The 57,671-nt window shown below is 35.0% G+C and carries 48 protein-coding genes, 1 pseudogene and 3 riboswitches (2 of these 52 cut by a window edge); of the genes and pseudogenes, 10 read left to right on the top strand and 39 right to left on the bottom strand.

The window, feature by feature from the left end; all coding sequences use genetic code 11:
* A protein-coding gene (locus ACLTBU_RS09815) for an AI-2E family transporter (protein ID WP_249331222.1) crosses the window boundary here: on the bottom strand, nt 1-851 show its 5' portion. It extends 307 nt beyond the left edge of the window; only the first 851 of its 1,158 coding nucleotides appear in the window; it begins with the start codon at nt 849-851; its stop codon lies beyond the left edge, outside the window.
* Between the two features lie 229 nt (nt 852-1,080).
* Entirely contained in the window at nt 1,081-1,536 is a 456-nt protein-coding gene (locus tag ACLTBU_RS09810; protein WP_177669173.1) for an Hsp20/alpha crystallin family protein, read from the bottom strand.
* Nucleotides 1,537-1,824: 288 nt separating this feature from the next.
* On the opposite strand from ACLTBU_RS09810, the gene ACLTBU_RS09805 reads away from it, so the two are divergent.
* From ACLTBU_RS09805 to ACLTBU_RS09790, 4 genes are all read left to right on the top strand, one after another.
* Entirely contained in the window at nt 1,825-2,397 is a 573-nt protein-coding gene (locus tag ACLTBU_RS09805) for a hypothetical protein (protein WP_177669171.1), read from the top strand.
* A gap of 105 nt (nt 2,398-2,502) precedes the next feature.
* Nucleotides 2,503-4,158 (top strand): glycoside hydrolase domain-containing protein, encoded by a 1,656-nt coding sequence (locus ACLTBU_RS09800; RefSeq protein ID WP_412218720.1) that lies wholly within the window; start codon nt 2,503-2,505, stop codon nt 4,156-4,158.
* Between the two features lie 164 nt (nt 4,159-4,322).
* Complete coding sequence (locus ACLTBU_RS09795; RefSeq protein WP_330597570.1) at nt 4,323-4,703, top strand: CD3324 family protein; 381 nt, start codon at nt 4,323-4,325, stop codon at nt 4,701-4,703.
* Between the two features lie 204 nt (nt 4,704-4,907).
* Nucleotides 4,908-5,561 carry a FusB/FusC family EF-G-binding protein gene (locus ACLTBU_RS09790; protein WP_412218719.1) on the top strand — a complete coding sequence of 218 codons (654 nt, stop codon included), beginning with the start codon at nt 4,908-4,910 and terminating at the stop codon, nt 5,559-5,561.
* Nucleotides 5,562-5,614: 53 nt separating this feature from the next.
* Here the strand turns inward: ACLTBU_RS09790 and ACLTBU_RS09785 are convergent, their stop codons facing one another.
* The 3 genes from ACLTBU_RS09785 to ACLTBU_RS09775 form a co-directional block, all read right to left on the bottom strand.
* Nucleotides 5,615-6,742: a hypothetical protein gene (locus ACLTBU_RS09785; protein ID WP_249331216.1), complete on the bottom strand. Its 1,128-nt coding sequence runs from the start codon at nt 6,740-6,742 to the stop codon at nt 5,615-5,617.
* A 162-nt stretch (nt 6,743-6,904) separates the two neighbouring features.
* The gene (locus ACLTBU_RS09780) at nt 6,905-8,653 is read right to left on the bottom strand and encodes an ABC transporter ATP-binding protein (RefSeq protein ID WP_412218718.1); all 1,749 of its coding nucleotides are present in this window, start codon (nt 8,651-8,653) and stop codon (nt 6,905-6,907) included.
* Nucleotides 8,653-10,386, bottom strand: a complete 1,734-nt coding sequence (locus ACLTBU_RS09775; RefSeq protein ID WP_249331215.1) for an ABC transporter ATP-binding protein — start codon at nt 10,384-10,386, stop codon at nt 8,653-8,655. The genes ACLTBU_RS09780 and ACLTBU_RS09775 overlap by 1 nt, the downstream gene beginning before the upstream one ends.
* A 119-nt stretch (nt 10,387-10,505) precedes the next feature.
* Between ACLTBU_RS09775 and ACLTBU_RS09770 the strand changes: the two genes are divergently transcribed.
* Nucleotides 10,506-11,381, top strand: a complete 876-nt coding sequence (locus ACLTBU_RS09770) for a LysR substrate-binding domain-containing protein (protein WP_177669157.1) — start codon at nt 10,506-10,508, stop codon at nt 11,379-11,381.
* 267 nt (nt 11,382-11,648) lie between these two features.
* Here the strand turns inward: ACLTBU_RS09770 and ACLTBU_RS09765 are convergent, their stop codons facing one another.
* The 16 genes from ACLTBU_RS09765 to ACLTBU_RS09690 form a co-directional block, all read right to left on the bottom strand.
* Entirely contained in the window at nt 11,649-12,200 is a 552-nt protein-coding gene (locus ACLTBU_RS09765; protein WP_249331213.1) for a D-glycero-alpha-D-manno-heptose-1,7-bisphosphate 7-phosphatase, read from the bottom strand.
* A gap of 37 nt (nt 12,201-12,237) precedes the next feature.
* Nucleotides 12,238-13,122, bottom strand: coding sequence for an AraC family transcriptional regulator (locus ACLTBU_RS09760; RefSeq protein WP_249331212.1), 885 nt, complete (start codon nt 13,120-13,122; stop codon nt 12,238-12,240).
* A 116-nt stretch (nt 13,123-13,238) separates the two neighbouring features.
* Nucleotides 13,239-13,925 carry a YoaK family protein gene (locus tag ACLTBU_RS09755; protein ID WP_412218716.1) on the bottom strand — a complete coding sequence of 229 codons (687 nt, stop codon included), beginning with the start codon at nt 13,923-13,925 and terminating at the stop codon, nt 13,239-13,241.
* A 154-nt stretch (nt 13,926-14,079) separates the two neighbouring features.
* Nucleotides 14,080-15,402 carry a uracil-xanthine permease family protein gene (locus ACLTBU_RS09750; RefSeq protein WP_249331210.1) on the bottom strand — a complete coding sequence of 441 codons (1,323 nt, stop codon included), beginning with the start codon at nt 15,400-15,402 and terminating at the stop codon, nt 14,080-14,082.
* A gap of 51 nt (nt 15,403-15,453) precedes the next feature.
* Nucleotides 15,454-15,555: riboswitch (purine riboswitch) on the bottom strand.
* 82 nt (nt 15,556-15,637) lie between these two features.
* A complete protein-coding gene (locus tag ACLTBU_RS09745) occupies nt 15,638-18,853 on the bottom strand; it encodes an FtsX-like permease family protein (protein WP_412218715.1) in 3,216 nt (1,071 codons plus the stop codon).
* Nucleotides 18,853-19,557 carry an ABC transporter ATP-binding protein gene (locus ACLTBU_RS09740; RefSeq protein ID WP_249331208.1) on the bottom strand — a complete coding sequence of 235 codons (705 nt, stop codon included), beginning with the start codon at nt 19,555-19,557 and terminating at the stop codon, nt 18,853-18,855. Before ACLTBU_RS09740 ends, ACLTBU_RS09745 begins: the two co-directional genes overlap by 1 nt.
* A gap of 439 nt (nt 19,558-19,996) precedes the next feature.
* The gene (locus ACLTBU_RS09735; RefSeq protein ID WP_412218713.1) at nt 19,997-22,039 is read right to left on the bottom strand and encodes an extracellular solute-binding protein; all 2,043 of its coding nucleotides are present in this window, start codon (nt 22,037-22,039) and stop codon (nt 19,997-19,999) included.
* A gap of 329 nt (nt 22,040-22,368) precedes the next feature.
* On the bottom strand, nt 22,369-22,905 hold the full coding sequence (locus ACLTBU_RS09730) for a hypothetical protein (RefSeq protein WP_337528070.1): 537 nt from the start codon (nt 22,903-22,905) through the stop codon (nt 22,369-22,371).
* Between the two features lie 286 nt (nt 22,906-23,191).
* Entirely contained in the window at nt 23,192-23,911 is a 720-nt protein-coding gene (locus tag ACLTBU_RS09725; RefSeq protein ID WP_412218711.1) for an MBL fold metallo-hydrolase, read from the bottom strand.
* Between the two features lie 129 nt (nt 23,912-24,040).
* Nucleotides 24,041-24,319: a CD3324 family protein gene (locus ACLTBU_RS09720; protein ID WP_412218710.1), complete on the bottom strand. Its 279-nt coding sequence runs from the start codon at nt 24,317-24,319 to the stop codon at nt 24,041-24,043.
* A 445-nt stretch (nt 24,320-24,764) separates the two neighbouring features.
* A complete protein-coding gene (locus tag ACLTBU_RS09715) occupies nt 24,765-25,421 on the bottom strand; it encodes an ABC-2 transporter permease (RefSeq protein WP_412218709.1) in 657 nt (218 codons plus the stop codon).
* A complete protein-coding gene (locus ACLTBU_RS09710) occupies nt 25,418-26,287 on the bottom strand; it encodes an ABC transporter ATP-binding protein (RefSeq protein WP_412218708.1) in 870 nt (289 codons plus the stop codon). Before ACLTBU_RS09710 ends, ACLTBU_RS09715 begins: the two co-directional genes overlap by 4 nt.
* Before the next feature lie 3 nt (nt 26,288-26,290).
* Nucleotides 26,291-26,665 (bottom strand): GntR family transcriptional regulator, encoded by a 375-nt coding sequence (locus tag ACLTBU_RS09705; RefSeq protein WP_412181836.1) that lies wholly within the window; start codon nt 26,663-26,665, stop codon nt 26,291-26,293.
* A gap of 409 nt (nt 26,666-27,074) precedes the next feature.
* Nucleotides 27,075-27,710, bottom strand: a complete 636-nt coding sequence (locus tag ACLTBU_RS09700; protein ID WP_412218707.1) for an alpha/beta fold hydrolase — start codon at nt 27,708-27,710, stop codon at nt 27,075-27,077.
* A gap of 342 nt (nt 27,711-28,052) precedes the next feature.
* Complete coding sequence (locus ACLTBU_RS09695) at nt 28,053-29,240, bottom strand: MFS transporter (protein WP_412218706.1); 1,188 nt, start codon at nt 29,238-29,240, stop codon at nt 28,053-28,055.
* A 198-nt stretch (nt 29,241-29,438) separates the two neighbouring features.
* A complete protein-coding gene (locus ACLTBU_RS09690) occupies nt 29,439-32,138 on the bottom strand; it encodes an alpha-mannosidase (RefSeq protein ID WP_412181839.1) in 2,700 nt (899 codons plus the stop codon).
* Nucleotides 32,139-32,608: 470 nt separating this feature from the next.
* Here ACLTBU_RS09690 and ACLTBU_RS09685 point away from each other — a divergent pair, with 470 nt between their 5' ends.
* On the top strand, nt 32,609-33,676 hold the full coding sequence (locus ACLTBU_RS09685) for a GntR family transcriptional regulator (protein WP_177669138.1): 1,068 nt from the start codon (nt 32,609-32,611) through the stop codon (nt 33,674-33,676).
* A 102-nt stretch (nt 33,677-33,778) separates the two neighbouring features.
* Here ACLTBU_RS09685 and ACLTBU_RS09680 read toward each other — a convergent pair whose 3' ends face one another.
* Together ACLTBU_RS09680 and ACLTBU_RS09675 are read right to left on the bottom strand one after the other, a co-directional pair.
* Entirely contained in the window at nt 33,779-34,276 is a 498-nt protein-coding gene (locus tag ACLTBU_RS09680) for a hypothetical protein (protein ID WP_249333960.1), read from the bottom strand.
* 16 nt (nt 34,277-34,292) lie between these two features.
* Nucleotides 34,293-34,718 carry a hypothetical protein gene (locus ACLTBU_RS09675; protein WP_177669136.1) on the bottom strand — a complete coding sequence of 142 codons (426 nt, stop codon included), beginning with the start codon at nt 34,716-34,718 and terminating at the stop codon, nt 34,293-34,295.
* Between the two features lie 368 nt (nt 34,719-35,086).
* Here ACLTBU_RS09675 and ACLTBU_RS09670 point away from each other — a divergent pair, with 368 nt between their 5' ends.
* A complete protein-coding gene (locus ACLTBU_RS09670; RefSeq protein WP_412218704.1) occupies nt 35,087-36,817 on the top strand; it encodes a glycoside hydrolase family 35 protein in 1,731 nt (576 codons plus the stop codon).
* Between the two features lie 182 nt (nt 36,818-36,999).
* On the opposite strand, the gene ACLTBU_RS09665 is transcribed toward ACLTBU_RS09670, so the two are convergent.
* The 15 genes from ACLTBU_RS09665 to ACLTBU_RS09595 all read right to left on the bottom strand — a co-directional run bounded on the left by ACLTBU_RS09665 (nt 37,000) and on the right by ACLTBU_RS09595 (nt 55,047).
* Nucleotides 37,000-37,767: an ABC transporter ATP-binding protein gene (locus ACLTBU_RS09665; RefSeq protein ID WP_412218702.1), complete on the bottom strand. Its 768-nt coding sequence runs from the start codon at nt 37,765-37,767 to the stop codon at nt 37,000-37,002.
* On the bottom strand, nt 37,754-38,764 hold the full coding sequence (locus tag ACLTBU_RS09660) for a FecCD family ABC transporter permease (protein ID WP_249333967.1): 1,011 nt from the start codon (nt 38,762-38,764) through the stop codon (nt 37,754-37,756). Before ACLTBU_RS09660 ends, ACLTBU_RS09665 begins: the two co-directional genes overlap by 14 nt.
* Nucleotides 38,748-39,821, bottom strand: coding sequence for an ABC transporter substrate-binding protein (locus ACLTBU_RS09655; protein ID WP_337527322.1), 1,074 nt, complete (start codon nt 39,819-39,821; stop codon nt 38,748-38,750). The genes ACLTBU_RS09660 and ACLTBU_RS09655 overlap by 17 nt, the downstream gene beginning before the upstream one ends.
* Before the next feature lie 128 nt (nt 39,822-39,949).
* Nucleotides 39,950-40,129, bottom strand: a riboswitch (cobalamin riboswitch).
* Between the two features lie 129 nt (nt 40,130-40,258).
* A complete protein-coding gene (locus ACLTBU_RS09650) occupies nt 40,259-45,745 on the bottom strand; it encodes an S-layer homology domain-containing protein (protein ID WP_412218701.1) in 5,487 nt (1,828 codons plus the stop codon).
* A gap of 112 nt (nt 45,746-45,857) precedes the next feature.
* A complete protein-coding gene (locus ACLTBU_RS09645; RefSeq protein WP_320650823.1) occupies nt 45,858-46,433 on the bottom strand; it encodes a hypothetical protein in 576 nt (191 codons plus the stop codon).
* A 315-nt stretch (nt 46,434-46,748) separates the two neighbouring features.
* Entirely contained in the window at nt 46,749-47,396 is a 648-nt protein-coding gene (locus ACLTBU_RS09640; protein ID WP_320650822.1) for a DUF4430 domain-containing protein, read from the bottom strand.
* A 2-nt stretch (nt 47,397-47,398) separates the two neighbouring features.
* A complete protein-coding gene (locus ACLTBU_RS09635) occupies nt 47,399-48,520 on the bottom strand; it encodes a prenyltransferase/squalene oxidase repeat-containing protein (protein ID WP_412218700.1) in 1,122 nt (373 codons plus the stop codon).
* Between the two features lie 99 nt (nt 48,521-48,619).
* A riboswitch (cobalamin riboswitch) is annotated at nt 48,620-48,819 on the bottom strand.
* 54 nt (nt 48,820-48,873) lie between these two features.
* Nucleotides 48,874-49,605 (bottom strand): ECF transporter S component, encoded by a 732-nt coding sequence (locus tag ACLTBU_RS09630; protein ID WP_249333976.1) that lies wholly within the window; start codon nt 49,603-49,605, stop codon nt 48,874-48,876.
* A complete protein-coding gene (locus ACLTBU_RS09625; protein ID WP_412218698.1) occupies nt 49,584-51,191 on the bottom strand; it encodes an ABC transporter ATP-binding protein in 1,608 nt (535 codons plus the stop codon). Before ACLTBU_RS09625 ends, ACLTBU_RS09630 begins: the two co-directional genes overlap by 22 nt.
* Before the next feature lie 14 nt (nt 51,192-51,205).
* Nucleotides 51,206-52,096, bottom strand: a complete 891-nt coding sequence (locus ACLTBU_RS09620; protein WP_412218697.1) for an energy-coupling factor transporter transmembrane component T — start codon at nt 52,094-52,096, stop codon at nt 51,206-51,208.
* A 46-nt stretch (nt 52,097-52,142) separates the two neighbouring features.
* The gene (locus ACLTBU_RS09615) at nt 52,143-52,904 is read right to left on the bottom strand and encodes a sugar phosphate isomerase/epimerase family protein (RefSeq protein WP_412218696.1); all 762 of its coding nucleotides are present in this window, start codon (nt 52,902-52,904) and stop codon (nt 52,143-52,145) included.
* A 148-nt stretch (nt 52,905-53,052) separates the two neighbouring features.
* Nucleotides 53,053-53,604 carry a DUF3793 family protein gene (locus tag ACLTBU_RS09610; RefSeq protein WP_412218695.1) on the bottom strand — a complete coding sequence of 184 codons (552 nt, stop codon included), beginning with the start codon at nt 53,602-53,604 and terminating at the stop codon, nt 53,053-53,055.
* Nucleotides 53,605-53,745: 141 nt separating this feature from the next.
* Nucleotides 53,746-54,234 carry a CarD family transcriptional regulator gene (locus tag ACLTBU_RS09605; RefSeq protein ID WP_412218694.1) on the bottom strand — a complete coding sequence of 163 codons (489 nt, stop codon included), beginning with the start codon at nt 54,232-54,234 and terminating at the stop codon, nt 53,746-53,748.
* Nucleotides 54,235-54,309: 75 nt separating this feature from the next.
* Nucleotides 54,310-54,507 (bottom strand): cold shock domain-containing protein, encoded by a 198-nt coding sequence (locus tag ACLTBU_RS09600; protein WP_177669087.1) that lies wholly within the window; start codon nt 54,505-54,507, stop codon nt 54,310-54,312.
* 258 nt (nt 54,508-54,765) lie between these two features.
* The gene (locus tag ACLTBU_RS09595; protein ID WP_412218693.1) at nt 54,766-55,047 is read right to left on the bottom strand and encodes an EAL domain-containing protein; all 282 of its coding nucleotides are present in this window, start codon (nt 55,045-55,047) and stop codon (nt 54,766-54,768) included.
* Nucleotides 55,048-55,196: 149 nt separating this feature from the next.
* Here ACLTBU_RS09595 and tnpA point away from each other — a divergent pair, with 149 nt between their 5' ends.
* The 3 genes from tnpA (at nt 55,197) to tnpC (ending at nt 57,556) form a co-directional block, all read left to right on the top strand.
* Nucleotides 55,197-55,568 carry an IS66 family insertion sequence element accessory protein TnpA gene (gene tnpA, locus ACLTBU_RS09590; RefSeq protein ID WP_320651288.1) on the top strand — a complete coding sequence of 124 codons (372 nt, stop codon included), beginning with the start codon at nt 55,197-55,199 and terminating at the stop codon, nt 55,566-55,568.
* Nucleotides 55,562-55,915, top strand: a complete 354-nt coding sequence (gene tnpB / locus ACLTBU_RS09585) for an IS66 family insertion sequence element accessory protein TnpB (protein ID WP_320651289.1) — start codon at nt 55,562-55,564, stop codon at nt 55,913-55,915. Before tnpA ends, tnpB begins: the two co-directional genes overlap by 7 nt.
* A 108-nt stretch (nt 55,916-56,023) precedes the next feature.
* Nucleotides 56,024-57,556, top strand: coding sequence for an IS66 family transposase (gene tnpC, locus ACLTBU_RS09580; RefSeq protein ID WP_412218692.1), 1,533 nt, complete (start codon nt 56,024-56,026; stop codon nt 57,554-57,556).
* Nucleotides 57,557-57,632: 76 nt separating this feature from the next.
* Here tnpC and ACLTBU_RS09575 read toward each other — a convergent pair.
* Nucleotides 57,633-57,671 (bottom strand): annotated as a pseudogene (locus ACLTBU_RS09575) (diguanylate cyclase domain-containing protein) (its annotated part continues 978 nt past the right edge of the window); the annotation flags it as partial.

Genomic DNA, 57,671 nt, shown 5'->3' with positions numbered 1-57,671 from the left:
GCCCCAATAAATGGTCCTACATAAGGAATCACATTGGTACACATGACAATAACACTAATTAAAAGGGCGAATGGGAATTTAAAAGTCAACATCATCATAAAGCAAATACTTCCCACAATCACAGCATCTGTTAATTGCCCTACAAAATATCTGCCAAAAGTATCATCAAAGATGGTTACTATCCTAGTGATTTGTCCAATCAATCGTTGAGGCAGTAAGGCATGCATACATTTTCTATTTTTAGCAAAGAAAGTTTCCTTGTCTACTAAGCAATAAATCGAAACCACAATAGCTAAAAATGTATTAAGTATCGTAGAGGTTACGCCTACAGATAAGTCAATAAGCATCGGAAGGACTTTAGCCGTTATTTGCATCATCATCTGAGATAAATCACCAATAAGATCTGATACAAATTGATAAATGTCTCCATCCATACCACTACTTCGAAGAAGTGTATCAAGAGACTGCTTAATACTTTCAAAATAACCTGGTAAGTTATTTGTTAAAATAGTAAGATTTTCAATAATTTGAGGCAGCACAAATGAGAAAAGGGATACAATAACTACTGCTGCAATAAGATACAGTACAATAACCCCCACTATACGCCTATTTCCCTTAGATACCTTTCCTCTAAAAATAAATTTCTCTAGTAGACTTTCAATAAACTTTAAAGGTCTCCATAATAAATAAGCTATTGCAATCCCTACTAAAAAAGGCTTTAAAATCCCTAAAACCTTTCCTATGTAGTCTACTATCATATCAAAATTCTGCATTGCAAAATAAAAACTTATGGAAGTTAAAGTAATGGCCAAATAGGTGAATATTTTGTTTCTATTCATATTTACACGCACACATTCATCCCCTTCTTATTTAATTTAGAGTCAGTATACCACATCTATATCCTCTTCTAAATAACTAAAATACAAGAAGGTGGCTAGCGCCACATTTTTGATTCTACCAACCCCTATGTTCCCTTACGCGTTGAGAAGTACGCTTACCTTATCCTCTTCCTTAAAGAAGTGAGGAGTACTTATCCTATAAAAAAGGGGAGCTGCATCTAGCAACCCCCTTACTTATCTATCATTCAATATTAATTATTTGCTTTTGCACTCTTCCTGGTTCTTGTTTAGGAAGTGTAATGTGTAAAATACCATTTTCAAATTTTGCTGTAATAGCCTGAGTATTTACATTTTCTAAGTTAAAACTACGAGACATGGTGCAACTTCTACGCTCACGTCTAATGTAATTATCCTTTTCTTCATTCTGCTCTTCACTGTGTGCTACATGAATGGTCAATCTGTTATTTTCAATACCAAGTTGTACGTCTTCTTTTGGAATACCAGGAAGTTCTGCTTCAATCTTGTAATCTACATCTGTTTCCTTAATATCTACTTTCATCTGACCGCTGGATGTGCCATAAAATACTGGCATAAAACCATCATTAAAGAAGTCATTAAAGAACGTATCCAAATCATTAAAATCATGATTGCTTGGTAACATAGTGTGATCCTTTCTGAAAGGTGTTAAACCAAACATATCATCGCCTCCTAAAATATTTAGATTTTATTTGTTCTTACATCTTTGTTTTACTCCTTTTTGCAAAGAAATACAAGGGATTTAATAAAAATATTTGTAAATAATTTTATATAATCATTTTAACAAATTATAAAATGTATTCTATATATTTTCTTATTCTCTAAGTAAAATGCATTCATAATAATTTAATATTAATTACTAGTATATTTTTATATTTTCTACACATAAAATGATATAATAAAGCTATGCTATTAAGGTAGCTTTAAATTCAAAAACGGAGGGATATTTATGGAATCAGATGATTCAGATAGTGATACTGATAGTACCGACAAGTTTATTATCTTAAGTGAAAGGATTGACGCCAAAAGTCTTGAAAAACAAGAACTTTACATCAGCATCACTTATAAGTCGCGTACTGTCGGTTATCTGAACGCTGTTGTTATGGATGTGGGCTCTCTTAAGGCCGGTGGCTTTAGAGACGACAAGCTTAAGTGTCAGGACAAAGAAATTGAAGATGAGCTTCTACTCTTCTACAAAAGTCTAAGTAATGTCCTTGATACACATGTAGTCTTCTATATTACAGACTTCTTCTTAGAAAAAGAATATAGAGGCTTAGGGTTAGGAGGTGATATACTTCAGCTGCTTCCTAACTGGCTTAAAATCCATCATCCGGAGGTCAATGATTTATATCTATTTCCGTATCCTCTTGAAAAAAGTAATGGAAAAGTAGAATGCGTCAAATCAGAAAATCCTAAAAAGATATTGGAGATGAGATCGAGATTAATACGATTCTATTTAGCCAATGGGCTAAGAAAAACCCAAACCGAGTTTTTATATATGCCGATTCATCCGGCAGCTTAACAAAAAAGCAGATTGCCTATTAATATTTTAGGTAATCTGCTTTTAATTTTACACAATTTTATGTTATTATAAATTATATTTTATTATATTCTAGGAGGATTTAAAATGTCATCAACGCTTCAAACTGTATTACTTTCTTCACTTGCAAAAGTATTACCAAACGAAAAACCTACAAGTGCTTTCTATGAAAACCCTATGTGCTGTTTAAATGAAAGCTTTAACTTTCAGGTTGCCTACAGCAGTGAAAATCCAAACTGGCTTCACCAGTACATACATATTGAAATCGACTCTAAACTTAAAGACTACATCAGCATTTCTTCTGTAGAACTTGTACCTTCTAACTTCCCTTGCTATGCTGGAGCTGATGCAGACTACTTAATGCGTACACCTGGACTTCTTCCAGATTTACTTATGCCACTTAAAGTACCTGCTGTTAAAGTAATGCCAACTCAGTGGCGTAGCCTTTGGTTCTGCCTTACACCACCAGCTGACTTAACTGCTGGTGACTACCCTGTTACCATCTCTCTTAAAGATGGAAATGGTAATATAGCAGCTGAACATACCTTTACTTTAAGCGTTTTAAATACATATCTTCCAAAACAAAAGACGATTCACACTGAATGGTTCCATACAGATGGTATTGCACAGTTTTATAACGTTCCAGTATTCTCAGAACGCTACTGGGATTTAGTAGCAAACTTTATGCAAACTGCTGCTAAACACAGCGTTAATATGATCCTAACACCGCTTTTCACACCACCACTTGATACAGAAGTAGGCGGTGAACGTCTTACTGTACAGCTTGTAGATATAGAACTAGATGATTTAGGGCATTATCACTTTAACTTTGATAAACTTGCAAAATGGATTAAGCTTGCTACTGAAGCTGGCATGGAATACTTTGAGATGTCTCACCTCTTTACACAATGGGGTGCAAATGCTACACCAAAGATTATGGTACGCGTAAATGGTGAACTTCAAAAACGCTTTGGCTGGCATGTAGCTGCCAAAGATGAAAGCTATAAAGCTTTCTTAGATGCTTTTCTTCCAGCACTTAAAAACTTTTTAGATAGTCAAGGCCTTCAAGGTAAATGCTACTTCCATATTTCTGATGAGCCAAGCCTTGACCAAATTGATAATTATAAAGAAGCACATGATCTTGTACAAGGACATTTAGAAGGCTATCCACTTATGGATGCACTTTCAAATCTAGAATTCTATGAAAAAGGTATTATTGACTATCCAGTATGTGCTAACGACCATATTACACCTTTTATCGAAGCTAAAGTACCTAATTTATGGGCTTACTACTGCTGTGCTCAAAGTGTTCAGGTTAGCAACCGCTTTATGGCACTCCCTAGCTTCCGTAACCGTATTTTAGGTGTACAACTTTATAAATACCATATTCCCGGCTTCCTTCACTGGGGGTATAACTTCTACAACAGCCATCTTTCAAAAAGAGCTATTAATCCATTCCTTGTAACAGATGCAGATATGACTTTCCCTTCAGGCGATGCATTTTTAGTTTATCCAGGTGAGGAAGGTGCTCTTGAGTCTATCCGTCTTAAAGTGCTTGCTGAAGCCTTCTATGACATACGTGCCTTTGAACTTCTTGAAAGCCTTACTTCAAGAGAAGAAGTTCTTGCACTTATTGAAGAAAATACAGATGAACCTATTACCTTTAGCGTATACCCTCGCACTGAAACTTACCTCTTAAAGCTTCGTGAAAAGGTTAATGCTAAAATTGCTGAATTAGTCTAAACTAAAAATGCCTGCAAAGTCTTATTTGCAGGCATTTCTTGTGCTATAATACACCTATCGTATTGGAGGTGTTTTGATGAAAGTCTATTGTACATTCAGCTCTAAAGCGACTTGCTCCTTGCAAAGACTACAACAAAGTCAGCTATGCTTTGTCTGGAGCCTAAATCGCTAAATTAGCTGGAACATATAGAGATTTTGGTTCTGTAACACATAGCCTTTTTGTATGCTTTGCTTTAACCCTAAGACTTAAAGTAAAGGAGCAAAAAATGAAATATATCAATGCACAAGATGTGTTACCCGAAGAACTACTAAAAAAACTACAAGAATATGCAGATGGAAAATATCTTTATATCCCTAGGAAAGAGGCTAACCATAAAGCCTGGGGTGAAAAAAGTGGTATTAAAAGATACCTTAAAATAAGAAATAATGAAATTTATGAAAAATATATAAATGGCACTACTGTTTACGAGCTTACTCAGACTTATTATCTCTCTGAAAAAAGTATTAGAAGAATTATAGGTGAGCAAAAACGTCTCATCTCATAATTCCAACAGCACCGTTTATGAGATTGAATTATAATTTGAAATTGTGCTATGCTTTTATTATATCGATTAATGAAAGTATCCTATAGCAAAAAAGATGATTAGTGTTACTTTCAACTTGAAGGAGCACTAATCATCTTTTTTATTCATAAACTTTATAGGATTGTCGAATACTTGAAATATTCTTTAAAGAAAAGAGGTCCTGCTATGAACAAAACGTTTATTCCTAAACATAAATATAATCATATCAAAAAGTGTCTACGGGATTTAAATAATACTTTTAGGAACTGCACCGATAATCAAATTATTGCTACACATAAAGCTTCCTTACAAGATACTATACTAAACCTTTTTGACAATTTATCAGAAGAACAAACAGCCTTACTTGATATTTTAAAAATTACTGATTCACTCTCTATTGATCAATACTTAGCAGACTTAGAAGAACATGTCTATGGCATAGCGCTTCCTACATCTAGTCAAATTAAAAAGGTTTTTAGAAAAGAAAAGAAGCTCAAACTTCCTCTCATAAGTGAAGAAAATCTAAAACTTGTCTATTTAGGTTGGTTGGACGAATCCATTCGCAAGCTTTTTATCACCTATCCTCTAGAAGACAAACTTATAGGCATGGCTTGTAGAATCCCCAATCAAGACTCTAACAATACTCATATTTGTACCTTTTGCAATCATGTAGGTAAAGAGGATGAAGTAGCTTTTGTCTCCCCTATTTGCAAAACAGCTCACGATGAATACCGATCTATAGGTTTTCACATGTGCCTAGATAGTGCTAAATGTAATGAACGCATTACCTCTACTGAAAAACTGGAGAAGATTTTAAAGGATGTTAATCATTTGAATTAACAAAAATTAAAAGGGTCATTCTCTCACTATAACGCGAGGGAATGACCTTTTTCTTATTGTACTTCAATTTCTACTGCAACACCATTTTCTAATTCAATATCTACTCTTTGGCCTACTTTTAAGCTATTTACATTTGGTTTCTTATGATCGGCATCATCAAATTCTACTTTCGTTTTATGAGTAAACTTTACAGTGTAAGTTCCTTTATCATTTTTAACGACCATATATTTTTTACCATGATTCATTTCTATAATCTTTGCATCTTCGATTTCTGTTTCGAACACTGCATCGTGATCAAAGTCATCGTCTTTATCATCAGTTGTTAAATCACCATTTTCTTTTAAAACAATAACTTCTATAGCTGATGTTTGTGGTGGTAAAGATTTAGTGACAGCTGGTGAATGTACTACTTTTACAGTCATACCTTCTTCTAAACTTTCTAAAGTCACTACTTTTTTAATTGTTTCATGAGCTAATTTAGTATCTTGGCCAATATTTAAAACAATGTAATTTTCAGGTTTATTCTCTTTCCCTGCTGGTAGAATAGTGATCGTCTTATCATCTTCTTCTACATCTTTAATCGTTGCTTTTTTAATCGTTATATTTTGAGCTACTGGTTCTTGTTCTACTCCATCTTGTAAAATAGTAATTTCATAAGCTGTTGTCTGTGCAGGTATAGATGCTGTCTCAAATGATGCTTGAATGACTTTAACTTTCATACCTTCTTCTAAATCACTTATTTTTACAACTGGTTTATTTTTTTCATAGCTTAATTTTGTTTCTGGCCCTACATTTAAAATCTTATAGTTTTCTAATTTATCAGCTTTATCTACTGGTAAAATAGTTACTTGATTCTGTTTAACATCTACTTCTTTAATAATCGCTTCATTAATTACAACACTTTCCTTATACTGTGGTGTTGTAATGGTTACTTTGCCATTTTCAAAAGTGACATCCTTGCCTAAAGCCCTGACAATGTCATTAACAGATACATAGTTTTTACCATTATAATAAATAGTTTGTGTATCCTCCAATATTTCTACACCATCTAAACGATATTCAATATTAGGATAAATATAAGCCGTAATCTTTTGCATAATAGGACTAGCCATAAGTGGAGCAGATACAACAGTTGCAATAAGCAATGCACTTAATACATTTCTTTTCAATTTCTTATTCATATGTCTTCCTCCTCTAAATTGGTTTACTAATAAGACGTTTAAAATCGTCTTATCGTTCCATATTTTTCTGATTCCATTATATGAATTTTTTTCTCTCCTTTGAAGTAGGGTAATCTATTTGTAATAGAATAAACACAAAACTGTTATCTCTCCAGAAACACCCTATACTGCAAACTGACTATTATAAAGTTCTGCATAAAATCCTTTTCGAGCTAAAAGCTCTTCATGATTCCCCTGCTCTATGACCTTGCCCTCTTTCATAACTAAAATTATATCTGCATTTTGAATGGTCGAAAGACGATGGGCTACAATAAAGGTCGTTCTCCCCTCCATGAGTTTATTAAAGGCACTTTGAATTTGCATTTCTGTTCGTGTATCAATAGAAGAGGTGGCTTCATCAAGAATCAGCATAGGCGGCTTACAGAGCATCACTCTTGTAATACATAAAAGTTGCTTCTGCCCTTGTGAAAGCATACCTCCATCTTCACCAATAACAGTATCATATCCTTTTGGTAAACGCTTAATAAACGAATGTGCATGAGATGCTTTAGCTGCTGCAATGATCTCATCCTCTGTAGCATCTGGCTTGCCCATTACAATATTTTCTCTAATCGTTCCTTTTTTAAGCCATGTTTCTTGAAGAACCATACCATAGTTAGAGCGTAAACTTTTACGTGTTACCTCTCTTATATCTATGTTTTCTACACAAATACTGCCTTCATTTACGTCATAAAACCGCATAAGTAAATTAATCAGAGTGGTTTTGCCACATCCTGTAGGTCCTACAATAGCTACTCTTTGCCCTGGTTTAATCGCAATATTAAAGTTTTCAATAAGCTTTTTATCGGGTACATAAGAAAAAGCAACTTGTCTGCAAACAACCTGTCCTTCTACATCTTGTAAATGCACAGCATCTACAGGCTCTGGCACCTGCGGCTCTTCTTCAATCAGTTCAAAAACTCTTCCTGCACAGGCAATAGCATTTTGCAATTCTGTCACAACGCCTGATATTTCATTAAAAGGTTTCGTGTACTGATTGGCATAACTTAGAAAGCATGACAAAGCCCCTACCGTTATTCTGCCTGTTAATACAGCTAGTGCACCTGTAATGGCTACACCTGCATAGACAATACTATTTACAAAGCGTGTACATGGATTCGTAAGGGAAGAGAAGAATGTAGCACGTAGTGAATAGTACGCAAGCCTTGTATTGATTGCATCAAACTGCTCAAGAGCTTCTTCTTCATGTCCATAAGCTTTCACTACTTTTTGATTCCCTATCATTTCATCAATAAAAGCTGTCTGCTCACCCCTTGCTTCTGATTGTAATTTAAACATGGTGTAAGTTTTCTTAGCAATAAAGCTTGCGACAAACAAAGAAAGCGGTGTCACTAATACGACTACAAAAGTAATACCTACATGAATAGTCAGCATAAAAAAGAGTGTTCCTATAATCGTCATAATCCCTGTAAAGAACTGAGTAAATCCCATGAGCAAACCATCTGCAAACTGATCCACATCTGTAATCACACGGCTTACAATTTCTCCTTGTGAACGTCTATCTAAATATTTAAGAGGTAAAATCTCTATCTTCTTAAAAGCTGCTTCTCTCATATCACGTACAACGTTATAAGTAACTTTGTTATTAATCTTATTCATCATCCATTGAGCCAATGCAGTAATACCTACCATAACACTGATGATGACTAAATAACGTAAAATAAATGTAAAGTTTACCTGCCCATATACAATGCCATCAATCGCTTCTCCTATTAAGATAGGTACATATAAAGTTAAGATGACAATTAAAGAGGCTAAGACTATAGAAAGGAGTATAAGCCCTGTATATCTTTTAATATATCGCATCACTTTACTTAAAATTTCTTTTTGACCTTTTTTATTTTGGCTCATTAGTTCTCCTCCTTTCTAAACTGTGAATGGTAAATTTCACTGTAAACCTGACAATTTTCAAGAAGCTCTTCATGAGTACCTTTACCTACCATCTTACCATCATCTAAAACAATAATGAGGTCGGCATATTGAATAGAAGATGCTCTTTGAGAAACTATAAAGACTGTTGGCTTATAATCCAATGTTTTAATAGCACCTCGGAGCTTAGCATCTGTAGCAAAATCTAGAGCTGATGTACTATCATCTAAAATAAGAATTGCTGGCTTTTTCACTAGAGCTCTAGCAATACTCATACGTTGTCTTTGCCCTCCTGATAAGTTCTTGCCACCTTGGTGAATACTTCCTTTCAATCCACCTTTTTGATTGACTACATCCTCACCTTGTGCAATACGAACCGCTTCTAATATTTCCTCTTCTGTTGCATCTTTTTTGCCCCATCTCAGATTAGAGCCAATATCCCCTTTAAATAAGACGGCCTTTTGCATAACAATGCCTATCTTATCTCTAAGTGCTTTTATCTGATACGCTTTCACATTGATGCCATCTATCAAGACTTCACCTGCTGTGGCATCATAAAATCTAGGGATCATATGAACAAGCGAAGTTTTCCCTGAACCTGTTCCACCTATAATCCCTACAGTTTGACCTTGCCAAACTGTAAAATCAATTCCTGTTAAAGACTCTTCCCCTGCTCCTTTATACGTTAAGGATACATTTTTGAAAGCTACAACTGGAACCTCTGACTTCCTAGAAGCCCCTTCAGCACTCTGCTCTACACCTTCTTCCATACTCGGCTTAATCTCAAATACACTTACAATACGATTACTGCAAGCTACGGATTTGTTAATCGTAATCATTAAGCTCGCTAATTTAATAAGCTCAACTAAAATTTGAGACATGTAATTATAAAGTGCCACCACTTGCCCTTGTGTTAAGATGCCGTTATCCACCTGAATAGCACCTACCCATATAAGAGTGACAATTGCAATATTAATAATGACATATGTAAGAGGATTCATTAACGCAGAAACCTTACCTGCTTTTTTCTGAGCTGTTGTTAAGGCCTCGTTTTTCACTTTAAATGCTTCAATCTCCTCTTCTTCCTTACAAAAAGCACGTATGACACGTACACCTGCTAAATTTTCTCGTGTAATGCCCAATACACCATCTAACTTTTGCTGTACAGATTTCAGCATAGGAATATTCATAAGCATAATGCCAAACACAACAATAGATAATAGAATAATCGCTATAACAAAAATGAATGCTGCTTTAACATCAATGGTAAAAGCCATAACCATGGAGCCAAACACAACAAAAGGCGATCTTAAAAATAGGCGTAACACCATATTCACACCATTTTGTGCTTGATTTACATCACTTGTCATACGCGTCATCATAGTCGATGTCCCTACCATGTCTATCTCTGTAAAAGAAAGTCCCATTAAATGTTTAAATAAAGCACGACGAAGCCCTGTTCCAAAGCCAATAGCTGCCTTTGCTGAGAAATACTGTGCCGTTACGGAACAAATAAGTCCAATAAGGGCAAGCAAAATCAAAATCATACACATTTTTAAAATATAACCTGTATCTCCATTTGCAATACCGGTATCAATAATAGCTGCCACAACAAGGGGCACAAATAATTCAAAGGATGCTTCTAACATTTTAAATAAAGGTGCTAAAACACATTCTTTTTTATAATCCTGTAAGTATATCCATAACCTCTTCACTTTTTCATTCCTTTCTCTCGTAAATTAATAACGCTTCATTTTATAATAACACGGTCTCTTCTATACAAAAATTACAAATATGATATACTTTCTATATGATTTTCATATAGGAGGATACTATGGATTTTAAACAACTCACTTACTTTGTCACCACCGTTCAAGAAGGGAACATTTCTAAAGCTGCTCTCAAGCTTCATATTTCTCAACCTCCTTTAAGTACCAAAATTAAAGAATTAGAAACAGAACTCGGTGTTATTCTTTTTGAGCGAGGCTCGCGGAAAATAGAACTCACTCAAGCGGGTCATATTTTTTATGCACGTGCCATCTCTATTTTAGAACTTATAGATGGCGTTCAAAAAGAATTAGAAGATTATACACAAGGTAAAATGGGAACTTTACGTGTAGGCATTATTTCTTCTATAAGCAGTACTTTAATCAGTGAATGGCTTAGTGCCTTTCATAAGCTTTATCCTGAAATCAGTTTTAATCTCTTTGAAGGCAATACCTATGAACAGCTAGAGCGCCTTAGAAATAATCTTATAGAGCTTGCTATTGTCCGTACACCTTTTTCTGCTGAAGATCTAGAGTGTACCATTCTAGGAAAAGAAAAAGTATTTGCAGTAGGAGCCCATGACTATTTTAAGGATATCCATACTGCTACTGTTACTTTAGGAGATATTTGCAACAAACCTCTTATTCTCTATCGTCGCTGGGAACAGATCGTTAAAAACATTTGCCATGAAAAGGCTCTAACCCCTAATGTTTTTTGTATGAATGATGATGCTAGAACTACGGCCAGTATGGTGAATGCCGGTCTTGGTATAGGCATTATTCCTGAATCCGCCCTTTCTCTTCTTTCAGATACTTCCATCACCCAAAAAGTCATTAAGGAAAGTACTTTAGAATCAAGCATCTGTATCTTAAGAAATCCAAATAGCTATTTATCTACTGTAGTAGAACTTTTTTATTCATTTTTAAAAAGCTATAACGCTTAAATTATACTTTCTATAAAAAAGACTTATAAGTTCCTGTTATCCAGAAACTCATAAGTCTTTTACTTTCCTCTACTGCTATTCCTCGGCGAATCCAATATTCCCTATTGTTCTAAGTTCTTATCTTCTCCTAAATCCCTGTTCTCTTCTAACTCCAAATACTCTATAGGTGGTGTACCATCTTTTCCATGCTAAGACACTTTTCATCTTCAAACTGTACTGTCTACACGGCTACTGTTGAACTATAAGAACATTTACTTCTATTTCATCCTATTCTATACTTTTTACAGCCTCTAATACATTATCTGCTATATAATCCGCTTCATAATCTTTCCATGTCTCTCTAAATTCATTTAGACTTCCTACACCTGCCCCTGTTAATACTAAAATACTTTTAGCTCCTGCATGATGTGCCATTACCACTTCATTTTTACCCATATCCCCTATAACATAACTCTTGGAGATATCTATAGCATACTTATTCACACATAAATCCATTAAACCCGTCTTTGGCTTTTTACAACTACAATGGTCCTGTTTGGTATGTGGACAGCACAAAATCTCTTTTACTTCTACTTTATTTTGAGTTAATTCTCTTTTTAGCGCATCAACTTTTTCTTCATAATCCTTTAATGTAAGTTTTCCAGCACCAATCCTACTTTGATTGGTTAGAATTATATTTAGATATCCCTTTTTTGAAGCAAGTTTTAGCGCTTCATATGTAAAGGGATAGAATTGAAAATCCTTGATATCTCCAGTTGCATCCCCTCCTAAAGTTCCTTGTAAATCCCAGAATATAGCTTTATGACTTTTTATACGCATTTGCTTCTCTCCCTTAAAGTATTTTTTCTTGGCTTAATTATAATTTTTTTATAGGAACATAAATCTCCATAACTGTATCTACCCTACCGTGACAACGCTCATCATAAAACTCAAAGTCTAATTTACTTTCGTCATAACTGTATCCACTCTCCTTAAACCACTCCTCAAAAATATATTTCCACGTTGCTTTAATCATCTCAGCAAACTCTTTCTGCTCTTCATCTTGACTTGTATCTACAGGAGGAGTTGTAAAAACAGCATACTGCGCCTCTGGAACTTCTACTGTAAGCATATCTTCTGTTATCTTAGAAAAGTCCTCTACAATAACGCCTAAAAGATAGGTTACATTCCCCTTCTCTGAAGAAGGCACACATAGGCCCACCTCCCCATGTTTAGGTGGATTAAGGATTTCATACATTTTACTTTCTAAGTTTTCTCCTTCATAGTAACTCCAAAAGGATGCAATATCTCTTGTATAATTGGTCCCTTCAATATTGGTTTGAATACCATAGCCTGCAACTTTAAAAGCATCTTTTTTAATAATCATAGGTTTCATCATATATCCTCCAATTTCAAATGTATTTTTTGCTTCTTTATAGCCAGCCATCCTTGCCATATATTGTGTTGGGCTATAATGAAAGGCCTTACGAAAGGCTTTTGTAAAACCATTATGCGTCTCAAATCCATAGTCTAAAGCAATATCTATAATCTTCCTCCCCTTAAGCATCTCTACAGCACCTAATGATAACCTTCTATGACGAATGTATTCTGTTACAGACATACCTTTGCATGAACTAAAAACTCTGCAAAAATGGTACCTAGAATACCCTAACTCCTGAGCAACATCCAAAGCTGTGATCTTTTCCTTAATATGGGCTTCTATAAACGCAATACATCTTTCCATATCCTTACTATAATTCAATCTATCACCTATCCTTATCCATATGGTAATTTTATTATAACTTTTATTTTTAATACGGACTGTTCCTATTTTGCTAAAAATATAAAATGAAAATAGACATGATGATCCCATCATGTCTATTTTTTAATTAAATCTCTTTTTTCTAAGTATAATAAAACAAAAACAATAACGAGCACACTATTAATAAGGCCCACTGCTTTTTCTGCATATTTGCCAGTTGTTAATGCTCCCAACCAGCCACCTATAACAAACATAAGAATGACCCCTAAATAAACCTTGCCATTTTCTAAGGCTTCACGTTCTTTTGTAAGGGAGTAATGTGCAAAACATTCTGCTACATTCTTCAAATTCCCTGTAAACATAACCGTAGAGTAAGCATTTCCATTTACTTTACGAAAGCCCTGAACTTGCAATCCGCAAATGAAAGATACCATAATATTAGCGACTACATTAAGCTTCCCTTCTGGAATAAACATGACCATAAACAACATGCCTATTTCAATGCCTAAGAGTACATGTAACCAATCAAAATGTTTTCCTTCTCCAACCTTATACTCTATAATTTTAGCTAACCAAACGCCAAATGCAAAAAAGGAAATAGGAAGAAGGTAGTAAATCATTTTCTCTAGATTGCCCTGTGCCATATTATAGCCTAATAAAACTAAATTGCCTGTCTGTGTATTAGCAAATACCTTTCCTCTTGCTAAGTACGAATAAATGTCTAAATAACCTCCTACAAGAGCAAGTAACATAGCAATACTTAATGACTCAGCCATCTTGCCTTTTTTTAACATCCCTTCCATAAGCCCTTCATCCTCTACTTCTTATTGTCTTTAAGAAATAGCCTCTTCTATTCCAACTGCTTTTATTCCTTATTAAAACAGAAAATCACCATACAGCAAACTCATCAAGCCTGACTGTATGGTGAATCGTTAATGTTCCATTATGTCTTTAAGTTTATTCATGGTTTTCCATATGCTTTGGTAGAACTAAGTTTAAAATCACAGCCACAAGAAATACAACAGCCACGCTGTTATCTGCTAATACATTCCTCATAACATCTGGGAAGATAACAAAAATATCTGGCACTTGAGTAAAACCAATACCAATACTTAAAGAAAGTGCTACAATAAGCATATTTCTTTGGTTATATCCACAGTTTCCGATCATTTGTAATCCACTTACAACGATAGAACCAAACATAATAAGTGTACAGCCACCTAATACAGGCTCTGGTAATGTAGCTAATAATGCCCCAAACAAAGGACATAATCCAGCTAATACCATAACAATGGCACCCATTAAAAGCGTATAACGGTTGATTACTTTTGTCATAGCTACTAAGCCTACATTTTGGCTAAAGGAAGTGATAGGCATGCATCCGAATAGAGCTGAAATAAAACTTACAAAGCCATCGCAAGCAATAGAGCCTGATATTTCTTCTTCTTTTGCCTCTCTTCCTAGCCCTGATACAGCTAAAGCCGATGTATCACCAATTGTTTCTGTTGCTGATACTAAGAAAATAAGTACCACTGAAACAATAGCGTTAAGATTAAACTCTGGCTTGAAAGGTAAAAATTGAGGTACTGCAAACATGCTATACCCAGCTAAGTTACCAAAATCTACTTTTCCGAAGCAGATGGCTACAATATAGCCAACAATTAAGCCTACTAAAACAGATAAGTTTTTATAATGCTTTTTAGCTAAAATATTAAATACCAGACAAGTTACTAAGGTAATTGTTCCAATTATTAAATTAGTACTAGATCCAAAATCTGCACTGCCATTCCCTCCTCCAAAGGAGTGAGCACCTACATTTAATAAAGAAAACCCGATAGCCGTTACGACGCTGGCTGCTACAATAGGTGTAATGATTTTTCTCCAATACTTAGCAAATAAACCAAGTATACCTTCTACCATCCCGCCTACTAAAACAGCTCCAATGACAGCATTGTAACCATATTGACTTCCAATCACACACAAGATAGACACAAAGGTGAAACTAATCCCCATGACAATAGGCATTTTAGCACCAATTCGCCAAACGGGATAAAGTTGAATCATTGTACCTATTCCTGCAATGAGCATAGCACATTGGATAAGAGTAGCTGTTTGCTCACCAGAAAGTCCTGATGCTCCTGCCACAATAATAATAGGTGTAATATTTGCAACAAACATTGCTAAAACATGTTGTAATCCGAAAGGAATTGCTTTTCCAATAGGCACTCTACCATCTAACTGATAGATATTGTCTATTGAAGTGTTTTTAATACTAGTCATTATCCACTCTCCACGTTGTTTTCATGACCGTATAATAAGCCTCTAGATATGTAAAATAAAAATTCATATCGTAGTCAAATCATTTAAGGTGATTTGGTAGAAACTGTTGAACCTTATTTTCAACTTTATACGATGCATTTATTTAAAAATTATATGAGTGTATAATAATACATATTTCGACATTTGTCCATCCCTTTCAAAGATTCCCACATCACTCTCTTAAGCTGCTGCTGATTTATTCTACCGACTTTAGTGACTCTACCATTTCAATCTTTTGCAATTTAAAATGCATCATAACATTGACTAACATAGCAAAAATAAAGGTTAAAAGAACTGCTGTTAGATAGCTTGGCCAATAGATTTCTCTACCAAACATCATTTCATCCATCTCTGCCGTTACAATAATAAATAAGAACAGCGCCTTCCCTAATAAAAGTCCAAATAAAGAACCTATTAAGGTAAGCATAATATTTTCTCTATAAATATACCCAGAGACTTTAAAGTCATTAAAACCTAATACCTTAATCGTTGCAATTTCTCTGTAGCGTTCACTAATATTAATGGTTGTTAAATTATAAAGGACAACAAAAGCTAATAGAGCTGCAGATACGATAAGAATAATAACTACAGTATCTAAGCTGGCTGTCATACTTTCAAAACTCCCTGCATGTTTCGTTGTAAAAGCAAAAGAAGTAATGTCCTCATTTTGTGTGAGCTCATTTGAAATGACCTCCTCTTGGTCCATACCTGCATCCGTAAGCTGAATCAAGAGCTGATTTACCCCCGGAGTTTGGCGTATAGCTGCTTGAGCATAAGCCCCTGACATATACACATAGTGGCCTATATAATTTTCCGCAATGCCTGCAACTTTCACGTCATAAATTTCTAGATGACTATTTTCAAGTTGAACAGTATCACCTACCTGTACATTTAAAGCTTTAGCTAATTTCTCAGAAAGAATAACTCCATCTTGATCTAAATTAAGTGGATTTTGAGATACTCTTTCTTGAAGCTTAATAAACTCAGGGAACTTCTCTATATCATGAATAACACGTAAAGTCGCAGTTCTATCTTCTTCACCATATAAAAGTTTAATATTTTCATGACTTACTTCCATGAAATTTTCTATATAAGCGCTACGCTGTAGCTTTTCTATGCCCTCTTCTTTCACTGTGACTTCTAAGTTATACTTAAACAGGTCACCGTATTGTCTATCTACAATACTTATAATGGACTCTTTTAATCCTAAGCCTGCAACCAGTAAAGCTGTACACCCTGCAATACCAATGGTAGTCATGAAGAATTTCTTCTTGTATCTAAAAATATTACGTGCTACAACCTTCTGGAAGAAGTTCATATGCTTCCAGATAAAAGGTATACGTTCTAAAAAAATACGCTTACCTGCTGGTGGCGCTTTGGGTCTCATAAGCTCTGACGGCTGCTCCTTAAGTTCTTTAATTGTGGTGAAAACTACCGCAAAAACAGTTAGGCATACCATAGCCAAAATAGCCGATAAAGCTTCGCTTGGATAAAATTTATTAAGGATAGGTGGCACCGTAAACATCATGCCATAGGCGTTATAAATGGTATTAGGGAAGACTTTAAAACCAATCGCAATCCCTAATAAACTCCCTAATACACTTGCCATTCCTGCATATAAAATATATTTACTCATAATCGAAAAGGTACTATACCCTAAAGCTTTATAAGTCCCCATAGTGATACGCTGTTCATCTACCATACGTGTCATAGTGGTTAAACATACAAGTGCTGCTACAACAAAGAAAAAGATAGGGAAGACCTCTCCAATACGCTCAATGGTCTCTGTGGCACTTTTATAATTGGCAAAACCATAATTGGCTTCTCTACCTAATACATAAACTTTTGGCTCTTTTAAATTCTCTAATTGCTCTTTTCCTTTTGCAATTTCTGCTTCAGCTTCTTTAAACTGCTTCTTGGCTTCTTCTTTAGACGTTAGATATTTTTCTTTACCTTGCTCAAGGCTAAGCGTTCCTTCTTCTAATTGTTGCTTACCCTCTGCTAAAGTCTTGTAAGTTACTTCTTTTTCCTGCTTAAGTTTTATTTTTTGCTCAGCTAGCTTACGCTTACCTTCCTCTAAAAGAATGCCTGACTCTAGAAGTGTTTCTTCTTGCGCTTTAAACTCCGCTAAACCTTTCTTATAAGCTTCTTCATTAACTTGTAAGACCTGTGTAAGACTTGCAATCTGTTCCTCTAAAACTTGCTTTTGCGCAAGTAAACTTTCCTGACCCATACCTTCTGTAAAAGCAAGCTGTTCTTCTATACTTTGAAGCTTATCCTTTAAAGTTTGTAACTGAGCTTTACCTTCAGTAAGCTGTATTTTCGCTTCATCTAATTGTTTTTTTATATTTTCCTTTTCAGCATTGAAAAGGGTAAGTCCTTGTTCATACTCTTTTTGATTGGCCTCAAGCTCTTCTTCTGCATCTTTAAGTGCTGCTTCTGCCTGTTTAAACCCTTGGTTAGCTTTTGCTTCACCATCTACTAGTTCTTGCTGCCTTTTTGCAATTTCCTTTTCCGCTTTTTCAAGTTCTAAGGCTACATCCGCTAACTCCCTATTGGCTTTTTCTTTTTCTTCTAAAAGCTTTGCCTCACCTTCTTCAAGTTCTAGCTTAGCTTCTGCTAGCAGCTTTTCATAACGCACTAAAGCCCTCTCTTCCATAATCGGTTCTAACTGCGCTTTAAAATTATCGACTAAATGGGTATACGCTTGGCTATAAGCATCCAGCTCTTGAGCCCCTTTTAGCGTAATAAAAAGTTCTGTGTATAGATCACTTTTAAAGTTTTCTTCCGGAATATAGATATAGCTTGCTACACTGCCGTTACCAATTTCAGCAGTACCTCTTTCAAAATGCATATAGTAAGGGGAGTTCATAACACCCACTACTGTGTATGTCTCATTGTTTAATACATCCCTTACTTCTTCATCTGTTCCAGTCGTTAAGGTAATGGTATCACCTATCTGAATAGGTAATCTCGTCAGCTTCGTTCCATCAATTAAGCATTCATTAGGCCTACTCGGCCATCTCCCCTCCACTAATTTCGGCTTATTAATGAGCTTTTCATCTTCTTGTGAAAGACTTCCTAAACTGTGTACCTTAATAACTTTTTGACTTCCCTCTATACGTGCTAACATATTCAAGCTATAGCTGCCCATAATTCGCTCTACCTGCTTCAGCTTACTAATGGCCTCCCTATCAGCTTTTTCTATACCTAATGTAGAAAGTACGCTAATATCCATCATTTGGTACTCATCCATATACTGGTCTGTTGTATCTTTCATCATAGGGCTACTTACCTTAATGCCAGCTAAAAAGGCTACACCTAAAGCTACAATAAGCATAATAGAGAAAAAGCGCCCTAAAGATTTTTGAATCTCCCTATAGGCATCTTTCATTAAAGACTTCTTTCGCATTACCATTCAATCCTTTCTACTGGTGTAGGTTCTGGATTGATGAGCATTTTCTCTACTTGACCATTTTTCATATAAATCACTTTATCACCCATTGGTGTAAGGGCTAAGTTATGTGTAATGACCACAACTGTCATATGCATTTCTCTACACATTTTCTGAAGCAAACTTAAAACAGCTTTACCTGTATTGTAGTCTAATGCCCCTGTTGGCTCATCACAAAGAAGCAGCTTAGGATTTTTAGCAATAGCTCTTGCTATAGCTACCCTTTGTTGCTCCCCACCTGAAAGCTGAGAAGGGAAATTATTTTTACGATCTTTTAATCCCACTGCATCTAAAATCTCTTCTATATCAAGTGGATTTTTAATAAGCTGTGTAGCTAACTCTACATTTTCTCTTACAGTTAAATTCTGCACTAAATTATAGAACTGAAAAACAAAACCAATATCATCCTTTCTATAATTAGTTAATTGCTTCTTATTAAAGTTACTAATGTTGACCTGATCCACAATTAAATCTCCAGACGAAGGGGTGTCCATTCCTCCTAGAAGATTCAGCACTGTACTTTTTCCTGCACCGCTTGTCCCTGCTATAATGACAAATTCTCCCTTATGAATATCAAAGCTTACACCATCTACAGCTTTGATGGTGACTTCTCCCATCTCATAAGTTTTCTTAATATCTTTAAAACTAATGTATGCACTCATGATGACTGTCCTTCCTTGTTGATTTAGCTTTTATTATAATCTTTTAGTCCTAAAAAGAAAACAGCTATTGTTTGGAAACCGTTTAGGACATCCTACCTATTCTCTTGCATCATCTTGACTAATGTGTTGGCTATCAATATATATAAGCTTCATAAGATTAGTGGGTGTTTGCCATTTGGATTCATTTGAATAGAGATCATAATAGTTTTTTGCTTTTCTCCTCCTAAAAAATCAATGCCATTGTCGCTTATTTGCTTTGCACTCCTTATGCATCATGGCAAAGAGGGACGAAGTCTTTTTAAGAGAACTCAATAAATGTTGCACTTAACTTGACACACTATAACTCTTAAACAAACAAAAAAATTAACCTCTATTAAGATTGGTGCAAAACTTTTAACACAGCATATAAAAAGAGGCACACTTTAAATGTGCCTCTTCTCTACTCTACCTCTACCTCAATGGTTACTTTTTCTTCATTGCCCACATAATCCACAACTGTAAGTTCTACAGGGTAAACGCCTTTTGTTGTCGTGTCTAAAGTAGATAAGTCTACTGTAACAAGATGTTTAATATTAATGCCATCTTTATCTACAGCTTCTTCTAGGAAATCTTCTCCCCATTGAATCTCGGAGACATCTTCATCTCTTTTAATTGTTCTATACTCTTCTTTAACTGTTAAAGTAGGCGCTATTGTATGATCTACATCATAAATAACGATATCGAATAGATTTACTGCAGTATTGTCTGATGAATCTTTAACTTCTACTGTAAGACCGCCTTGTTGAACCCCAACTTGATTAAAGTCTATCGCCTTAAAATCAATCATTGCTTGATTCAGATCAATCGGTCCATCTGCATTATCTACAACCTCTATATAGGCATCCCATGAAATATTTTGAGCGTCTGTCCCCTTAGCAAAGTCTAGCCTTTTAATAAGTTTAATCTTAGGTGCAATATTATCTCTAATTTCATTAGACTTAATAATCCTCATAATATCATTAATATAGTCTTCTAGAATACCTAAATTGGCTTCTATTGCAACCTCATATGTTGGCATACCATTCAAGCCATATAAGGAATCCCCCAAAATACTACTATATTTTCCGTAATAAATGTTTGTTAACTGGCTAAAATCATTTACTTTGGAGTGTTCTGCCATCCATTCAAAAGTCGTTAACATATCTGCACCTACTTCTTCATGGAAAAGATCTAAACCATATTGAGAAGCTTTTTCTTCGGATTCAATTTTTAAATAATCTGTTGCTTTTTCTCCACCACTTAATTCTTTATAATATGTACTAAAGTACAGTTTAAAGATTTTAATAGCCAGTTCAGTCTGTTCTTTAGATATACCTTTTAAAATACCTGCACAGTCTGCCGCTGTATTAGGCTGTTGATAACGTGGATCATCAAAATCCATACTATCGGGTCTTGGGAAAGGTACAATTCCTATAGAATCACCACGCTCTCCTACCTTAGTTGCGGCATTAATAATTTTCCAGTTAACATTGTTCGTAAATACTGTTTCACCATTTTCAAAATTTGTACATTGGGAATGCCATGCAGGTTCACTTCGATTAGGATCTGCTCGTTCACATGTTAAAAGCCCTTTGTCCATTAAACGCTCTATGTATTTTACGGCCTCTTTTGTTTCATCACTTGCCATTTCTAAACCCTTACTTGTATAAATCCCCCCACCATTAGAATGTGCAGCATGCAGTACGGCTTCTCTATAATCTGTCTGATAAGCTTCTATTCTCTTTTCTTTACGAATAGGTGCTTGTTTGTTTTGGAAATGAGCATCTATTTTAGCTAAGTAGTCTTCAAATACACTCCAGGTCCATTCTCCCTTTAAGAACAGATCAGTCGGATAAACAGTCTTACCATTTTCTTTAAGTGCATCTACTTCTTCTATATAATTAATGTTATAAATCAAAGGCCATCTTGGAACAAATTCCATCGTCTTATTCAGAAAGAAACGGTTGTCCATTATCTCATCCCACAGCATCCACTCATCATCTTCTTCAAATAAATATTCATATTCATTTAAAGACTGAAGAATATTTTGTGATAAAATAGCACCTTGACTCGTATTCCATAGCCAAGCAATATCACAAACAGGATCTCCTGCTAATACACTTTGCAGTAAAACTTCTGTTGGATTACCATCATATTCGATAAATTTCAATTCTACATTTAATTCATCTCTTACGACCTGCAACGCTTCTTCTGATGCCCTTAATCGATCTGGATCCATATAAGGTTCACCTGTAACGGGATCTTTTGCACTAGGGTCCACCTCTTTTACATTATGATGTCCCATCGTCACAATAGTAGGCGCTGTATTTTTTTTAACAGCCTCCTCCTTCTCTTCTCCTACTGTTTCTTTGTTTTCCTTAATTACTTGCTCTTGGGTGGTACACGCGGTTAATAAAATAGGACATAATACAGTCATCAGTAATGCATTTTTCCATTTCTTCATTCTATACCTCCTCAAATACTTGATGAATCTATAGAATAATTATATATTAATTTTATAATATTTCAAAATTTATTTAACTGCCTTTTTATTCTTATAAACAATATTTAAACGCATTTTTAATGAAAAAGAAAAGTAAGTAAATCTTCCCACTCTAGTAAATCCTATATTCTTTTAACTTGTTTCATAAACCTCTTATGATCTATGTAGCAAAACTTATGCCTAATAGATAATCTCAATCATTTCGTCTATAGCTTATTCTATTTGTAAATTTAACTGGCTCAATCCGTTAGTCTCATAAAAATAGAGAGCAAATTGCTCCCTATTATTCTTTATAAGATTTCAAAATATAAATCTATATAAGCTATCATTTGGTCACCTAATGTAAGATAGTAATAGACTGGGATAGCATACTCTGAGTAAATAATGTTCTTTGAATTTATAGCATTTTCATCCATTTCTCTCATTAATACTTGCTGATTTCTAATGCTCAGTAAATAACTGTTTAAGATAAGTTTAATCATATCAGCAGTATACATATCATCAAAAGAATCTTTGTAATTTGCCTTATGCGTATTTAAGTTTTTATTTACATTATCAAGCTCTTGGATGTAGAAGTCTAAAGTTTTATTAATTTGAAGTAACTCTTCTCCTGTAGAGTTAGAAGTAATGCTTATAGTCCCTAGATTTTTCCTTATCCTTTTTAAGTCATTATAAGATTTCATTAATTCATCTTTACCTTGTAAATTTTTAATTTTAGGACCTATTATGCTAAAACCCGTTATATCTTGTTGAGCATAAGCTATATGTGGGCTAAGTAATGCTCCTACCAATATTATCATAATAAATAGATTCAATGTTTTTTTCATTTTATTTAGCTCCCTTCCTACTCATCAGTATATCCATAACGTTTTTTCCTATGCTGTAAGGACTCATTTACCTTCTCAAAAGTCCCTCATTATACTCTCTGAATAACTCGATTAAAAAACAAAAGGCCTTACAACTCTTGAATGCTCAAGTTCTTGTAAGGCTTAATCTTTCATTTATCTAACTTTTTCAAAACACTCCCTTATTTGTGGCAAGGTGCACCGTATCGTGTTGAAATGAGTTTTTACTAAAAATAAAAATCATACAATTATTTTACAACTCTTAATATTAAATATTTTTAAGTGTTTTTAATATCTCATTTTCATATATTCCACCATGATAACATATTATTCTATAAATATCATAGCATAAAAACTTTTTAATAGACCTTTTAGCCTCTTCTATGTCTAAAGCATACTGTGGTAATGCAATAACTAATTCACCGTTTTCTACAACTAAAGCATCTCCAGATATTAATGATTTACTTTCTTTGTGATAAATTGATATATGACCTGGCATATGTCCAGGTGTAGCTATTATTTCAATTCCTCCACAAAACTCTAAATAATCTTTATCTTTTAATGTCACATCTACATTGCAACTCTCTACTGCTTCAAGAGTTTTATGAAAATAATTAGCTTGCTCTTTTTCCTCTTCTGCTAAAGAATCATATATGCTTTCAGCTTGTTGTAATCTTAAGGATTTCTTACTACCGTTAATATATGGCGCATCCTCTTCAGATGCTAATATCTGTATATGAGGATATTGTCTCTTAAATTCTGCTAACCCTCCCATATGATCAAAATCATGATGTGTTATAATTATTTTAGTTAAATTTTTTATATTAACCTCATTATTTATTGCAACATCCTCTATCAATTTTAAAAAATTAGGATATCCACAATCTATTAATACCATCTCATGTTCATCTTGTAAAATCACAGGATAAATAGTATCATTTTTTCCACCAAAATTAAAAGACACTTCTAATATATTTATCTTACTCATTCTAATCACTCCTAATAGTAATTTAACTCCTTAAATAGTATCATGTATCTGAAAGAAGTAGTTAGCCTAAAAATATTTATGTATTATTTTTTCCCACATACTAACCATAATCCTACATAATTTCATACTTTATTTATAATACATTTTATATTCCCTGATAATTTTCCTGATATTATTTTGAGTAAGATAATATTTATTTGCTAAATCCTTAACTGAACTTCCATTATTAAAGGAATTATAAATTTGTGTATTCCGTTCTATTAATTCATTTTTTAAACCACTATTTTCTCCCCAACTTTTCCTGTTTTCATTTTTTCTCGGTATATATAAATAAATTCCATCAACATACTGCTGAATTACCTTAATAACTTCCTTAGGTAATATATTTTGTGCATTTGTATACTTCATAGTTTTCGCTCCTATTTAATATTAATATTAAAAAAATATTAAAGCAAAACTGCACAAGACTATTTTTATTAAATCTCTTTTTTAAAATAGCTCCAAACAAAATATGTTCTGTGTTGTTACAGTCTTTGCTTGGAGCTTAATACAATAACCAGTTCTTGTGTTAAACTTTTCATCTCTTTTCTCCTAACTATTCAATTTATATATTCACCTAATTTTAAGCACTAAATACTAATTATTCAATAGGCCAAATTCAGTAAAAACCTCATTTATTTGTGATACGATTCATCGTGCTATTAGCACCTGCTACCCTTTTCTCGTGAAGTCCTTATTTCAAATATAATGATAAAAGATAGTACCATATTAAGTACTATCTCACTCAAGCGATTAACTATTTTATTGATGGAATACTCTGGTGTTAACTTCGTATTATGCTCATAATAAGAAATTAAAATTCTTTTCGCTTATATAGAGCAAGAGAGATGAAATAAGAACAAATAAACATTACCACACTCATAACAATACAAGCTATTCTGTAAATCATATTTACATTGTTTAAATGCTTCAAGTATGGTGTTAAAATTGCACTTCCACCAACAAATAAACCTATGGTAATTACAACAGAAATAATCAGCATGATCTCTGATTTATCTGCTCCAAATTTTAAGACCAATGGATACAAAAGTGCTGGAACTAAAAGAGCAAATGTAATTCCAAAACTGTATCCATAGCCTACTCTTTCTAAGTTCAATGGTTGAGCTGAAATAAGTGAAAATAATAATACGGTAATTGTGGCCAGTAAAATTCCTATAATGGAAAAAATCAGAAAGGAAATGTATCTTGCCATTACAACATTACATATTTTTAAAGGTAAAGTTCTTTCATATTTACTCCATTTTGAAGTGCTATCTTTTTGAAGGGCAGTACCAGTTAAACCTACAAACGCTCCTATTTGTCCTAGTATCAATATTGGTAAAAAGACATCATCGCTCGGAAATCGTGCTGCTCCCATTATGACCGCAACATTTATAACCATGCAAAAAGCTATGGTCCATTTTAAAGCACTGCCCACTGAATAGAAATTATTTCTTATTAAACCTTTCATTTTGTTTGTTCTCCTTTTGTAATAAGTGGTAAAATTTCATCAATGCTTGTTTCATCTAAAATAACATTGGGATATTTTTTTGAAAAGCTAATTTTATCCGAGATTAAAACATCAATTTGTAAACCTCTTTGTCTGTAAGAAACATATTCAGATTTTTGAAGTTTATCAAAATCTTTTTGTTTCATGCGGGCAATACCATAATCATAAATTAAAGTATCCTTGCTTTCTGTTAAAATAATTTTACCATCATCAATAACCGTAATATAGTCGGCAATTTTCTCAAGATCACTGGATATATGCGATGATATTAAAATAGAATTATTCTCATCTTCTACAAAGTCTAGAAATAGATCTAGTATTTCTTCTCGTACAACAGGGTCAAGTCCAGCTGTGGCTTCGTCTAAAATTAAAAGTCTCGCTTTATGAGAAAGAGCAATACTAATGGATAATTTCATAGTCATACCACGAGAAAATGTTTTTATCTTTTTATCACTTGGAATTTTAAATTTTTCGAGATAGGAAAAAAATAACTCTTTATCCCAATTTATATATATGTCTCTTAAAACCTTTTCTAGCTTTTTCGCCGTTAATTCCTCGTGAAAATTAGCGGCATCAAATACGACACCAATATCTTCTCGAATAGAAGTGGTATCATTAGTCATATCGCAACCAAAAAATTTTACTACACCGCTATCCTTTTTTATTATATTTAAGATTGAATTAATTGTTGTACTTTTCCCAGCACCGTTTTTTCCCACAAATCCCATAATAGAACCTTTAGGTATACTAAAAGTCACATTATCTAATTTGAAATCCGTATTTTTATAAGCTTTACAAAGATTTTCAACTTTTAAACTGTATTCCATTTATTAATTCTCCTCATAAAATATTTTAAGTAGTTCTGTTATTTTTTCTAATTTAATACCGTTAGTGCGAGCAATATCAGCCGCTATCATTAAATGCTCTTCAATTTGTTTTTGCTGCTCTTCTTGTATAAAATCTTTATTTTGAGCAGCTACGAAGCTTCCTCGTCCAACGGTGGTTTCAATAAAACCATCTCTAGTTAAATCCTCATAAGCCTTTTGAACTGTGATTACACTAACATGAATTGTTTTAGCAAGTGAACGCATAGACGGGATTGGGTCTCCTGTTTTTAACTCTCCACTCATAATCATAGCTTTCATTTGTGATGTTATCTGTTCGTAGATTGGCTTACTTGTATTACTACTGATTATAATTTCCACAGAGCATCTCCTTATGTTATATATTGTACTTATTGTATAAGTACAATATATATAATTAAAACTATCTTGTCAAGACATCAAAATAGCAGTCTATATTTCAAGCCTGCTAGCAAGTCTGTCAAAGAGTATATAAATACTCTCTAGCCAGCAAATATCTATTTTAAACCTTATATTAATTTCCCCCTACATGGTCATGGTGATTTTCAATACAATCTCCCTCACCCATAAATTGTGTCACAAATAAAAAAAGAAGCATCCTTATTGGACGCTTCCTCTGAATGTGCTATGTAGTTAATCGTAATTTTAACAATCATCCTATGCAGTAGATTTTTCTTCTCCTATTTTCAAAAATAGAATTTTTAGTTTTATATTCTTAAAGGTCTACTATTCTATATTCAATTTTCCAATACTAAAATCTGGAGTTTGTTCTATCCAAAAAAGTATTTAGTATCTGTCCTAATTCTTTAGGAGCTTCCATATTTACCTCATGTCCTGCATTTTTAATAAAGGTAATTTCTGTGTTTGGTATCTGTTTGCTCAGTTGTAGTGAAGCCTTTTTATTTGCTATGTCTTTTTCTCCACAAACAATAAAAACAGGGCAGGTAATTTTTTGTAACTCATGCTGAAAATCTAAATCTAACATTGACTTTATCAAATTGATACAGTCTTTCTTTCCCAAACCTATTTCCGTGAACATTCGGTTAGGCATGAGATGAAAAACGATATTTTGAAATTTCAACAAGCCTTTAGGCATAGTATATTGAGTGCCTATGAGTACCAAAGAATTTACTTTTGTAGGATTTTTAATTACATATTCTAATGCAAGAATACCACCTAATGACAATCCACATATGTTAAATGGCTCTGAAAGCTCCGTACAATATTCAGAAAATGCTTGATACAAATTAGCATAACTAACTTCTTTATCCTGAAGTAAATCAAATAAATTAGGACAAAGAATATCCAATTTATTTTCCATGCTAGCAACAGTATTATTCCAACTTGAAGAAGTTTGTCCTAAACCATGAAGTAGGATATTTTTCACATTTTTACCTCCTTTCAAATTCTAATTTATCTACTTATATATCATCTATTTTATCATAATACCCTGTAAACACTCTACACTTGCATTTAATATTATATTAAATCAATCCATATTTTCGCTGTGTGGTACGGTCTATGGCTCTTTAGTGCAACCTTCTTTACATCTAGCTACTACTAACTACTTTTATTTCCTACACTCAGTAAATCTAAAAAAGGGTCGCCTTTATTTGTGATACGTTTCACCATTATTGATTCTATACTCTATACTTTTATTTTTTAATATAAACTAAGACTCAAAAGTTATGTACTTCTATAACCCTTGAGTCTTTTCCTCTATAAAGGATTAACCTTTACTTTGTATATTTAGTTTTTTAAGTAACATCACACCTATAACAAGCATAATCGGGAAAACAATCGCTACGAGTAGTCCTGCTTTAAGGCCTAGGCCTACTGCATCTGATACAACACCCGCTATCCAAGGACCTACTGCTGCTCCTATATCTCCAAAAATGGCAAGCATACCAAACATGGCTGTCCCGCCCATTGGGTAAGTCGCTGAAGTTAGACTAAATGTTCCAGGCCACATTAAACTTACTGATAAACCGGTCACCGCACACCCCAAAAGAGAAATAAAAGGATTCTGCACAAAAATAGTTACTGCGTAGCAAATGACACATAAGATACCACTTGCCATAAGGGCACGATTTAGATTAATTTTATGCCCCCATATCCCATAAATACTACGCCCAATTCCCATAAGCACTGCAAAAAGGCATGGTCCTAATAAATCCCCTACTACCTTTGGAACTTGTAAGCCTTTCTCTGCAAAAAGTGAAGACCACTGAGACATAGTAATCTCAGATGCTCCAGCACAAAGCATAAGAAGTAAGGCAATCACAAAGCCACGTGTAGAAAGCAACTCACCAATACTCATAGTCGGCGCATCTTCTTGTGGCTCTATAATCGGTACTTTAAGGAAATTCCTGATGTTGTAAAGTGGAATGAATGCCCATAAAATCGGTAATACAAACCAATAAGAAGAGCCAATGACTTTAAGTAAAAGTGTTGTAAGAAGTACAACGCCTACTTGCCCCCAGCAGTAGAAAGAATGCAAAAGGCTCATAGCTGAAGCCTTCTCATCTCCTGGTAAGAACTCTACAATAGGGCTTACGAGTACTTCAATGATTCCGCCTCCAATAGCATAAATCATAACAGCCACTACAAGTCCCATATAAGGCGTCGGCATAATAAACGGTAATACGCCTAAACTCATTAGCCCCAGACTACAAAAGATATGAGCTATTACAGCAGCCTTACGGTAGCCAATACGGTCTACATATTTAACAGATAAAATATCTGCTACAATCTGAGTTCCAAAGTTAATTAAAATTAATCGACCAATCATCTCAAAAGAAATATGATACTGATCCTGGAAAATAACAAAAAGTAACGGTGCTAAATTAACGACGATAGCCTGTGTAATATATCCCAAGTAACAAGCACGCAAAGTATGTTTGTATGTATATCTCACTTCTTATTCCCCTTTATTGTTTTTATTGATTATTTTTATTTATTCTTCTATATAATTGAAACCATTTCATTCTCTTATTAAATATTCTTAAAGTACGCCTTATATGTTTTCCTTTCCTCTTTCTCCATTGGGGCTGTTTCTCCTACTCCTCTTCCCCCATAAAAAAAGGGCTGTTTATACAGCCCTCCTTATTTTTTATTATTTACCAAAACCAAGTGTAATGATTTGGTATGGTTTTACTGCTACAGTATGGTCTACTGCACCGTGGTTTTCTTCAAGAAGGTTACTCATGTACATTGGCATATCTGCTTCAAGTGTTAAGTTTTCTTCTTGATCACTTACAGAATACCATCTTGTTACGATGTCACCTGTTTCTTTGCTTACTTTAAGTGATGAGTACATTGTGCTCATAGCAGCTTTTGGAGCGATAATTGGAGCGTACTCTTTAACAGCGCCTTCTTTAACTACTGTTTGCATTGCTGCAAATGGAATTTGGAATTGGTATGCTTCAACATATGAAGCGTATACATCATCACCAGCTCCGTGAGGAATGATTTCGAACTCAACTTCTTGGTGACCTAAGCATTGTGCTTCTGGTGTTGGGAATACACCCCAGTCTCCAAGTTCACGTGTACCTCTATGGATTGTTAAAGCAATTGTGCTCATACCATCACGAAGAAGTTCGTATTCGTTAAGCCCTTTATTGGCTACTGTTAAACCAACATTTTCATCATGTACGTTGATGAATGCTTGTTGATGTTGTGCATTACATGGGTTTCTCCATTCTTTGCTTGGAACTGTGTCACGTTTTGCAACTTCAAAGATAGAATCTGCATAGTGGAATGGTGAATCAATGTTTGTTGTAAATAATGCACGTACTCTATGGTCAAGTGCTTGGTTGTTGAAGCTTGTTTTTACTTTAACACCTCTTGAAAGTCTTTCAAGTGTGTAAACTGTTGTGATTTCCATTGGAATGGTTTCTTCAACTCTTTGAGCTTTTCTTCCAGTGAACCAAACTAACTCTCTCATTTCTTTATCAAGCTGTTCATTTGCTGATTTTGGAATGTTGATTGTTACCTTTGTTTCAATAGCAGCTACATGTGGAAGATTTTTCACCACGCGAATTTCAGCCTTAGCATCTTTTGATGTAATTGGCTTTTCACCAAGTGGCATGAAGTAAACGTATTCGTTACCAAGATCACCATGATCTTCGTAGATGCATTGTTCTTCGAATACTTTTCCTGTTGCTTTATGTGTAATGGTAATAGAACCGTTGTCTTCTACTTTTGCACTTAAGAAGTCATTTTCTAAAATGCATCCATCTTTTACTAAGCTGCCTTCTTCTGCTGCTTTTTCAGCAACTGGAATAAGGGCAAGTCTCTTAATATCAAATGCAGCAAGTTTTTCAATTTCAACTGTTACTTTTAGTTCTTGACACATATATGGTTGTCTGAATTTATCTTTTGGAAGGTCATAACCAAAGTGTAAGCCTAACTCTTCGATTTCACCTTTTAATTCATTACCATTCTCATCAACAATTTTGTATGTTGGTACTTTAGCCTCTTTTGCATCATCAATTGCACCTTGTACATAACCTGGTCCAAAGTATTTTTTAGCTACTTCAAGTTTGAATTCTACTAAACCTGATTTTTCCCAACCTGTTGGGTTAACAACGAAGAATGGTTCAGCTTCTTCACTAATGTTTTTGAATTTCATTGTGTCTAATTGAGCTTTAATATAAGCCATTGCTTCATCAATAATGTGAAGTGCAACTTGTTCAGCTTTTTCAAAACGAGATACCATTTCTCTATGTACCTCATCCACGCTACAACCACAGATACTATCATGTGGATGATTTTGCATAAGTACTTTCCAACCATATGTGAATAAGTGATGTGGATAATCCATACCCATTTTGCTAGCGATTGCTGCAATTGGTTCTGCTACTTTTTCAAATAATGTTTGGCATTTAGCATTCATTTGTTTTAAGTAAATACGTGCAGATGCAGTATTTGCAAGTGTACCAAATCCATCTGTTTGTTGGCTTCTAAGCTCACCATGGATTGTTACTAAGTTATCTGGAAGTTCCGCTTTAATAGCTTCAATATAATCTGGGAAGTTTGAGTGAATGAACTCAACATCTTTGTAGAATTCCTTAGCATTGTTTAAAGCTTCGCTTAAATCTGTTTGAACTGGTTGGTGGTCACAGCCGTTCATGAATAGCATATGATCTGTTGAAGCAAAGTGCGCTGCACCAGCAAGTTTTTGATCCCAGTATTTTACAAGCTCTTCTTTATCTGTTGGTACTTCCATACCATTACAGTACCAGTTCGCAAAAAGTACACCAAGTACTTTTGATCCATCTGGACTTTCCCAGTACATTTCTGAATATGGAGATTCGAAAGCTTCTCCGCTTACTTCGTTGTTGAAACCAGTTGGTTTAACACCACGACCGAATACTGCTGTTTCGATACCTGCTTGTTGTAACATTTGAGGAGCTTGCCCCATGTTACCAAATGAGTCTGGGAAGTAACCTACTTTACATACATCCCCGTACATTTTTGCATCATCATGACCTACTTGTAAGTTACGAACGTTCGCTTCACTACTTGTAAGCCATTCGTCTTGAAGAATGTACCAAGGTCCGATGTGGATACGGCCTTCTTTGATCATTTTTGTAAGGATTTCTTTTTTCTCTGGTCTTACTTGAAGGTAGTCTTCTAAAATGATTGTTTGACCATCTAAATGGAAACTCTTATATTCTGGATCTCTTTCAAGTGTATCTAATAAAGTATCCATAAATTCAATAAGAAGCATGTGATGTTTTTCATATGGTAAGTACCACTCTCTATCCCAGTGTGTATGTGAGATAACGTGTGCTTTTTTAGTTTGTTTCATGACGCCCTCCTAGGTGTGAATTAAGGTTTTCTATAGCTAGATTTTAGAGGAAAAATGACTTATAATCAATGCTACTAGGAGAAAAAAATGATAAAGTTGGTATACTTGATATATTAAGTAAGCGGGCTTTGGGGAGTGGCAGATGGGATAGTCTGGGATGGTCCTTCAGCTTCTGTCTCATAGCCCTAAGAAAGACTAAGCTCAAGAGTCTTATGAACGCTCTAAACTCGCTTCGCTCAAACAGTAGAGCTAACAACCATAAGCCTCTTTTCGCTAAGTCTTTCTAAAGTTCTAATCGAAGGAAGCTTACAGACCATCCCTCCCTATCCTTTTGCCACACGAGCGCTCTCGTAAAGGGGGTGTCGTATAGAGAGGGGTGGGTATCAAGTATGGGGATGAGATGCTTAATTACTTGAAGGGTACCTACTAACGCGTGTGTGCTGATTTTTTTAAGAAAGGAGTGGATTCTTATGCCTGGTGAACCACTTTATATGAGTATGCGTAAATATTTGCTAGAGATTATTGAAAACAATAAGCATACGCCTGATTTTAAGTTACCGTCTGAAAATCAGCTTGCACTTAAATTTAATGCAAGTCGTATTACGGCTAAAAATGCTATTTTATCTCTTGAGAAAGATGGTCTTATTTACCGCAAACAAGGAAAAGGAACTTTTATAGCGCCAAAGGCTAGTGAATTTGAACGCTTAAAGTCCGAGAAGCAAAATCCTATGATTTGTTTTATTGTACCAGGTGTAGGCGGAAAATTTATTGGTAAGATACAAGAAGGTATTCAAGCTTTTGCACTTCTTCACAATCTGAATTTAAGTATTATGGTAACGGGCGGTAATCAAAAAACGGAAGAGGAAATGATCCGCGCTGCTACTCAAAATAATTGTAAAGGACTCATTATTTATCCTTCCGATAATAATGTGTATAATAAGGAAATTCTAAAACTCAGCCTTAATAACTTCCCTGTTGTCCTTGTAGACCGCTATTTAACAGGGCTTGACTTAAGCTATGTCGCCTGCGATCACTTTACCGCTGCTTATCACGGTACGCAGCACCTTATAGAAAAGGGGCATACCCGTATCGGCTTTATGAGTCAAGATCCCCACCTTGTCAGTTCTGTCCTTGAGCGCAGCCGTGGCTACCAGAAAGCACTTATTGACCATGTAGGCGGATTTGACTCTAAGCTTCAGCTCATTTGTGACCATACTGCACCTGACTTTGCTGAGACTTTTGATCGTTATCTTAAATCTAATCCTGACCTTACAGCTCTTATTACTACAAGTACAGGATATGGTCTTAAGATCGTTCCTTTCCTTCAGGAACAAGGTATACGTATTCCTGAAGATTTGGCACTTATGCTTTTTGACAATGAGTTTGAAGACTACTTGCACCTTCTCTCCTTTAGACCACTTATTATTGATCAAAATCCTTTTGATATAGGGGTTAAAGCAGGTGAACTCCTCTACCGCCTACTCTATAAAAATCCAAAGCCTAAAAAGGTTCTACTTAAAGAGACCATTATTGAATAGGTTAAAGATTATAGGGACGCAGAACTTTCCTATACTATAAAAGAAACGACCTTATTTGAACTTAAATAAGGTCGTTTCTTTTTTTACTCTATTTTACTTAGATTACCATCCATTTCTTTGAGGCGGAATATTCCAATCATTTCCCCCTCCACCTTGTAACTTATCAGTCGCCCTATCCACTTCTCTTGTAAGCTCCCTAAGCTTTTGTAAACTTGCAAAAGTTTGGCGCTGAGTTGCATCTATCCGAGTTGCAATACTAATAAGTTGTGCAGGTTGGGGCGGATTAGGTTGGCCTGCAAGAAGTCTTAACTCTTGTTCAATAGCATCAAACCCTAATAATCCTGTCTGAATCATTTCACTAATAAAATTGACTTTATCCATAATCATATCAATTTGATTAGCCGTAATTCTAGATGCAGGTGCATTCCAGCTATTCATATAATTAAGTTCTGTAGAAGCTATATTAGGATTATCAGATACCTTAAAATCTTTTTGAACGGCATCAGGTAAATCTGTTTTTAAATCATGTGCTATATCTTTAACTTCTTCTACTACATCCATAGCTGTAAGCTTTAAATCTGTAATTAAATTTTTAAGCATATATCCACCTTCTTAACTAATCTTGAAGTTTATCAGTTAAAACATCTATTTGATTGGTTAAAGCATCAATTTTATCTGTCAATTGGTCAATTTCGTTTGTGTAAACATCTACATCTTTAATATTTTTTCTTACTTCTTCTTGGTTATCCATAGAAGTTGAAACTTTTGATGCAATTTCTTGAGCAATAGATTGAACTAAGACTTGAATGTTTTCAGGTGCATTTTGCCCAATTTGTGCTACTAATCTGTCTAAAAGTGGCTTAACTTGTTGAAGTGTTTTAATCGAGTTACTTAACTCTCTTCCACATGAATTAAGCTCTGCGTCAATTTTATCACATGTTCTATCAATATCAGATTGTGTAATTTGATCAATTTCACGAATGACTTTATCAATTTCATTTCCAATACTTCTTGCATCTTTTTTACCTACAAATAATGCCATTACTCCACCTCTTTAATATGTAAATTTTATATACAAATTATATATTAAACGTTATATTTTAACAAGTTTATAATTTATTTTAAAATACATTATTAACAAAAATTTAATAATCTTATTTCCAAATTCTTTTTTAAATATCTTCTTACTTCTAAAATTAAAATATAAACCTTTTTAGATAAGTCTCTTTTTATCTATTTTTTTATCCTTACCTACAAAATATATTCAGATTTCGTTAATTTTTTATAAATTAAGCTACTTAAAATTACAAAAAATTTATATTTAGTTTTACACATTAGTTTATGATATATTATACTATAATTGGTTAAAATTTTTATATTATACATCATTTATATGTGAAAGGATTTATCATGCTTACACTAACCGACAATCAACAACCTATTATGAGTGGTGCAATTCACTACTTCAGACTTTTAAAATCAGACTATAAAGACCGTCTTATGAAACTTAAAGCTTGTGGCTTTAATACGGTTGAAACTTATGTACCTTGGAACCTTCATGAGCCTGAAAAAGGCAAATTTGTATTTGATGGACACTTCGATATTGAATGTTTCCTTCAAACAGCAGCTGAGCTTGACCTCGCTGTTATTTTAAGACCAGGTCCATATATCTGTTCTGAATGGGATTTCGGTGGACTTCCAGCTTGGCTTCTCAAAGATAAAAATATGGTCCTTAGATGCTACTATGAACCATACCTTAAACACGTAGATGACTGGTTTGATGCATTCATCCCACGAATTGTACCATACCTTAGTACAAATGGTGGACCAATCATTGGCGTTCAGGTAGAAAACGAGTATGGTAGCTATGGAGATGACAAAAAATATTTAAATCATATTAAAGAAGGTCTTATTCGCCGTGGCGTCGATGTTACGCTCTTTACTTCTGATGGTGGTCCTGACCATATGCTTACAGGTGGTACACTTCCTGACGTGTACAAAACAGTTAACTTTGGTTCTGCTGCAGATTGGAACTTCTCACAACTTAGAAAACGTCAACCAGATCTTCCTGTTATGTGTATGGAATTTTGGGATGGCTGGTTCGATCACTGGGAAGTCCCTCACCATACAAGACCGAGCCATGAAGTCGTACAAGTCTTTGAAGATATGCTTGCTCATAATGCACATGTTAACTTCTACATGTTCCACGGTGGTACCAACTTTGGTTTCTATAACGGTGCCAACTTCTACAATGATGCTAATGCACAAGGCTATGGAGCTACTGCAACAAGTTATGACTACTGTGCTCTTTTAACAGAAGCTGGTGATATTACAGAAACTTACTTAGCTATACGCGAGTGTATGGAAAAACACTTTGGTCCTATTCCATATGAAATTCCTGCTAATACAACAAAAAAAGCATACGGCAAAGTAAACTTTACCAAACAAGCACTTCTTTTCGACAATTTAAATAATCTTACTACTAAAAAAGAATCTGCTATGGCAGAAAACATGGAATACTATGATCAAGACTTTGGTTATATCCTTTATCGTACACATGTAGAGGGCCCTCGTGGTGATGTAGGTATTCACTTAACACAAATCCATGACCGTGCTCAAATTTTCATTAATGATGAAGAAGTAGCTGTCTATAAACGTGGCGAAAAACAAGAGTTATCTCGTAACATTCCAAGTGAAGGTATCACTTTAGATATTTTAGTGGAAAATATGGGGCGTATTAACTATGGTCCTCAACTTAAAGACTATAAAGGTCTTGTAGGCGGCTTAACCATTGCAGGCTGTTACCACTTTGGCTATGATGTCTACAATTTAGATATGAAAGACCTTTCAAAACTTGAGTTTAAAGATACTATAGAAAAAACAAATAAACCTTGCTTCTACCAAGCTACTTTTACAGTAGATGAAGCACATGATACATTCCTTAAATTTGAAAACCTTACAAAAGGATTTGTTCTCATTAACGGCTTCAATATTGGTCGTTACTGGAACGTAGGTCCACAAGAAACACTCTTTGTACCAAGTGGACTCCTTAAAGAAGGAGAAAATGAAATCGTCATCTTTGAGCAACATGAAGCTAAAGAGCCAAGTATTGAATTCATTGATTATGCGATTTTAGGATAAATGTTTAATAATCCAAACATTATCAAGCGTATACCTTAATAGCGCAGGCTGTAGTATCTGAAAAGATCAAATTCAATACCTTATTTAAATAAAACATGGTCTACAATAAATTATACCTATAAACCAGCCCCCCTTATTCGACAAAATGAATAAGGGGGGCTGGTTTATTTATACGATACATCCTACTTCACAATAAAATAAGGATAGCCATAGGATACTTCTTCATAGATATTAGCATCTATCCCAAATACCTCTTTTAAAATCTCTTTCGTTATAACTTCTTTTGGACTTCCTTCTATAACTTTACAGCCTTCTTTCATAGCTATAATCCTATCTGAATAACGACTGGCTTGATTAATATCATGTAGAACCATAACCACAGTAATGCCCATTTCATCATTAATTCTCTTAATAAGCTCAAGTACTTCATGTTGATGTGCAATATCAAGGTAAGTAGTTGGTTCATCTAGAAGCAGGATTTCAGTTTGCTGTGCTAATGCCATGGCAATCCATGCACTTTGCCTTTCTCCTCCAGACATAGTGGACATCTTACGATTTTGAAGATGGGTAATACCCGTCTCATTAATCGCCCAATCTATAATACGCCAATCCTCTTCCTTTAATCTCCCCATCCAATCCAGGTAAGGATTTCTTCCATAACTTACAAGGTCTCGTACGAGAAAATCATCTGGCACAAGAGGTGACTGAGGCAGAATCGCTAACTTTTTTGCAAGTGTCTTATGGGAGTAGCTATGAATAGATTGGTTATCTATAAAAATATCCCCTGAAGCAATTTTCTTATTCTTGCTCAAAGCCTTAAGCAAAGTGGATTTACCACATCCATTAGGCCCAATAATAGTAGTAATGGTGTGTGGCTTAATACAAAAAGAGAGATCTTTGATTACCATATGCTGTTCATAACCTAAAGTAAGCTTTCTACTTTCTAGCACTCTTAATCCCTCCTCTTAATAAGTATAAGAAAAATGGTACACCAACTATTGCCATAATAATTCCAACTGGAATTTCCATAGGCTCAGCAACTACTCTTCCTATAGTGTCACAAAGCATAAGTACCCCCGCTCCTGTTAAGGCACTTGCTGGTAATAAATATTTATAATCAGACCCAATCAAAATTCTAGAAATATGTGGTACAATTAAGCCCACAAAACTAATGAGCCCCACTACACTTACTGCACTGGCAGCCAAAAGAGAAGTTAATAAAATAAGAATAACGCGTAGCCTCTCCACATTTACACCTAAACTTCCTGCTATCTCATCACCTAATAGTAAGATATTAAGCTTTTTAGAGAGTATCATAGCCACTATAAAACCAATTAAGGCATAGGGCCAAATCCTATTAAAGTCATTCCAAGCCTTAACCGATAAGCTCCCGATAGAAAAACCTAAGGTGTTGTGCACCCTATCAGGAAAAAAAATCAAAATAAGATCTACTAAAGCATTTAATAAAGAAGAAACGGCTAGCCCTGCCAGCACCATACGAAGCGGATTAATCCCATCCTTCCAAGAGAGTATAAAGATAAGTACCGTTGTGAGTACCGCTCCAACAAAGGCTGCTGGCGTCACTAAATACTCATATTGTGGGAATAAAACTAAGCAAATAACAGACATAAGTCCTGCTCCTGATGTAATCCCAATAGTACTTGGAGAAGCCAGTGAATTTCTCATGATCCCTTGCAAAATAGCGCCTGCTAATGCTAGGCATACCCCTACTAACCCAGCTACAAAAGTTCTTGGTAAGCGTATGTTATAAATAATATTATGGTTCATACCACTTTTCTCTACAAAAATAGCCTTTATAATATCCATAGGCCCTACTTTATAAGCACCCAATCCAATACTTATAAATAAACTTACAATGACAAATAGTATAAGTCCTATTAGGACCATTCCCTTGTATCTAGGTGTATCTCTAAAATCCGTTTTCATTATTTGGCTTCTTTCTCAAAAAAATCTCTTCCAAATAAGCAAAAGCTTCATCATAGCGCGCATTTGGTTTGTATACAAATAAATCTTTTGGTAAGTAATGTACTTCATCATTTTGTACGGCTGTTAAAGCATTCCAAGCTGGATTGCTCTCTAAATCTTTTGCGATTTTTGCTTTCACCCCTTCTACATCTCCCATCGTACTAATAAGAATATAATCCGGGTCCGCTTCAATCAATTTCTCAAAGCTAAAAGCTACTCTTGTTTCACCTTCAACTACTATATCTTCAGGTTTTACAATATTCTCTACACCTAATAAGCTTGTCATTTCACCTATAGAGGAATCATCTGTATCTACTTTAATTTCTTTGCTTGTCGAATAAAGTACTGCTACTGAAGGATGCTCTTTATTTTCCTTGGCTCTTTCTATAATCCCTTCACATTTTTCTACTACAGGCATGACTTTCTCTTCAAATAAATCTTCTGTTCCTAGTATCTTACTGAAAATATAAGCATTATTTTGGAAAGCACTATAGGCTTTTGTTGAGGCATCAATCACTACCCATTCAATACCATTTTGATCAAGTATATCTGCAAATTGTGTTTGACTATTCGTTGTATGCATTAAGACTAAATCTGGCTCTAATGCAAGTAAGGCTTCAATACTTACTTTATTAAAAGACCCTAAGTCTGTAATATTCATAGCTTCTGGTGGTACATTAGACTCACCACTTACACGTGCAACAGATTCACCACCTACTAAATACCATAAATCTAATATGGAATTTAACAGCACAACCGTTCTTTCTGGTTTTTTAGTAAGGGTTTTCTCATTACCTTCTCCATCTACAAAAGTTACGGTTGTATCTGTTTCAGCTAAAATAAGTTTTTCATAACCCTTTTCATGCTCTTCTTGTACAGATTTGCTCTCTTGAATGTTCTCATGCTCTTGTACTTGTTCAATTTGAGTTTCTACATCGACACTTCCTTTGGGCTGACTACACCCTACTAGACTTGCACACATTAAAATCCCTGCTAAAACTAAGCTTAACTTCTTCATTTTCTTCACTCCTATAGTTTTTTAGTCATAAAAAAATCTCCTATTTCTAGGAGACGCGTGCAAATCAAGCCCATTAAATCTTTTTAGACTTAATGCGCTTTCATTACACCCTCCATCCATCGTAGAGTTAATGGTGTTTCATTATAGGCAGGTCTTCTGACTTAGGTTCATCAAACTTATCGCCTTCCCTTCTTTCAAAAGTGGCCTTTCTGATAAGCTCTCCCCCTTACAGCGGCGGGACCGTACAGTACTCTCAACTGTTTCCCTATTAAGCTATGTAAAATAGCACCTATAACATTTCTCCATATTACAATTATTTTAATTTAATGTCAATATTTATACTTTTCTTATGCTTAAAACGAGTAGCCTTTTTACCAAGGCTACTCGTTTTAAGTTTTTTCTCTAAAGTTTTATAAGCCTTAATTTTTTTAATGCTGTTATTCTTCTAAACTCTGTAATAAAAGTGCTATCATTTTTGCTACCTCCGCACGTGTTGCCTGAGCTAATGGCGCGAAGTTGCCATGCTCTCTACCATCTATAATATTAGCTGCTTTCATAGCATAAACAGCTTCTCTTGCATAAGCTTTAATGACCTTATCATCTGCAAAAAGCTCTCTCTTTGTAGCGTTGTCCCAAGTATAATGTTGTACCTGGCTCATATAGCGATAGAGCATCACTGCCATATCCTGACGTGTAATGGTCTCTTGTGGGTTGAAGCAAGTACCGCTTCCTTGTACAATCCCCATTACCTTCGCCCATGCTACAGCAGGCATAAACCAATCTATATCTTGAACATCTTGAAAAGTGCTTTCTGTATATAAGCTTAAATCAACTTGACTCATATGAGCTAAAATCTGTACAAACTCAGCGCGTGTTATCCAATCATTTGGTGCAAAAGTCGTTTCTGTCTTTCCTTTAATCAGACCTTTTGCCATAAGATATTCGATATACTCTTTGGCCCAACTTGTCTCAATATCTGTAAAGAGATAAACTGGTGCTCCTTCTTCCTTAGGTTCTTTATAAAGGACTATAAATTCGCCACATTTACTGGTCCTAAATAGAACTGTCTTGGTATCTTCATCATAAAGGCTACCTTCTATAAGCTGTAACTGCTCATCTTCTGTAACCCAGTATACTTTCAAGTACTCAGGTTCTTGCGTATCCTTAAGCTTATAAGGCACAGCAACTTCTATCTTCTCTTCTCCTAAACTTAAACTATCTTTTTGAGCTGTTTGTAAGTTAAAGACCAAGATAGTACCCTCACCTATTTGTTCTTTAATTTCTTGGCTTAGATCCTTTTGATGCAATTGTTTAAGCGTAAAATCAATTGCCTTTTCATCTGCCTCTTTAACCATTTGCTTAAGTGCCTTTTCATCTAATGTAAAGGTTGCCCACTCTGTTACAATCTGCAACGTAGTATGCTGTGTTTGACCTAAAGCTTCTACAACTTCACTTGGTAATTTTAGACTTATACCTACTGCTTCATCTGGTAACTCCACTTTAATTTGTGCTAGGCTATCTTCTTTATCGTTACTTTGAAGTTGATTGATAAACTGTGTTTTCTGATTAAATTCAAAGGTAAAGTAAGCTGTACCTCCTTGGACTTTTACAGGTCTTAGCGTAACTGTTGCAGATTGCCCTACTACATTTCCGCCATCTGTATTACTTCCCCAATGTTCTGAGTCTTCTTCCTTCATATAATCATCTGTATAATGCCACACAATATGATCTCCCTCATAAACTGGATACTGCCTTAAACCATAAAGTGGATGGGCTCCATTAACTGTATACATCCATCCTGAATGAATACCATTACTAAATTCTCTTAGCCATTCGCCTCTTGGTGACTGAATCCCTCCAATATACCCCGGCTGTGATTCATCATAGCTTAATCCTGCCTCACTTAGCGCTTTATGGAAAACATCAAATACAACAGAACCTTCTGGTACAGTAATTGACCTTTCTGGTATCCATGTCTCAAAGTCTACATGTTTATCTGCTGTTTCATGAACGGAGTCACCTATCAGCTCAAAGGTAACCGTAATCATTTCCTTATCATCTGGATCTGGGTCTGGCCCTGGCGTACTTACCTCTTGAAGCTGTTCATGTGCTAGAATAATGGCTTGACATCTTTCATAAATCTCATGAGCTGTTGCATTAGCATTATGCGTTACAATAGTAAGAGCCATTGCCTCATTTTCAAAGACTTTAAAGCTCTCAGCTGTATAAAGTGCACAATCTGTAAAGTAAGGAAGTTTATGAGAAGTCATTTTCTCTATAAGTTCTTTGAGTCTAAAGTAATGCTCACCATACCCTTTAATCTTTCCTTCAGGTACCCTCATAGCTTCATTATAAGTCCACCTTAAAGCCTCTACTTGTTCTTTAGGACAACTAGTTACATCTCCCTCCAAAATCAGCTTTGCTTGTTCTATCACACCATCTAAGTGCGCTCTTGTTAAATATTGTCTTTGCCATACATTTGTTCCTTGGACAATAGTGCCTAGTGCAATAATGGCGTCTTTGTCAAAATCCTTAAAATCCATATTAGGTATTGTTATAAATCTTCCATCGTCTAACTGGGCTTTTTTAATAATATCGAGTGGATTTTGCCCTGCTATGCTCCATTTCTCACTTGTTACATCTTCTCCAGCTGCCACTAGCCCTGCTACCACACAAGAATGGGTATTAATATTTTGGTTTTGGTATTGTATATGGTCAAAGGTACTACGGTATTCCCCTTCTTGTACCTGCCGATCTTTGAAGGAATCAATAATCTCTTGCATTTCTGCTTGACCAACAACATCTTTATGATTTTGAATACCAATAAGTGCCCAACCTCTCATATCTAAATCAAAAGTATCATCAGCAGCTTGATCTTTTACAATATTAATGAGCGCCTCATTATACGTAGCACCTGCTGCATCTAGTGCATACAACGCCCAAATATTGTTAGCATAAGGTCCGTAAACACCTCCTATTTTTTCTAAAGCCTGCAACTTTTCTACATAATTAATGCCTTTATAGTTATAAGGATTTTCTCCCATAATCACCAATTGTAAAATAATAGCTGCATAATCTGTTGCTTGATAAGTGCCGAAATCACCATTCTTATGAGTAGTCACATCATAAACTTTATAATCTGTCAAATCAACACCTGCACTTGCTAGTCTAAAAACACCCCAATAGCCTTGTCGTGAAATATCTTTTCCATACTCTTTTTCCATTCCCTTAAGTGTCTTATCTAAAATAAGTTTAGCTTCTTCCTGAGCTATTGAAGTTTCAGCAGTTATCCTCTGTACTGTTTCTATACCTTCTAATTCTAGGCTAAACATCTTAGGTACGACATCTTCTTGTGGATCTCTGAGTTCTAACTGCTTATAAGCCTCTATTACATTCCGAACACCTTCTATTAATTGATGACTTGTTATCTCCTCTTTCTCAAATAATGCATTTAAATCTGCCTTAGCTTGTTTATAGACTGCATAACTTTCAGGTGTATAAAGTTCTTCCTCATTCAAACTTGTGCTTGCTAACATATCCTTTAATGCTTGTTGTAAAGCAAAGTATCGCTCACCATAACCTTTGATAGAACCTTGTACCACTAAGATACTATTCATATTGTCATACGCTAGTTTAAGTGATTCTACACAGGATTGATCATAGATGCTTAAATCTGTTTTAAGTAATGCATTGACTCTATCTCCTAAATTCTTAACCTTATTAGCATCTAAATCCATTCTTTGCCAAATATTACTTTCTTGTACTAAATCACCTAAAGCAATGATCCTAGCAAGGTTAATGCTCTCTAATTCTCTACCTAGAATATCTATAGGATCTTTCTCTTCCCATACATAAGGTGCCCTACTTAAATCTTCACCTGCTACTACAAGCCCCATAACAACATAGGCATGTGTCTCCAAATCAAAGTTTTCGCCCTCTTTAAAGGTACCTGCGTCACTCCCCGTTCTCACTTCATAAGCTTGCACTATACGTATCATTTCATCTAATGTTGTCTCCCCTACTTCCTCTTCATGCTGCATAAGTGCAACTAGGCTTAACCCTTTAGCCTTTAAAGGTGCTTTTTCACTATGGATTACCTCTACAAGCTGGTCAATTTGCTTTTGTGAGACTTTTGCCCCTGCTGCATCTAAAGCTAAAACTGCCCAAGCTCCTTCATCATCTACACCTAGGATAGGGTGTACTTGTAAATAATCTTCTAATAGCGCTATATAATTAATACCTTCATAATAGTAGGGATTTTTTCCTTCTAAAATAAGCTGCATGATTACGCCTGCATAATCTGTGGCTGTATACTGTGTAAAGTCTCCATCCTTATGATTTTTAACGTCATACAAAGTATATTCAGAGTTATCTTGATTACTACTTGCAAGAACAAAGGTACCTCTATAATCTAAACTTGAAATATCTTTACCATAAGTATTATAAAAACTTTCAAATACCTTACCTAAAAGGATTTCTTCTTTAGGTTGTTCAGTCCCCTCTACACTGATAACATAAGTCTTTTGCTTTTCTACGTCACCATTTGTAAAGGTTGCAGTCAGTGTAACCTGTGTCGTATAACTTGGCTGCACCACTTTTCCATCAGGCGTAATAATTTCTTCATGGTTACTCTCCCAACTAATCGTAGTGCCCTGTACCCCTTGTGTAGGCAAATCTATATCCACCTTCGTTACATGGGGAACCTCTAATCCACGTAGTGTTTCTAAGATAGAGCGTACAGACTTAGCTTGTGGTGTAACAATACGTCTCCAAGAAACTTCTCCTTCCCTTAAATCACTTAGGGCAATAAGGACTTGCTGCGTATCATATTCTTTACACTTTACACCACTCCTTCTCGAAATACGGTAGCCACCGCTACCATCTTCATTTCTATATTGCTTAAGTTTATTTAAAAGTTCATATTCTTCTATTTTTTCAGGTTGACCTAAGGCAATCCACATAGGAATTGAATAATAAATATTAGGTAACCCTATATTGGCTCCTGAATTAATAAATTTTAATCCTTGATAGATTGCTTCTTGACAAATCTCACCTAGGGTAGTGCCATCTTCTTTAAGAATGATCTCATCTTCCATATGACTTGAAAGCAAACCTACAATCAGTTGTGTAGCCGATCTGTTATTCTCTGGATAAGAAAATCTTCCTGGCATCATAGTATTAAAAACATCTCCAGTAAAATCGCCTGATACCCCCTGCATAGATAATACTTTTTTAAGTGCTCCTACATAACCATAGTCTTTACCTTCCTCATAATTAGGCCACTCCACTTCTACATCTGTGCCATAATACGCTTCTAGTGCTAAAATGGCTCGTGCTTGCGCAACGCCATCCTTTTCAAGCCTAACTGTCTCCTGAGGATCTTTAAAATAACCTGTTTCTGTCTGCGTACTTAATAAATCTTCTACTAAGCTACTCGCATCCTCTCCTAAAGCAATAGCATCCAATATAGCCTCTGCTCTGCCGACAATATCTGCTTGAGGTTCGCTTCCTTGTAACCTTGTTGCACTATGTTTATAGGAGCTTTCTCCTATTCCATTCCTATCAAATTGAGTAGGATCGATATGCGCTGCTTTAAAAGCATAGGGATAAAGTGATAAATCTAAAAGTGCTCTTCCATCTTCTCCCTCTGTATTTAAATGACTTACATACCCTTCTATTCCCTCTATTAATTCATCAATTGTATAAGCACCATCTGTTGTAATTTGAATACGTTCGTTTAACCCATAAGCCCCATCTGTAGTAGTAGCTAGGCCACCAGATGTTGTCGTCATCGTTTCATTAAAAAGCTGCATAGCCTTTTCAGCCTTTTCATCTACTACTATTTGTGCATATGGCCTTATAGGTATAGTCAAAAGCAATATTGGAACTAATAATCTGGCTATTTTCTTTTTTAAAGTATTCATTTTCCCCTCTCTTTCTCCCTTTAAACCTATACTACAAATTTTTATTATTACTTAAATAGATATACAGCTACATACATTAATGGGAGCTGTATATCTATTTAAAAGCTACATTTTACCAATATTCTTCTGTATATTCGTAAATTAAATCAATAATATCTCCTTCATTTAATATTAGATTACTTGCATATAACTCCGTCTTCGTTCCATTCACATATAATCCCCATGAGTAACCCTTCCAATAAGATTGCCCTTTAACAGAGGAGTAATACGCATCTACTACTTCTGTTCCTGTCCCAATAAATTCATTTATATAAGCACCATTAACTTTACTTGCTATATCCCAACCTATTTTAATCCCTTCTTCAAGAGGTATCCCCTGATCCAATAAATATTGGTAAAGTGCATCCATAACTGTTGGAATATCTTGATATTGATGAACTGCTCCATCCGCTACTGGAAATAAAGTTTTAAAGTGCTCTTTATCGAGTACTACTGGCTCTACAACAGGATATGTTGGTAGATCTGTTTCATTAGCAATTCTTACAGTCGCCCTAATTTGAGTCATTGCTTGTTCTGCTACCCTCAAGTCACTTGGCATTGGCCTTGCTCTAACACTTATACTAAGCATCATAACTGCCATAAGCATTGTTAGAAATCTACTTATTGATTTTTTAATACTTTTTTTCATCTCGCTATCTCCCTTTCTTAAAACAAATTAATAAATAATGTCTACCTATGACTTTTTTAAACTCCTTTCTTAAGATTGATAAACATCATTTTTATATTTCAAACATTTACCCAAACAAAAAAGCGCCTATTTTCCCCATGAAAATAGACGCACTTACTCCTCTACTTACACCATTGTCTAAACCGGGAAACAATTTGGTAAAACGATTTTAGTGTGTATCTGACTTATCCGCTTGCTACGGCATCACAGTGACCCGATCGCGGGGACTCTCACCCCATTCCACGCTTACGCTTTTAAAATCGTTTTAATACTTATTCATTTTTCTAGATATACATTGCCTATATCTCTTCCTAAATCACAAGTATATACCCAATCGATTACATCTCCTTCCTTAACCTGGTATCTGGAACACCCATAATTAGGAAACCATCCATTAACCTTATACATCCAGCCTGAGAGCTCCCCCACGTCAAACTCATAAAGATTATGAATGCCTTCTATATAAGCACTGTTATACATAGGGGTAAACTCAAACTCCATATGAATCTTAGCATTTGTAACTTCTCTTAAGAGTACATCAAATACACTTTCTCCCTCATAAGCTGTAACTTCTTGTAGATGAAAGATAATACCATCTTCCGGTACTAATTGCCATTTAGCAGTTTCTAATAAATCTATATTATTTAATATGGTTTCACAGGTAATAGAAAGCTTTACTTTAAAAGATTTTTCCTTATTGATAGTGATAGCTTCTGGTTCAACGGGCTTAGGTTTATTTTCTGGTACAGGATCTGTCAAATACTTGTCTCGTTCTACTTCTTCTACCTGTTCTGTTTCAGATTGACTGCTATATTCTACTTGCCCCGGCGTATAAACCTTCTGATGAGATACCTTGCTTCCTAGAAACCATGTTATGATGAGGCACATTAAAACAGCTAACAAAACTTTAATTTTTTGTTTCATCTCTACTTATACACCTTTATATCTGTCATATCATATAAGGAAGTTTGACCTTTTAATAATCGCTCATAGGCTACTAATGCATAGTAAGCCTGCTCTGTAGCCATTTGATCTATTTTTCCATCACGTAAATGCCTAAATCCGCCTCCACTCACATAATACTCCATTAAAGCATCTATAGGACTCTTACCATTTTTTATAAACCGTGCATCTTTTTGAGGATCAAGACCTAGTGAGCAAAGTGCTACAATGACTTGAGCTGTACTTTCTGATGTCTCTATACCTTCTCCTAAAACAAGCCCATACTCACTTATAAAGCCACCACTTTTACTTTGCTTCTGAGATAAAAGCTTAAGCGCTTTATCTACTGCTTTTGTTACATATTCATAATTTTTCTGATTATAATAAGGTGCTAAGGCTTGGAGTGTCATAGCTGTCATATCCATATCCGCCTTTGCTCCATTTTTACTTAAACTAAACCCTCCATCTTTTGTTCTATAATCTTTTAAGATCTTTTCTATAATACTATTACGAGAAATCGTTGCATCTTTAGGCCTTGTAGACTGCTTTAAATCTATGGTTATAAGACCAAATACCAATTCATTTAAACCTTGTCTATCTCCTAAACCTTGATGTGCCTTAGGTAGATCAGACATTTTCTTTTCTTTATTCCAAGAGTATTCTATTAAATCTATGCCTGCTACATGCATAGGGTCCTTTCCTATAGCTGTAAGTGCAATAGCAAGTCTCTGGGTTTCTGTCACTTTTAGTCCCCATTTTCTTGTTGCTTTTGCTTCTTCTTGCTTAATTTTTTCTACTACACATTTGTAATAATCTTCGTAGTATGTCTTAGGGACATCTACCCCTCTACGTGCAAGGCCTAAAACTGCCCACTCGCCTCCAATAGAGCCTACTGTTGGCTTTTTGACTTTATTCAATATATAGCTGGTTGTATGATCAAGTGCATCTTTAACTTCACTTTCAATACTTCTTAACTGCGTTTGAGTAGTAGAAGAAAGATTCTGCCCACTTGGTGTCACCACTGGTGTTGCATAAATAGGTAAACATACATTTAAAGTAAGTATGACCACAATAACCCATGCAATGATTTTGTTATCCCCTCTCATTCATTAACCCTTCTTTCATATCATGCGCATAAAAAAACTCCTATCTATGGACAGGAGTATAGCGCGCGCTTTTCTTATATTCCTCCCTGTCCCAGAGGCATAAGTTTAAAATTACTTGGCAGGTCTCCTGACTTTATGATTTAGCCTCAGCTTTCCCTTCTCAAAGACCTAAGTCTTCAATGGTTATGAAAGCCTTGTAATCACATACAGTAATGGAAGTTGTGCTGGATTCTCACCAGCTTCCCTATTATCAGCTAACAGGACATTACCTATAGCTGACCAAATAACTTATATGATTGAATTCTATAACAGTATATTAAGTAGACAAGTTTATGATGTCTTAATTTGAAAAATTATTCTATTAATCCATATTTGATTTTGACACGTTCTATTTTCTCAATCATAGGCTTTGACAAAATAAGCAAGAAAAAAACTGTAGCGAATGCATGAATAAGGTCAAAAGGAAGCCCTGATAAACAATAGATTATAAGAAGTTCTAATGTAAACTGACCTGTTGCGGCAAGCATAGATTGTGTATTCATAAGAGGTCCATAAATAAGTAAGGTTGACAGTCCACCAAATACACATAGATAGAGATAAATCCAACCGTTCTTCTTAAGCAGTCCTTTTTTAAACAAAATCCCTGCTAAAAAACCAATAATACCAAAAGAAAACATTTGCCATGGCGTCCAAGGGCCCTGCCCAAATAAAAAGTTAGACACAAATCCCGACATAGCACCTACTAGAAAACCTGACTCTGCTCCAAGACATACGCCTGCAATAATCACAATAGCTACAACAGGCTTAAACTGAGGCAACATAAAAAATGCCCATCTGCCTGCCACTGCAATAGCAACTAAAACAGCAATAACCATAAGCTCTCTTGCCTTAGGCTTACGCCCCTCAAACACCATAAAAAAAGGGAGCATCGTATAAAAAATAATAAGCATGCTTATAAAGTAATACTTTCTGTCATCTAGCACTGTAAGTCCCCAAAAAATAGTCAGGGGAATAATCAGTAAAATAAAAAAAGCTTCAACCAGCGTTCTTTTAGATAAGCGTTTTACGCCTTGTTCTTTTCCCATAATGTGATAACATCCTTTATTGTTACGCCATTTTCAAATACAAACCTAGACATACGATTACTACTTGTGGTATAAAAGCTATTTCTGCTAAAAAAGATATTACTTGGCGCCTCGCTAATTAAATCGCCGTTAAAGAACATACCGCACCGATCTACATACTGGGCACAGAACTCAATGTCATGGGATACCATTAAAATAGTGACCCCTTTACTTGTAAGTTCTCTTAAAATCTGTGCGAGTTGCCTTTTAAAATAAGCATCCATCCCTTTAGTAGGCTCATCTAAAAGTAAAATCTGTGGTTCTAACAAAAGAATCTTGGCTAAAGCTAACCTTTGCTGCTCACCACCGCTTAAATCATAAGGATGTGCCTTTAAAAGATACGCCATATGGGTAAGCTTTGTTACCCTATCAATAGCATCTTTATCCTTTGCTATATCCCTAAGGTCTTCTAATACAGTCTTCTTGACAAAAAGTGCCTGTGGATTTTGAGGTAAAGTGACAATACGTTTTTTAGCTAGATTGATCTTACCATGATGAGGTTTTAGCATACCTCCTACTAAATTTAAAGTAGTGGTCTTACCTGTTCCATTGCCGCCTAGTAGACCATAAAACTCTCCTTCGTTTACAGAGAAGGAAAGATCACTAATAATATCTGGCCCTTCTTTTTCATACTTAAAGTAAACGTGTTTAAATTCTATAGCTTTCTTATCAGATGCAGGCTTATGACTTTTTTCAAGCCTTGGCACCCTGATTTCTTTATTTTTAAAATAGCGCTCTATACTCTGTCTTCCCTCTCTAATGGTAAGAGGATATTCATCTTGCACCATATGACTTACAATTTGCATAGACGATGGCATGGCATAAAACATAGGATGATTCATCTCTTTTAACAACCTACCAGCTTGCGTTGGCGTAGCATCTATCAGCAGCTTACCGCCATCTATAACAAATATACGATCACTCATAGGCAAGATTTCTTCTAATCTGTGCTCTGCTATTAAGATGGTAATACCTAAGTCTCTATTAATTTTCTTAATGGTATCTAAAAAGTTTATAGCCCCTACTGGGTCAAGTTGTGAAGTGGGTTCATCCAGAATAATCACTTCTGGCTGCATCGCCATAATAGAGGCTAAATTCAGAAGCTGCTTCTGCCCACCTGAAAGTTCTATCACCTTCTTATGAAACCAGTGCTGTATACCAAAGAAACTAGCCATCTCTCCCACTTTTAACCGAATTTCTGCCGCATCGTACCCCAAACTCTCCAGGCCAAAAGCTAATTCATGCCACACTTTATCCGTCACAATTTGATTATCTGGATTTTGAAGGACATAACCTATTTTAGAAGCCTGCTCTCTTAAATCTAGTCTATTTATATCCCGCTCCTCATACAGAATTTCCCCCTCTTTCTCCCCATGAGGTGCTAAAACAGGTTTAAGTTGCCGCATCAAGGTAGTCTTACCACTTCCAGAATCCCCACAAATGGTTATAAATTCCCCCTTTTCTATCGTTAGATTTATACGTTTTAAGGCATAATCTTCTCCAAATGGATATTTAAAACTAAAATCCTTTAGTTCGAATAAAGCCATCTCTCCCCTCCTTACTAAACACTTTGCTTGCTTATTCGCCACATGATTTCATCATAAATATTTAGGAAAATAGGCATATAGCATAACAAAAAATAACTGATAAAAACGAAGTTGCTCCAAACTGTAACAGGTGTAAACTGAATACGTGGAAAATAATTCACATAGATCAGTCCACTACAAGCACCCATAGCGACAAGCGCTATAAGGATAGCCAATAGACCTATTACCACTTTATCCTTCAAAGTCATCTTGTAAATTGAAAAAGCTGTACGACCTTTAAGCCCATATCCTCTTGCCTTCATACTATCTGCTGTTTCAATACTGCTTTCTAAAGACCAGGTCACCATAATGGATAGGATTTTAAGACCATTTCTTGCACGCCTTAGGACATTCCCCTGGGACACATCATTCCCTATACACTTTTGCGCATTGGAAATCGTTTTAATCCTTGCTTTATACAAGGGTACAAAGCGTAGAACCATGGAAAAAATCAACGAAGAAGCTGGAATGACCTTACCAAATAGGTACATGATTTTGTCCGAAGACATAATCTGGTTATGACAGGAAAACCAAATAATGACGTTAATAATCATAGTAGCCGATACAATGCCATAGATGATGCTTTCTAGCGTAAAAGGATTGCCGTCTTTAAGATAAAACAAAATGGTCATACCCTCATGATTAAAGAGGGGATTCACGCAATCTAGAACTAACATACTCGGTAGCATATAAACTAGCTTAAACTTCAGCGCCTTTTTCCTATTTAGCATAATAGAATAAATGCAGGCCCCACTTAGTGATAAAGCCATGTAAACAGGATGTAAGAAAAACATCGCAAAAATAATGACAGCAAAAAAGTATACGAAGTTGACCACAGGATGATACTTTTCAAAACAATCTACCATATGAACCTCCTTTTTTCTCCTTTGTTTTCTATCCTATTAGCCAAAACTAAAAGTTATGCCTTTCCTTCATCCAGTTTAAGGAGTCTATAAGCTGATTTTTATCTGCTATCTCTAAGGTTCCTGTAGACTTTGGCGCTACCTGTCTAATATGCTCTAAAGTGGTTTGCATATTAAGAGTCCCCTTATGCACTGCATGATGCAAATCTTTATTTCCATCATTATTATGAATATGGACATGCCCGATGCGGCTACCTAAACCATTTACCCATTCATCTATAGACTTAGAAGAATAAGCATTCACATGGCCTACATCTAAACATGCTGTAAAGGCCTTATGCCCTACTTCATCAATGACTTTTGCCATAGGCCAGTATGCTTCCTCATAAACATTTTCAAGATGGACTTTGATACTTTCATCTTTATCGCTCATAAATGCTTTCCAAAATGCAATGGAATTGCCTAGCCAGCCCTCTATATAATAAGTAATCGGAATAAAACCTGTATGGTACACAATTCTCTTTGCCCCCAACTGCTTGGCTATTTCATAGGCCGTTTCAAAACGCTCCATCGTTACCCTCTTAATTTGTGAATCAAAACTGGCTGGCGATAAGTCAAAGAAAGGGCCATGCAGAGAGAGTTCCCTCTCTTTTAGAAATCTTCCTAGACGCTTTTCATATTTTTTAAGTTCTGTCTGGGCATTATCGAGTACATCTGAAATACTAAAATGTATGATTTCTATTCCTACATCATATTGCTCCAGTATTTCTATCATTTGACTTTCTTCTAATAAATCTGATATATAGATCATCTTTCTCCTCCAATGTGTTTCTCTCTTTAATAAAGTATAGAACGCTTAACCACTTTATGCAAAAAGCACTTGATAGAGGTATAGTTTTCCTCCATCAAGCGCTTTTAATAGGATTTATCTTCTTCTGAAATCTATGTCTTTACTCATCTTAGAGCTGCACAACAAGCTTTTCAATACTACGACCTTCTTTTAATTTTTTACGATATATCATTGTACATTTTTTGTATTTTTGAAAAGTCTTTTCAGCTTCTTTCTCATTATTATAAACTTTCCAATATCCTATACATTTACAATTCTGTCCTTTATTTTCAATGAAGCCTTTTACATCTTCAATAGGATAACCTAAAAATATCCCAATCTCATGTGGAAAGGTTTCATATCTTCGTAACCTCTCACTAAGCCTCTTAATACAAGCATCCGGATAACAATTCCTATAACCTTGTTCTTTTAAAAAACTTTGAACTTCTTCTACGCCTATGTCCTTTGCTAATTTTTCAGGTCTAAAAACATAAATTAATGCTCGATCTTTCATAACTGTCAAAAGGGACATATAAACCCCTTTACAATTCAAAATACTATTCCATTCCTTAATAGCTGCTTTAATACAGCAAAGCGATTCACACTTGCAATTAAAAAGACTTCCCGTTTTCATCCCTGCTAGAGTTGGTGCACAATGGGTTACAAGTAATTCCTCAGACATATTTCCACCTCGCCTTTTTGATAATTCTTATCATTTAAGGATATAATAGCTTATTCACAGCCATCTGTCAATAATTTTGATAACAACTCTCATTTACTAAAACGGTATCTATCCTATCAAACGAAGTTTCTGGAAATACTCCTACTCTCTTTCTAACAATTTATTTACAATACACTCCGCTTCTTCCAGAGAGATATGCTTGATGATGGACAACTCATCTAGTAGAAGTCTTCTTGCCTTCATTAAAATAGTTCGTTCAATGCTACTAAGTGATTTAGTATACTCCATACAAGTTAGATCTCTAACAACTTCACTGCAGCTGATAAAAGAACCAGACGAAAGCTTCTCTTGATTTTGCTTCGTCCTTTGTCTCGCATCAACAGAATAATCAAGTTCTACTTCTTTCTTATATAAAATAGCCTGTACTTTATCAGCTTCTTCTTGATTATTTACTTTTCTAAAACCAGATTGATCAATTCTTTCTGTAGGAATCATGATCACAAGGCCTGGCTCTTTCATCTGTATAATAACATATTCCCTTGTTTCACCAAGCATCGTCCTTCTTTCTATGGCTTCAATCACACCGCTTCCTCTTAAAGGACAAAAAACGATTTCACCAATTTCAAACATCCCTTCACCTCCAACAGTTTTGATTGGATTATAAAAAAACAGGCAGAACTACTGTCCTACCTGCTAGTCACTCCATTATGCTCTTGTAACGTTCTCTGCTTGTTCTCCACGAGCACCTTTTGTCATATCAAAGTTTACTTTTTGTCCTTCTTCAAGTGTTTTAAAACCATCACCTTGGATAGCTGAGAAGTGTACGAATACATCACTTCCATTATCTCTTTGAATAAAACCAAAACCTTTTTCTGCGTTAAACCATTTAACTGTACCTGTCATTTATGGTACCTCCTAATTATGAATTTTTTGCATATGCATTAAACAAAAAAATTCACACGTAATTACAAATCATATACGCATCGCTCTATATCATTTCTAATTACATGTGAAATCTATAAATGTTTATTGTATATACTTAAGATTATACGCTCTTTTTTAGTTTTAGTCAATCCTATCTTTTCTATACCCGAATTTTAAATTATTTACTTATGATATAGAAAATCTATATCATAAGTAAATAAAGTGTCATTGATTTTATTATCTTTTATATTTCTTATTTAGATCTAATATTTCTTGAACCAAATCTTTCCTTATTTGAGATGGCTTAGCTTCAGGTTTATTTAGATAATAGCCTTGCACATAATCTACTCTAAGCTCTATTAGCTTTTCTAATTCTTCTTTTGTTTCTATTCCTTCTGCTATTACTTTGATGTCTCTTTTTCTTGTATAAGCAATAAGATTTTTTATAATATCTTGTCTATTTAGATCTTTGTGTATGTCTTTTATAATTTCCTTATCAATCTTTACAAAGTCTGGCATAGTTTCTAATAATATGGTTTCATTGTTAGTAAGCGGTTAATAACTGAGTATATTTCCATACTTCCTTATTAATGAGATAATTACTCCAAGACATTCATTGTTTTGGAGTCTTTTACTCTAACTCTATTTGAAATAAGGAGGTACTCTTATTGAGAAAGACCAGTCAAGAAAAAATAAATCTTTGGACATCACGTATTATGGAGTGTCGTAAAAGTGGTCTTCCTGATACGAGATGGTGTAAAGAGAATGGTATTGCACCGAGCTCTCTATACTATTGGATCAACAAACTTCGTATGGAGGCTACAGAAATACCCTTAGGTCATTACGATCATTCTATTCCTGTAAAACAAGACGTTGTACCACTTCGTGTAATAAATGATACACATCTTCCTAAACTTCATGAAACCTCTCCCTCTACAGCTATTATCATCAAGTTAGAAGGTATAGCTTTAGAGATTCAATCCGGTGCAGACGAAGCCACTATAACACATACCATCAATGCACTACGGCATTTATGTTAGGTAATATCTCAAACGTACAATCCATCTTTATTGTGTGCGGTTATACAGATATGAGAAAATCAATCGATGGACTTGTTGCGATTATTAAAGATACCTATGATTTAAACCCTTTTGATAATAGTCTCTTCTTATTTTGTGGTAGACGAGGAGATCGGTTAAAAGCAATCCATTGGGAACAAGATGGATTTGTACTTATGTATAAACGTCTAGAAGGTGGTAGATTTCAATGGCCCCGTTCTAAAGAAGAAGTTAGAGATATTACTTGGCAAGAGTTCAGATGGCTTATGGAAGGTCTTTCAATAGATCAACCAAAGGCTCTTAAAAAGGTATCACAACGAGATGTATAGTACCTCTAAAACCTTTGTAAATAAAGGGTTTAGAGGTACATTTAAGTAGAAATTATTGTCGAAACATGGTATAATCATTGTAATACTTATAGGGAGCTTTATACCATAATGACACAAGAAGAATATATTAAACAACTTGAAAATACAGTTGAATCTCTAACTTCACAAATAGAAAATTTAACAGAAACAGTTCATTATCTGACTCAGAAACTCTTTGGACAATCGAGTGAAAAAACTAAGATTGATGTACAAGGGCAACTTGGTCTTTTTGACGAAGCTGAGGTTTATTCTGATTCAAACGCTCCAGAACCAACCTATAAAGATGTTGCTGGATATGAACGTAAAAAAGGTAAAACAACGCGTGAAGTATTAACAAAAAACTTAGAAATCATTGAAGTACCTTGTACACTACATGAGGATGAGAAAAATTGTCCTTGGTGCAATACAGGGCTTAAACCTATAGGCAAAGAACAAGTTCGTGAAGAGATTCAATTCATTCCAGCTCAAGTAAAACTTATTCGATATATACGTTATGCGTATGAGTGTCCTACATGTAAAGAAGATGGCTATGCTGTTATTTCTAAAGCAGCTACGCCATCACCAGTCATGAGACATAGTCTTGCATCACCTTCATCTGTAGCTCATGTTATGTATCAGAAATATGTCAATGCAATGCCACTATATAGACAAGAAAAAGAATGGGAACAATACGGAATTAAACTTAGTCGTGCAACACTTGCCAACTGGGTTATTCGTTGTGCCCAAGATTGGCTTGTACCGATTACAAAAGCATTGCACAAAGAACTTCTTAAACGTGAAGTGTTACATGCTGATGAAACCACAGTACAAGTATTAAATGAACCCGATAAGAAAGCAACAACTGACTCTTACATGTGGCTGTATCGCACAGGTAATGATGGGAAAGCACCTATTGTCTTATATGATTATCAATCATCTAGATCAGGAGAAAATCCTAAAAACTACCTGGCGGGCTTTGAAGGGTACCTACATACCGATGGTTATAATGGGTATGAAAAAGTACAAGCTATTAAGCGCTGTGGCTGTTGGGCTCACCTAAGACGATATTTTGTAGAAGCCATTCCTACCACTCCTTCTAAAGATGGTAAACTTTCTAATGGTGAGATTGGTAGAGATTACTGTAATAAACTATTTGAGATAGAAAGAAAGTTGACCGATTTATCTCCAGCAGAACGTAAAAAGGCACGCCTTGAATTGGAAAAACCAGTTTTAGAGGCTTTTTGGTGTTGGATTCATTCACTCCAACCCTTAAATGGATCAAGACTTGGAAAAGCTGTAACTTATGCTAAAAATCAACAGAAATATATGGAGACCTATTTACTAGATGGTAGATGTTCTATTTCGAACAATCTAGCTGAGAATAGTATCAGACCCTTTACAGTTGGCCGAAAGAACTGGGAATTCTCTGCTAGTACTAAAGGTGCTGCTGCAAGTGCAACAGTATACAGTCTTGTAGAAACAGCGAAAGCCAATGGACTTAATGTTTATAAGTATCTCCAATATTTATTACAATATATGCCGGATGTTGATTACAAAAATAATCCTGAAGAACTAGAGGAACTAATGCCTTGGGCACCAGAGATTCAAAATAACTGCAAATAATAAATCGTACAACTAGAGTGAAATGCTCCAACTCTAATTGTACGATTTTTATTTTTGGACACCTTCTAATTAATCGCTTACCATTGTTATATCCTGAGCCAAAATCATCTATGGC

Source organism: Zhenhengia sp. (assembly GCF_046966505.1).
GTDB lineage: Bacteria > Bacillota > Clostridia > Lachnospirales > Cellulosilyticaceae > Zhenhengia > Zhenhengia yiwuensis.
The sequence above is the reverse complement of the archived record's forward strand: the minus strand, read 5'-3'. Positions and strand labels throughout refer to the sequence as shown.

What these genes read in the sequence shown, in the direction of transcription:
- ACLTBU_RS09765 (WP_249331213.1), bottom strand. Translation starts at nt 12,200, where the DNA reads ATGCGTATAAAAAGTCATAAAGCTATATTCTGGGATTTACAAGGAACT.
- ACLTBU_RS09615 (WP_412218696.1), bottom strand. Translation starts at nt 52,904, where the DNA reads ATGATCTATATATCAGATTTATTAGAAGAAAGTCAAATGATAGAAATA.
- ACLTBU_RS09780 (WP_412218718.1), bottom strand. Translation starts at nt 8,653, where the DNA reads ATGAGCCAAAATAAAAAAGGTCAAAAAGAAATTTTAAGTAAAGTGATG.
- ACLTBU_RS09690 (WP_412181839.1), bottom strand. Translation starts at nt 32,138, where the DNA reads ATGAAACAAACTAAAAAAGCACACGTTATCTCACATACACACTGGGAT.
- ACLTBU_RS09685 (WP_177669138.1), top strand. Translation starts at nt 32,609, where the DNA reads ATGCCTGGTGAACCACTTTATATGAGTATGCGTAAATATTTGCTAGAG.
- ACLTBU_RS09745 (WP_412218715.1), bottom strand. Translation starts at nt 18,853, where the DNA reads ATGCGAAAGAAGTCTTTAATGAAAGATGCCTATAGGGAGATTCAAAAA.
- ACLTBU_RS09610 (WP_412218695.1), bottom strand. Translation starts at nt 53,604, where the DNA reads ATGTCTGAGGAATTACTTGTAACCCATTGTGCACCAACTCTAGCAGGG.
- ACLTBU_RS09650 (WP_412218701.1), bottom strand. Translation starts at nt 45,745, where the DNA reads ATGAATACTTTAAAAAAGAAAATAGCCAGATTATTAGTTCCAATATTG.
- ACLTBU_RS09645 (WP_320650823.1), bottom strand. Translation starts at nt 46,433, where the DNA reads ATGAAAAAAAGTATTAAAAAATCAATAAGTAGATTTCTAACAATGCTT.
- ACLTBU_RS09600 (WP_177669087.1), bottom strand. Translation starts at nt 54,507, where the DNA reads ATGACAGGTACAGTTAAATGGTTTAACGCAGAAAAAGGTTTTGGTTTT.
- ACLTBU_RS09720 (WP_412218710.1), bottom strand. Translation starts at nt 24,319, where the DNA reads ATGAAGTATACAAATGCACAAAATATATTACCTAAGGAAGTTATTAAG.
- ACLTBU_RS09630 (WP_249333976.1), bottom strand. Translation starts at nt 49,605, where the DNA reads ATGGGAAAAGAACAAGGCGTAAAACGCTTATCTAAAAGAACGCTGGTT.
- ACLTBU_RS09755 (WP_412218716.1), bottom strand. Translation starts at nt 13,925, where the DNA reads ATGGAAGGGATGTTAAAAAAAGGCAAGATGGCTGAGTCATTAAGTATT.
- ACLTBU_RS09670 (WP_412218704.1), top strand. Translation starts at nt 35,087, where the DNA reads ATGCTTACACTAACCGACAATCAACAACCTATTATGAGTGGTGCAATT.
- ACLTBU_RS09710 (WP_412218708.1), bottom strand. Translation starts at nt 26,287, where the DNA reads ATGGAATACAGTTTAAAAGTTGAAAATCTTTGTAAAGCTTATAAAAAT.
- ACLTBU_RS09675 (WP_177669136.1), bottom strand. Translation starts at nt 34,718, where the DNA reads ATGGCATTATTTGTAGGTAAAAAAGATGCAAGAAGTATTGGAAATGAA.
- ACLTBU_RS09655 (WP_337527322.1), bottom strand. Translation starts at nt 39,821, where the DNA reads ATGAAGAAGTTAAGCTTAGTTTTAGCAGGGATTTTAATGTGTGCAAGT.
- ACLTBU_RS09605 (WP_412218694.1), bottom strand. Translation starts at nt 54,234, where the DNA reads ATGTTTGAAATTGGTGAAATCGTTTTTTGTCCTTTAAGAGGAAGCGGT.
- tnpB (WP_320651289.1), top strand. Translation starts at nt 55,562, where the DNA reads ATGTTAGGTAATATCTCAAACGTACAATCCATCTTTATTGTGTGCGGT.
- ACLTBU_RS09725 (WP_412218711.1), bottom strand. Translation starts at nt 23,911, where the DNA reads ATGAGTAAGATAAATATATTAGAAGTGTCTTTTAATTTTGGTGGAAAA.
- ACLTBU_RS09770 (WP_177669157.1), top strand. Translation starts at nt 10,506, where the DNA reads ATGGATTTTAAACAACTCACTTACTTTGTCACCACCGTTCAAGAAGGG.
- ACLTBU_RS09800 (WP_412218720.1), top strand. Translation starts at nt 2,503, where the DNA reads ATGTCATCAACGCTTCAAACTGTATTACTTTCTTCACTTGCAAAAGTA.
- ACLTBU_RS09810 (WP_177669173.1), bottom strand. Translation starts at nt 1,536, where the DNA reads ATGTTTGGTTTAACACCTTTCAGAAAGGATCACACTATGTTACCAAGC.
- ACLTBU_RS09730 (WP_337528070.1), bottom strand. Translation starts at nt 22,905, where the DNA reads ATGAAAAAAACATTGAATCTATTTATTATGATAATATTGGTAGGAGCA.
- ACLTBU_RS09640 (WP_320650822.1), bottom strand. Translation starts at nt 47,396, where the DNA reads ATGAAACAAAAAATTAAAGTTTTGTTAGCTGTTTTAATGTGCCTCATC.
- ACLTBU_RS09620 (WP_412218697.1), bottom strand. Translation starts at nt 52,096, where the DNA reads ATGGTAGATTGTTTTGAAAAGTATCATCCTGTGGTCAACTTCGTATAC.
- ACLTBU_RS09660 (WP_249333967.1), bottom strand. Translation starts at nt 38,764, where the DNA reads ATGAAAACGGATTTTAGAGATACACCTAGATACAAGGGAATGGTCCTA.
- ACLTBU_RS09805 (WP_177669171.1), top strand. Translation starts at nt 1,825, where the DNA reads ATGGAATCAGATGATTCAGATAGTGATACTGATAGTACCGACAAGTTT.
- ACLTBU_RS09735 (WP_412218713.1), bottom strand. Translation starts at nt 22,039, where the DNA reads ATGAAGAAATGGAAAAATGCATTACTGATGACTGTATTATGTCCTATT.
- ACLTBU_RS09790 (WP_412218719.1), top strand. Translation starts at nt 4,908, where the DNA reads ATGAACAAAACGTTTATTCCTAAACATAAATATAATCATATCAAAAAG.
- ACLTBU_RS09625 (WP_412218698.1), bottom strand. Translation starts at nt 51,191, where the DNA reads ATGGCTTTATTCGAACTAAAGGATTTTAGTTTTAAATATCCATTTGGA.
- ACLTBU_RS09740 (WP_249331208.1), bottom strand. Translation starts at nt 19,557, where the DNA reads ATGAGTGCATACATTAGTTTTAAAGATATTAAGAAAACTTATGAGATG.
- ACLTBU_RS09750 (WP_249331210.1), bottom strand. Translation starts at nt 15,402, where the DNA reads ATGACTAGTATTAAAAACACTTCAATAGACAATATCTATCAGTTAGAT.
- ACLTBU_RS09635 (WP_412218700.1), bottom strand. Translation starts at nt 48,520, where the DNA reads ATGAGAGGGGATAACAAAATCATTGCATGGGTTATTGTGGTCATACTT.
- ACLTBU_RS09785 (WP_249331216.1), bottom strand. Translation starts at nt 6,742, where the DNA reads ATGAATAAGAAATTGAAAAGAAATGTATTAAGTGCATTGCTTATTGCA.
- ACLTBU_RS09595 (WP_412218693.1), bottom strand. Translation starts at nt 55,047, where the DNA reads ATGCCAGACTTTGTAAAGATTGATAAGGAAATTATAAAAGACATACAC.
- ACLTBU_RS09680 (WP_249333960.1), bottom strand. Translation starts at nt 34,276, where the DNA reads ATGCTTAAAAATTTAATTACAGATTTAAAGCTTACAGCTATGGATGTA.
- tnpC (WP_412218692.1), top strand. Translation starts at nt 56,024, where the DNA reads ATGACACAAGAAGAATATATTAAACAACTTGAAAATACAGTTGAATCT.
- ACLTBU_RS09715 (WP_412218709.1), bottom strand. Translation starts at nt 25,421, where the DNA reads ATGAAAGGTTTAATAAGAAATAATTTCTATTCAGTGGGCAGTGCTTTA.